45 protein-coding genes, 15 pseudogenes and 3 riboswitches are annotated in these 53192 nt (G+C 42.3%); of the genes and pseudogenes, 38 read left to right on the top strand and 22 right to left on the bottom strand.

What is annotated here, in order from left to right; all coding sequences use genetic code 11:
• The first annotated feature begins 69 nt into the window (after positions 1 to 69).
• Positions 70 to 978 carry a Gfo/Idh/MocA family protein gene (locus JCM21738_RS07815; protein WP_023625504.1) on the top strand — a complete coding sequence of 303 codons (909 nt, stop codon included), beginning with the start codon at positions 70 to 72 and terminating at the stop codon, positions 976 to 978.
• Between the two features lie 47 nt (positions 979 to 1025).
• Here JCM21738_RS07815 and JCM21738_RS07810 read toward each other — a convergent pair.
• Positions 1026 to 2316, bottom strand: a pseudogene (locus JCM21738_RS07810) (NCS2 family permease).
• 101 nt (positions 2317 to 2417) lie between these two features.
• Positions 2418 to 2519, bottom strand: a riboswitch (purine riboswitch).
• A 650-nt stretch (positions 2520 to 3169) separates the two neighbouring features.
• Between JCM21738_RS07810 and JCM21738_RS07805 the strand changes: the two are divergent.
• From JCM21738_RS07805 to JCM21738_RS07780, 6 genes are all read left to right on the top strand, one after another.
• Positions 3170 to 3442 (top strand): hypothetical protein, encoded by a 273-nt coding sequence (locus JCM21738_RS07805; protein ID WP_035209179.1) that lies wholly within the window; start codon positions 3170 to 3172, stop codon positions 3440 to 3442.
• A gap of 158 nt (positions 3443 to 3600) precedes the next feature.
• The gene (locus JCM21738_RS07800; protein ID WP_023625499.1) at positions 3601 to 4278 is read left to right on the top strand and encodes a nucleotide-binding protein; all 678 of its coding nucleotides are present in this window, start codon (positions 3601 to 3603) and stop codon (positions 4276 to 4278) included.
• A 14-nt stretch (positions 4279 to 4292) separates the two neighbouring features.
• Entirely contained in the window at positions 4293 to 4523 is a 231-nt protein-coding gene (locus JCM21738_RS07795; protein ID WP_031307999.1) for a 4Fe-4S binding protein, read from the top strand.
• A 16-nt stretch (positions 4524 to 4539) separates the two neighbouring features.
• Positions 4540 to 5604: a 3-methyl-2-oxobutanoate dehydrogenase subunit VorB gene (locus JCM21738_RS07790; RefSeq protein WP_023625497.1), complete on the top strand. Its 1065-nt coding sequence runs from the start codon at positions 4540 to 4542 to the stop codon at positions 5602 to 5604.
• Complete coding sequence (locus tag JCM21738_RS07785; RefSeq protein WP_023625496.1) at positions 5601 to 6359, top strand: thiamine pyrophosphate-dependent enzyme; 759 nt, start codon at positions 5601 to 5603, stop codon at positions 6357 to 6359. Before JCM21738_RS07790 ends, JCM21738_RS07785 begins: the two co-directional genes overlap by 4 nt.
• The gene (locus JCM21738_RS07780) at positions 6359 to 6910 is read left to right on the top strand and encodes a 2-oxoacid:ferredoxin oxidoreductase subunit gamma family protein (RefSeq protein WP_023625495.1); all 552 of its coding nucleotides are present in this window, start codon (positions 6359 to 6361) and stop codon (positions 6908 to 6910) included. Before JCM21738_RS07785 ends, JCM21738_RS07780 begins: the two co-directional genes overlap by 1 nt.
• A gap of 251 nt (positions 6911 to 7161) precedes the next feature.
• Here JCM21738_RS07780 and JCM21738_RS07775 read toward each other — a convergent pair.
• Together JCM21738_RS07775 and JCM21738_RS07770 are read right to left on the bottom strand one after the other, a co-directional pair.
• A pseudogene (locus JCM21738_RS07775) lies at positions 7162 to 7685 on the bottom strand (D-glycero-alpha-D-manno-heptose-1,7-bisphosphate 7-phosphatase).
• Positions 7685 to 8341: a DNA-3-methyladenine glycosylase gene (locus JCM21738_RS07770; protein ID WP_023625493.1), complete on the bottom strand. Its 657-nt coding sequence runs from the start codon at positions 8339 to 8341 to the stop codon at positions 7685 to 7687. The pseudogene JCM21738_RS07775 and the gene JCM21738_RS07770 overlap by 1 nt, the downstream one beginning before the upstream one ends.
• Before the next feature lie 190 nt (positions 8342 to 8531).
• On the opposite strand from JCM21738_RS07770, the gene ytvI reads away from it, so the two are divergent.
• On the top strand, positions 8532 to 9563 hold the full coding sequence (gene ytvI, locus JCM21738_RS07765; RefSeq protein ID WP_023625492.1) for a sporulation integral membrane protein YtvI: 1032 nt from the start codon (positions 8532 to 8534) through the stop codon (positions 9561 to 9563).
• A gap of 78 nt (positions 9564 to 9641) precedes the next feature.
• Positions 9642 to 9821, top strand: a complete 180-nt coding sequence (locus JCM21738_RS07760; RefSeq protein ID WP_023625491.1) for an H-type small acid-soluble spore protein — start codon at positions 9642 to 9644, stop codon at positions 9819 to 9821.
• A gap of 14 nt (positions 9822 to 9835) precedes the next feature.
• Here the strand turns inward: JCM21738_RS07760 and JCM21738_RS22350 are convergent, their stop codons facing one another.
• Both JCM21738_RS22350 and JCM21738_RS22345 read right to left on the bottom strand, forming a co-directional pair.
• Positions 9836 to 10204 (bottom strand): ATP-binding protein, encoded by a 369-nt coding sequence (locus tag JCM21738_RS22350; RefSeq protein ID WP_052019599.1) that lies wholly within the window; start codon positions 10202 to 10204, stop codon positions 9836 to 9838.
• 17 nt (positions 10205 to 10221) lie between these two features.
• The gene (locus tag JCM21738_RS22345; protein ID WP_256360187.1) at positions 10222 to 11025 is read right to left on the bottom strand and encodes a histidine kinase dimerization/phospho-acceptor domain-containing protein; all 804 of its coding nucleotides are present in this window, start codon (positions 11023 to 11025) and stop codon (positions 10222 to 10224) included.
• A 471-nt stretch (positions 11026 to 11496) separates the two neighbouring features.
• On the opposite strand from JCM21738_RS22345, the pseudogene JCM21738_RS27230 reads away from it, so the two are divergent.
• Together JCM21738_RS27230 and JCM21738_RS07750 are read left to right on the top strand one after the other, a co-directional pair.
• Positions 11497 to 11715: pseudogene (locus JCM21738_RS27230) on the top strand (glutaredoxin family protein); the annotation flags it as partial.
• A 240-nt stretch (positions 11716 to 11955) separates the two neighbouring features.
• The gene (locus JCM21738_RS07750; protein ID WP_173401222.1) at positions 11956 to 13308 is read left to right on the top strand and encodes an L-cystine transporter; all 1353 of its coding nucleotides are present in this window, start codon (positions 11956 to 11958) and stop codon (positions 13306 to 13308) included.
• 104 nt (positions 13309 to 13412) lie between these two features.
• Here JCM21738_RS07750 and JCM21738_RS26660 read toward each other — a convergent pair whose 3' ends face one another.
• The 5 genes and pseudogenes from JCM21738_RS26660 to JCM21738_RS07735 form a co-directional block, all read right to left on the bottom strand.
• Complete coding sequence (locus JCM21738_RS26660) at positions 13413 to 13535, bottom strand: hypothetical protein (protein WP_256360185.1); 123 nt, start codon at positions 13533 to 13535, stop codon at positions 13413 to 13415.
• A gap of 23 nt (positions 13536 to 13558) precedes the next feature.
• Positions 13559 to 14134: a YitT family protein gene (locus JCM21738_RS07745; RefSeq protein WP_023625488.1), complete on the bottom strand. Its 576-nt coding sequence runs from the start codon at positions 14132 to 14134 to the stop codon at positions 13559 to 13561.
• A gap of 255 nt (positions 14135 to 14389) precedes the next feature.
• A pseudogene (locus tag JCM21738_RS07740) lies at positions 14390 to 15690 on the bottom strand (NCS2 family permease).
• 507 nt (positions 15691 to 16197) lie between these two features.
• Entirely contained in the window at positions 16198 to 16629 is a 432-nt protein-coding gene (locus JCM21738_RS27225; protein WP_023625486.1) for a hypothetical protein, read from the bottom strand.
• Positions 16630 to 16697: 68 nt separating this feature from the next.
• Positions 16698 to 18020 carry a dihydroorotate dehydrogenase gene (locus JCM21738_RS07735; RefSeq protein ID WP_023625485.1) on the bottom strand — a complete coding sequence of 441 codons (1323 nt, stop codon included), beginning with the start codon at positions 18018 to 18020 and terminating at the stop codon, positions 16698 to 16700.
• Positions 18021 to 18167: 147 nt separating this feature from the next.
• On the opposite strand from JCM21738_RS07735, the gene JCM21738_RS07730 reads away from it, so the two are divergent.
• The 3 genes from JCM21738_RS07730 to JCM21738_RS07720 all read left to right on the top strand — a co-directional run bounded on the left by JCM21738_RS07730 (position 18168) and on the right by JCM21738_RS07720 (position 19853).
• Complete coding sequence (locus tag JCM21738_RS07730; RefSeq protein ID WP_023625484.1) at positions 18168 to 18350, top strand: H-type small acid-soluble spore protein; 183 nt, start codon at positions 18168 to 18170, stop codon at positions 18348 to 18350.
• Positions 18351 to 18519: 169 nt separating this feature from the next.
• Entirely contained in the window at positions 18520 to 18903 is a 384-nt protein-coding gene (locus JCM21738_RS07725; RefSeq protein ID WP_023625483.1) for a DUF302 domain-containing protein, read from the top strand.
• 695 nt (positions 18904 to 19598) lie between these two features.
• Positions 19599 to 19853 carry a GlsB/YeaQ/YmgE family stress response membrane protein gene (locus tag JCM21738_RS07720; RefSeq protein ID WP_031307992.1) on the top strand — a complete coding sequence of 85 codons (255 nt, stop codon included), beginning with the start codon at positions 19599 to 19601 and terminating at the stop codon, positions 19851 to 19853.
• A 63-nt stretch (positions 19854 to 19916) separates the two neighbouring features.
• Here the strand turns inward: JCM21738_RS07720 and JCM21738_RS27690 are convergent.
• Positions 19917 to 20832, bottom strand: a pseudogene (locus JCM21738_RS27690) (RluA family pseudouridine synthase).
• A gap of 205 nt (positions 20833 to 21037) precedes the next feature.
• On the opposite strand from JCM21738_RS27690, the gene JCM21738_RS07710 reads away from it, so the two are divergent.
• Complete coding sequence (locus JCM21738_RS07710; RefSeq protein ID WP_023625480.1) at positions 21038 to 21436, top strand: YhcU family protein; 399 nt, start codon at positions 21038 to 21040, stop codon at positions 21434 to 21436.
• Between the two features lie 45 nt (positions 21437 to 21481).
• Here the strand turns inward: JCM21738_RS07710 and JCM21738_RS07705 are convergent.
• A pseudogene (locus JCM21738_RS07705) lies at positions 21482 to 21951 on the bottom strand (thioredoxin family protein).
• A 1-nt stretch (position 21952) separates the two neighbouring features.
• On the bottom strand, positions 21953 to 22387 hold the full coding sequence (locus JCM21738_RS07700; protein WP_439645993.1) for a disulfide oxidoreductase: 435 nt from the start codon (positions 22385 to 22387) through the stop codon (positions 21953 to 21955).
• Positions 22388 to 22669: 282 nt separating this feature from the next.
• Between JCM21738_RS07700 and JCM21738_RS07695 the strand changes: the two are divergent.
• From JCM21738_RS07695 to JCM21738_RS07680, 4 genes and pseudogenes are all read left to right on the top strand, one after another.
• Positions 22670 to 24207 (top strand): annotated as a pseudogene (locus JCM21738_RS07695) (GNAT family N-acetyltransferase).
• A gap of 337 nt (positions 24208 to 24544) precedes the next feature.
• Positions 24545 to 26289, top strand: a pseudogene (locus JCM21738_RS07690) (phospho-sugar mutase).
• 37 nt (positions 26290 to 26326) lie between these two features.
• Positions 26327 to 27049 carry an SDR family oxidoreductase gene (locus JCM21738_RS07685; RefSeq protein ID WP_023615462.1) on the top strand — a complete coding sequence of 241 codons (723 nt, stop codon included), beginning with the start codon at positions 26327 to 26329 and terminating at the stop codon, positions 27047 to 27049.
• Between the two features lie 44 nt (positions 27050 to 27093).
• A pseudogene (locus JCM21738_RS07680) lies at positions 27094 to 27531 on the top strand (GAF domain-containing protein); the annotation flags it as partial.
• Between the two features lie 170 nt (positions 27532 to 27701).
• On the opposite strand, the gene JCM21738_RS07675 reads toward JCM21738_RS07680, so the two are convergent.
• Positions 27702 to 27956: a YhdB family protein gene (locus JCM21738_RS07675; protein WP_023615460.1), complete on the bottom strand. Its 255-nt coding sequence runs from the start codon at positions 27954 to 27956 to the stop codon at positions 27702 to 27704.
• 189 nt (positions 27957 to 28145) lie between these two features.
• On the opposite strand from JCM21738_RS07675, the gene JCM21738_RS07670 reads away from it, so the two are divergent.
• The 3 genes and pseudogenes from JCM21738_RS07670 to JCM21738_RS07660 all read left to right on the top strand — a co-directional run bounded on the left by JCM21738_RS07670 (position 28146) and on the right by JCM21738_RS07660 (position 31081).
• On the top strand, positions 28146 to 28469 hold the full coding sequence (locus JCM21738_RS07670) for a DUF3889 domain-containing protein (protein WP_023615459.1): 324 nt from the start codon (positions 28146 to 28148) through the stop codon (positions 28467 to 28469).
• A gap of 67 nt (positions 28470 to 28536) precedes the next feature.
• Positions 28537 to 29946 (top strand): SpoVR family protein, encoded by a 1410-nt coding sequence (locus tag JCM21738_RS07665; RefSeq protein WP_031307989.1) that lies wholly within the window; start codon positions 28537 to 28539, stop codon positions 29944 to 29946.
• A gap of 169 nt (positions 29947 to 30115) precedes the next feature.
• Positions 30116 to 31081: pseudogene (locus JCM21738_RS07660) on the top strand (cation diffusion facilitator family transporter).
• Between the two features lie 35 nt (positions 31082 to 31116).
• Here the strand turns inward: JCM21738_RS07660 and JCM21738_RS07655 are convergent.
• Entirely contained in the window at positions 31117 to 31443 is a 327-nt protein-coding gene (locus JCM21738_RS07655) for an ArsR/SmtB family transcription factor (RefSeq protein ID WP_081742074.1), read from the bottom strand.
• A 48-nt stretch (positions 31444 to 31491) separates the two neighbouring features.
• Positions 31492 to 31644, bottom strand: a complete 153-nt coding sequence (locus JCM21738_RS27210; RefSeq protein WP_023615455.1) for a DUF3939 domain-containing protein — start codon at positions 31642 to 31644, stop codon at positions 31492 to 31494.
• Between the two features lie 435 nt (positions 31645 to 32079).
• On the opposite strand from JCM21738_RS27210, the pseudogene JCM21738_RS07650 reads away from it, so the two are divergent.
• The 8 genes and pseudogenes from JCM21738_RS07650 to JCM21738_RS07615 all read left to right on the top strand — a co-directional run bounded on the left by JCM21738_RS07650 (position 32080) and on the right by JCM21738_RS07615 (position 41286).
• Positions 32080 to 34436, top strand: a pseudogene (locus tag JCM21738_RS07650) (sensor domain-containing protein).
• 44 nt (positions 34437 to 34480) lie between these two features.
• Positions 34481 to 34580: riboswitch (guanidine-I (ykkC/yxkD leader) on the top strand.
• Between the two features lie 84 nt (positions 34581 to 34664).
• Positions 34665 to 34988, top strand: a complete 324-nt coding sequence (gene sugE / locus JCM21738_RS07645; RefSeq protein WP_023615453.1) for a quaternary ammonium compound efflux SMR transporter SugE — start codon at positions 34665 to 34667, stop codon at positions 34986 to 34988.
• A gap of 121 nt (positions 34989 to 35109) precedes the next feature.
• Positions 35110 to 35457, top strand: a complete 348-nt coding sequence (locus JCM21738_RS07640; protein ID WP_023615452.1) for a PadR family transcriptional regulator — start codon at positions 35110 to 35112, stop codon at positions 35455 to 35457.
• Positions 35438 to 36118 (top strand): HAAS signaling domain-containing protein, encoded by a 681-nt coding sequence (locus tag JCM21738_RS07635; RefSeq protein ID WP_052019596.1) that lies wholly within the window; start codon positions 35438 to 35440, stop codon positions 36116 to 36118. The genes JCM21738_RS07640 and JCM21738_RS07635 overlap by 20 nt, the downstream gene beginning before the upstream one ends.
• A gap of 62 nt (positions 36119 to 36180) precedes the next feature.
• Complete coding sequence (locus JCM21738_RS07630) at positions 36181 to 37644, top strand: DUF4153 domain-containing protein (protein ID WP_031307987.1); 1464 nt, start codon at positions 36181 to 36183, stop codon at positions 37642 to 37644.
• A gap of 117 nt (positions 37645 to 37761) precedes the next feature.
• The gene (locus JCM21738_RS07625) at positions 37762 to 38115 is read left to right on the top strand and encodes a hypothetical protein (protein ID WP_023615449.1); all 354 of its coding nucleotides are present in this window, start codon (positions 37762 to 37764) and stop codon (positions 38113 to 38115) included.
• Between the two features lie 233 nt (positions 38116 to 38348).
• Positions 38349 to 40169, top strand: a complete 1821-nt coding sequence (locus tag JCM21738_RS07620) for a TIGR04190 family B12-binding domain/radical SAM domain protein (protein WP_369385684.1) — start codon at positions 38349 to 38351, stop codon at positions 40167 to 40169.
• 160 nt (positions 40170 to 40329) lie between these two features.
• Positions 40330 to 41286, top strand: a complete 957-nt coding sequence (locus JCM21738_RS07615) for a cation diffusion facilitator family transporter (RefSeq protein WP_031307985.1) — start codon at positions 40330 to 40332, stop codon at positions 41284 to 41286.
• Positions 41287 to 41336: 50 nt separating this feature from the next.
• On the opposite strand, the pseudogene JCM21738_RS07610 reads toward JCM21738_RS07615, so the two are convergent.
• A pseudogene (locus tag JCM21738_RS07610) lies at positions 41337 to 42685 on the bottom strand (hemolysin family protein).
• Between the two features lie 499 nt (positions 42686 to 43184).
• Here JCM21738_RS07610 and JCM21738_RS07605 point away from each other — a divergent pair.
• Positions 43185 to 44252 carry an ATP-binding protein gene (locus JCM21738_RS07605; protein WP_023615445.1) on the top strand — a complete coding sequence of 356 codons (1068 nt, stop codon included), beginning with the start codon at positions 43185 to 43187 and terminating at the stop codon, positions 44250 to 44252.
• 17 nt (positions 44253 to 44269) lie between these two features.
• Here JCM21738_RS07605 and JCM21738_RS27205 read toward each other — a convergent pair whose 3' ends face one another.
• Both JCM21738_RS27205 and JCM21738_RS27200 read right to left on the bottom strand, forming a co-directional pair.
• Complete coding sequence (locus JCM21738_RS27205) at positions 44270 to 44536, bottom strand: GNAT family N-acetyltransferase (protein ID WP_369385683.1); 267 nt, start codon at positions 44534 to 44536, stop codon at positions 44270 to 44272.
• Positions 44482 to 44829, bottom strand: coding sequence for a hypothetical protein (locus JCM21738_RS27200; RefSeq protein WP_369385685.1), 348 nt, complete (start codon positions 44827 to 44829; stop codon positions 44482 to 44484). The genes JCM21738_RS27205 and JCM21738_RS27200 overlap by 55 nt, the downstream gene beginning before the upstream one ends.
• Before the next feature lie 124 nt (positions 44830 to 44953).
• On the opposite strand from JCM21738_RS27200, the pseudogene JCM21738_RS07595 reads away from it, so the two are divergent.
• Positions 44954 to 46226 (top strand): annotated as a pseudogene (locus JCM21738_RS07595) (dicarboxylate/amino acid:cation symporter).
• A 74-nt stretch (positions 46227 to 46300) separates the two neighbouring features.
• On the opposite strand, the gene JCM21738_RS07590 reads toward JCM21738_RS07595, so the two are convergent.
• Positions 46301 to 47431, bottom strand: a complete 1131-nt coding sequence (locus JCM21738_RS07590; protein ID WP_023615442.1) for a histidine kinase N-terminal domain-containing protein — start codon at positions 47429 to 47431, stop codon at positions 46301 to 46303.
• A gap of 258 nt (positions 47432 to 47689) precedes the next feature.
• A riboswitch (TPP riboswitch) is annotated at positions 47690 to 47796 on the top strand.
• A 108-nt stretch (positions 47797 to 47904) separates the two neighbouring features.
• Between JCM21738_RS07590 and thiT the strand changes: the two genes are divergently transcribed.
• The 5 genes and pseudogenes from thiT to JCM21738_RS07565 all read left to right on the top strand — a co-directional run bounded on the left by thiT (position 47905) and on the right by JCM21738_RS07565 (position 51894).
• On the top strand, positions 47905 to 48501 hold the full coding sequence (thiT, locus tag JCM21738_RS07585; RefSeq protein WP_023615441.1) for an energy-coupled thiamine transporter ThiT: 597 nt from the start codon (positions 47905 to 47907) through the stop codon (positions 48499 to 48501).
• Positions 48502 to 48795: 294 nt separating this feature from the next.
• Positions 48796 to 49020, top strand: a complete 225-nt coding sequence (locus JCM21738_RS07580) for a FeoA family protein (protein WP_023615440.1) — start codon at positions 48796 to 48798, stop codon at positions 49018 to 49020.
• Positions 49020 to 51027, top strand: a pseudogene (feoB, locus tag JCM21738_RS07575) (ferrous iron transport protein B). Before JCM21738_RS07580 ends, feoB begins: the two are co-directional and overlap by 1 nt.
• A gap of 21 nt (positions 51028 to 51048) precedes the next feature.
• On the top strand, positions 51049 to 51210 hold the full coding sequence (locus JCM21738_RS07570; protein ID WP_023615438.1) for a FeoB-associated Cys-rich membrane protein: 162 nt from the start codon (positions 51049 to 51051) through the stop codon (positions 51208 to 51210).
• 220 nt (positions 51211 to 51430) lie between these two features.
• Positions 51431 to 51894 (top strand): annotated as a pseudogene (locus JCM21738_RS07565) (helix-turn-helix transcriptional regulator).
• 67 nt (positions 51895 to 51961) lie between these two features.
• Here JCM21738_RS07565 and JCM21738_RS07560 read toward each other — a convergent pair.
• The gene (locus JCM21738_RS07560; protein WP_023615436.1) at positions 51962 to 52480 is read right to left on the bottom strand and encodes a universal stress protein; all 519 of its coding nucleotides are present in this window, start codon (positions 52478 to 52480) and stop codon (positions 51962 to 51964) included.
• Positions 52481 to 52637: 157 nt separating this feature from the next.
• On the opposite strand from JCM21738_RS07560, the gene JCM21738_RS07555 reads away from it, so the two are divergent.
• Positions 52638 to 52823 (top strand): hypothetical protein, encoded by a 186-nt coding sequence (locus JCM21738_RS07555; protein ID WP_023615435.1) that lies wholly within the window; start codon positions 52638 to 52640, stop codon positions 52821 to 52823.
• Between the two features lie 135 nt (positions 52824 to 52958).
• On the opposite strand, the gene JCM21738_RS25540 is transcribed toward JCM21738_RS07555, so the two are convergent.
• Positions 52959 to 53192, bottom strand: a 234-nt coding sequence (locus tag JCM21738_RS25540) for a hypothetical protein (protein ID WP_035209170.1), incomplete at its 5' end; no start/stop codon positions are given.

The raw sequence follows: 53192 nt of genomic DNA, 5'->3' as shown, positions 1-53192 counted from the left end.
CTTGCGCTTTTCTAATGTCCGTGTTCCTGTGTACACTTGATATATCAAAATTAGTAGGGGGAAATCGACATGTTGAAGATCGGAATCATTGGTTTAGGGGATATTGCTCAAAAGGCCTATCTGCCTGTATTCGCGGAAAAGGGAGATGTTGAATTCCACCTTTATACACGTGATATTTCCAAGCTGAAAACTCTTGCTGCAAAGTATAGATTTTCTCATATCCATTTAAGTCTCGAGGAGCTAATTGAAAGTGGAGTTAAGGGTGCTTTTGTCCATAGTGCAACTGACTCACATCATGAAATTGTAAAAAAACTGCTGCTGGCTGGTATCCATGTGTATGTCGATAAGCCGATTGCCTATGAGTATGAAAAAACCAGGGAATTGACAGAGCTGGCTGAGGATAAAGGCTTAATATTAATGACAGGTTTCAACCGGAGGTATGCGCCGGCGTATAAACAGTTAGCTGAGTTGAAAGAACCGAATATGGTAATCATGCAGAAAAACAGGAAGGCCTTGCCTGGGGAAATACGCCATTTCATACTCGATGATTTTATCCATGTGGTCGATACGTTAAGATTGTTGTTTCCCTACGACATAAAGCAGATCAATGTTACCGGAAAGAAAAATGGAGCTTTTTTGCACCACGTAGTAATTCAGCTGCAGGCAGAAGAGGGAATCGCAATCGGAATTATGAACCGTGACAGCGGCGTTGTCGAGGAAAAGGTAGAAGTATTCCAATCCAATCAAAAAAGAACCGCAGTGAATGTTTCAGACATCATTGTTCAGGAAAACAGGAATGAAACGAGACATGGAGGAAATGACTGGGAGCCGACCCTCCATAAGCGCGGCTTCGAGCAAATTATTTTTGATTTCCTCCAGGCGGTCGGAAATAATTCATTACCTTCAATTAGCGCAAAGGATTCGCTGGTAACGCATGAGCTCTGTGAAAAAATCGTGGTCGAATTAGAATTGATTTAAGCAAAAGGACAAGCCCCGTCCTCTTACATAGAGTGACGGGGCTTATTTTATACATATATAAAATAACCAACAAACAAGAAACCAAGAACGTACATAATCGGATGGACTTCCCTAAGCTTGCCCATGCCGAGCATCATCAATGGATAAAGAATGAAACCAAGGGCGATTCCTGTTGCCACACTGAAGGTGAGCGGCATCATGATGATTGTGACGAATGAAGGAATAATCACTGCAAGATTGCTCCAGTTGATTTTACTGATTTCAGTTGCCATCAACGCACCAACAATAATGAGTGCTGGGGCGGTAACTTCTGGCGTGATGACTGATAGGATCGGAGAGAAGAGCATTGCCACACCGAAACACGCCGCAATGATCACTGAAGTGAAGCCGGTCCGACCGCCGACCGCGATGCCTGCTGATGATTCAACGAAAGACGCTGTTGTGGAGGTGCCAAGTACAGCTCCAGCAACAGCTGACCCTGCGTCAGCAAGTAGTGCACGCCCCGCATTGGGAATTTTATTGTCCTTCATCAGACCAGCCTGGCTTGCTACCGCAATAAGTGCACCAGCAGTATCAAAGAAAGCAACAAACAAGAATGTGAAAATGACGGCAAGGACATCTGGAGAAGATATCTCCAATGTGATTGAAGACGACACCAAACGTAGGTGAGATATCAGGAACCGAACCGACGATTGCTGTAGGTTTTTCAATCAAGCCAGTTAAAATTCCAGCGATTGTCGCAATCACCATTCCATAAAAGATGCCGCCACTGATTCCGCGAGCCATCATGATGATACTGACGATGAAGCCGAAGAGGGCAAGCAGGACAGGGCCTGATGTCAGGTTGCCGATAGAGACAAAAGTCGCTTCGCTGCCAACGATGATACCCGCATTTTTCAAGCCGATGAAGGCGACGAAGAAACCGATGCCAGCCGCGATTGCATGCTTAAGATCCTGTGGGATGACATTGATGATTTTTTCGCGGATCTTCAAAAGGCTGAGGATGACGAACAGAACACCCGCGATGAATACACCAGTAAGGGCGACCTCCCATTTTACTCCCATGCCGATGCTTACGGTAAAAGTGAAAAATGAATTCAAGCCCATGCTTGGAGCGATCCCAATCGGGAAGTTAGCAAGCAGACCGATAAGAAGGGACCCGATGATGGCTGACAGAGCTGTAGCTGTAAAAACAGCCCCCTTATCCATGCCTGCCTGGCTGAGGATTAATGGATTGACGACAAGAATGTACGCCATCGACAGGAACGTCGTAATTCCGGCGAGGGTTTCCTGTTTATAAGTTGTGTTTCGTTCTGCGAACTGGAAAAAGTTTTTCATGTGTGCTGTCCTCCTGGTTGCGTTTGGTAGAAAAATAAAAAACTCCGGCAGTTTTATGCTGCCGGAGTACCACAAAGGACAAATAGATGCCAAAAAGAATAGCAAATATCAAAGTCCCTTGTAGTCACGCTTTTTACGGTAGCATGGTAGAAACGTCCGAGCCATATTCTCGAACATATACAAGGAAAAGATTATGGATTTAAATAATACTAGTGATAGTATCAGCTATTTACATCGAGGTCAATTACAATTCTTAAAGTTTATCTATTTGTTTTTTTCTGATTATTAGATTGATGGAAGTTATTTTGTACCAACTTAAGACAGGTTTGAGGTTTGAGGAGAAAGCGAAAAAAGCTGTCAAAAGAAGAGCGAACTTAAGACAGGTTTGAGGAGAAAGCGAGAAAAGCTGTCAAAAGAAGAGCGAACTTAAGACAGGTTTGAGAGGAAAACAAGAAAAGCTGTCAAAAAAGAGCCAACTTAAGACAGGTTTGAAGAGAAAACGAGAAAAGCTGTCAAAAGAAAAGAGTATAGCTGTGTGCGCTATCGAAGTCGCTGAATTCAGATGAAGATTATTGAAATTACCATGTGAGTTTACTGGATCAAGCTGGCTTTCACTGAATTACATGTGGTTCGGGGAATCAACTCGGATAAATCCCTGCACGGGTATCAGAAATCCCTTTGTTTAGGAGTTTTTGACAACTTTTTGACGAGAAGATGTGAATAATAAATGAACTAAATGGCAAAACACCCCTGTTTGGTTTTTTACTTACTATAATGATAGTGTAATCCAAATGGAGGTGCCAATAATGAACGTAACAACGATTATTGAATTGGAAAATCGTGAAGTGAGAAGATGGCTGGAGCAAAACTAGTATTTATACAGGAACAGATTGATGCAAATATCGTGGAAACATGCGTTGATTGTTTTAAATATGAAGGTTCTGAAGATTGCCTGGACACAGATGATGCAATGCAAAGAGTTTTTAATGCACTGAAAGCAAATGGAATGATTCCTGGAGCAGTGGAAGATTTTTCGTATGAGATGCCTTCTTGCGAGAGATTGAGAAAAGATGTTTATGAAGAGCAGGACATGCCGCAAAAAGTGATTCTGAGCTTTGCGATATAAGACATGAAAAAGGAGTTCTTTCTTGGAACTCCTTTTTAAGTTGAATAACTGCACTTTTTTTGTGAAAAACGTGACTTTTATCAAAGAGAAGCCGGGAAGAAATTTATATAATGAAGATGACTTAATATGAAAACGCATTCAATAAGGGGTGGGAACCGGTGAAAAAATGTGCGGACATCACCATTATTACCGGCCATTTTGGCAGCGGTAAAACAGAAATCTCTATTAATCTAGCAGTCGAGGCAAGGAAAACAAATACCAGGACAGCAGTTGCCGATCTCGACATCGTTAATCCATATTACCGTGCGAGGGATGCGAGAAATATTTTTGAACAAAAGGGAATTGAACTTATTGCACCTGCTGAAAGGCTTGCAGCCGCTGATTTGCCGATTGTTCCGGGCGATATGAGCAGGGTGATCTATGACCCGGCCTATAAGCTGATCGTCGATGCTGGAGGAGATAAAGATGGAGCTACGGCACTGGGGCAATTTTATAACGACTGGAAAGAAATGAAGCCAGAGGTGCTGTTTATTTTGAATTCAAACCGGCCATATGTCAGTACTCTGGAGGGGGCGGTTGAGACACTGCAGAAAATCGAAAAAGCCTCCAGGCTGAATATCACAGGAATTATCAATAACTCAAATGTAGGATCCGAGACGACAATTCAGGATGTCAAAAAGGGATTTATGTTAGGCAAGGAGCTGTCAGATAAATTGGGAATTCCTTTGCTGTACACGATGGTACCGCAGCATTTATCAGCTGAAAGTGCTGGAATTGAGTCGGATTCCCAGGTGAAAGTGATTTCGAGATATCTAAAATTGCCATGGGAAATGTAAAGGAGGCAAAAGCGGTGGAGCAGAGAGTGGTTTTTAATGAGGAGACTTGTAAATCATGCAAGCTGTGTGTGAACGCTTGTCCGACCAATGTGATCTATCTTGCTGATTACTTGAATGAAAAAGGGTACCGGCCGGCTGTTGTGACAGACCAGGAAAATTGCATCAGCTGCGGCAAGTGTGCGCAAATGTGTCCGGATTCGGTCATTACTGTCTATAGGCCAGAAAAGGTAAGGAAATCTGTATAGCAAAGGAGTTTTGACAATGGGGAAAGTACTTATGAAGGGTAACGAAGTCATTGCGGAAGCTGCTGTCCATGCGGGCTGCAAGTATTTTTTCGGCTATCCGATCACGCCGCAGAGTGAGCTTGTTGCCTATATGGCCAGAAGGCTGCCCGAGGTTGGCGGGTTATTTTTACAGGCGGAAAGTGAAGTAGCAGCAATCAATATGGTGTATGGAGCGGCTGGAACCGGTGTGCGAGTGATGACCTCATCGTCGAGTCCTGGATTCAGCTTGAAACAGGAAGGAATCTCATACCTTGTTGGTGCAGAATTGCCGGCACTGATTGTGAATGTTGTCCGCGGGGGACCAGGACTAGGCAATATCCAGCCGGCGCAGTCGGACTATTTCCAGGTGACAAAAGGGGGAGGCCATGGTGATTACCATACACCTGTGTTGGCTCCATCGACGCTTCAGGAAATCATTGAGCTGACAGAAGCGGCATTTGATATTGCTGACCGCTATCGGACGCCAGTCATCCTGCTTGGGGACGGCATGCTGGGACAGATGATGGAACCGGTTGAGTTCAAGGAATTGAAGGAAAGAGAACCGGAACAGAAGGAATGGGCTACCACGGGAACACGCGGCGATGGGAAACCAAGAATTATCTCCTCCCTTGAATTGAATGCTGATGCACTCGAAAAACGGAATGAACTTTTACAGAAAAAATTTGCCATGATTAAGCAAAATGAAGTCAGATACGAAACGTTTGAAACTGAAGATGCCGATTATATTGTAACTGCTTATGGAACAGCAGCAAGGATTGCCATGAATGCGATCAACAGAGCGAGAAAAGACGGGCTGAAAATCGGGATGATCCGTCCTGTTACACTTTGGCCATTCCCTGAGCAGCCGTTCATTGAAACACGTCACAGGGTGAAGGGCTATCTTTCAGTCGAGATGAGCGCAGGCCAGATGGTTGAGGATGTCAGACTTGCTGTCGAGGGCCATGCCCCGGTTTCCTTCTTTGGGCGCACTGGCGGCGTCGTTCCTGCGCAGGAAGAAATTTATGATCAAATCATAAAGCTGGCAGGGGGTGTTGAGGTATGACAATGAAGACCGTGTTCGAGAAAACAACTGGATTGACTGATAACCAGACGCACTATTGTCCCGGCTGTACGCACGGAATCATCCACAGGATGGTTGGCGAAGTTCTTGAGGAAATGGGGATTCTTGAGGATACTGTTGGTGTCGCTTCCGTCGGTTGCTCTGTGCTGTCCTATGAATATTTCAATTGTGATATGACCCAGGCTGCGCATGGCAGGGCCCCGGCTGTCGCGACAGGCATCAAGCGGGTCCTTCCTGACCGATTTGTTTTTACCTACCAGGGTGATGGCGACCTAGCATCGATTGGAATTGCCGAGGCTGTCCATGCTGCTGCAAGAGGTGAAAATTTTACCGTTATTTTTGTGAATAATGCGATTTATGGTATGACAGGCGGTCAAATGGCACCTACTACATTGGTTGGCCAGAAAACGGCGACGACTCCATTCGGACGGGATGGAAGCATCCAGGGATTGCCGATCAGAGTGAGTGAAATGCTGTCAACTCTGGATGGAACAGCTTATATCGAACGAGTTTCAACGCATGATGTGCCGAACATCCTTAAAGCGAAGAAAGCGATTCGCAAAGCATTTGAAACACAGAAGCAGGGACTGGGTTTCTCGATGGTCGAGATTCTGTCCAGCTGTCCGACGAACTGGGGACTTGACCCAAATGAATCGCTGAATTGGATTAAGGACAACATGGTGCCTGCCTATCCTCTTGGCGTGTATAAGGATCCAGAGAAGGGGGATGTTCGCTGATGGAGGAAATCTTGATAGCGGGATTTGGAGGCCAGGGAGTCATGTCGATGGGCCAGCTGATTGCCTATGCAGGGATGACTGAAGGGAGGTATGTATCATGGCTGCCATCTTACGGACCAGAGCAGCGCGGCGGTACCGCCAACTGTGCAGTTGTCGTCAGCGAAGAACAGGTAGGTTCACCCATTGTTTCAAGGCCGACGACAGTGATAGTCCTTAATAACCCTTCATATGAAAAGTTTGAACCAATGGTCAGGGCAGGCGGGTTATTAGTTGTGAACTCATCTTTGATTTCAAAAGTGTCAGCCAGGACCGATATAAGAGTTTTAACTATCGATGCAACCGACAAGGCAAACGAGCTTGGCAATCCAAAAGTCGCAAACATGGTCCTGCTTGGGGCATTCCTGGAAGAAACGGGTATTCTGTCCGATGAATCAATTTTGGAAGCATTGAAGAAAGTGCTTTCCCCTGAAAAGCACTCCTTATTAGAAATCAATCGCCGCGCACTTGAACTGGGGCGATCATTGACTAAGGAAACCAGTCCAAAGGCTTAATGTGGGTGGATGGGCAATATTATTGAAGAGTTATGTGCGTGAACCGGGAAAAACGGAAGTGACGGTCACATATAGGGCTGGCATACTCCAAGTTTCATAATGCGCACTCTTAATGTACTGAAACAATGATGATTCAAAACCAGAAATAACTAAAGGAACCAATCATCAAAAAGCGCTGCCAGTTTTTCTATGGCAGCGCTTTTGAACGTGTATTAATTTATTGCCGTTTCTATGAAAAGCATACAAATCCCTTATTCCAAAAGCTCCAAAATTAACGGGACGGCTGCCTGGAGTGAAGGGGCCTGTTTATCGGCTCCTGTTTCTTCGTTCCCAATAAAGACAGTTTTGCAGCCTGCTTTTTTGCCAGCTTCGATATCGCGCTCGTGATCGCCGACCATAACGCTGCCGGAAAGGTCGATATCATACCTGCTGGCAAGGTCAAGAAGCATTCCAGCATTTGGTTTGCGGCATTCGCAGCCTGCCTTCGGTTTGTGTGGGCAGTAGGCAACCTCCTTGATATGGCCACCATGTTCCCTGATCATCTTTATCATGTGGTCATGGATTTCGTGCAGGCGCTTTTCCTTCAGGAATCCCAGTCCGACTCCGCCTGATTGGTTACTACAAAAATTTCATAGCCAGCCTTGCTCAAGTCTGCGACTGCTTCTGCTGCACCCTCAAGGAGATAAAAATCTTCAGGGGTGTTAACGAATTTTACCCGGTGAGATAATACTTCATTGAGTACTCCATCCCTGTCCAAAAATATTGCTTTTTTCATTATGTTCCTCCGTTTGTCCTAACATCTTTTAAAACTATTATCTTCTCGGCATTCTGATGTCGTGATACATAGCGGTTGCCGGTGATCCAAAAACGCCATGGATAATCTCTTGCTTCTCCGGAATTGTCGATGCCGATTCTCTTCCCTGAAGAAATGCTCTCAGGTACAAACCCTTGAGAGATGAAAAGTGGCTTCTCTGTTAAGGGATGCCCGTAATCGGATGTATTTATGCCCAGTGCTTTCGTTAGCTTTCCTGGTCCATTGGTGAGATTGGCTGACTCCGGCATACCCCTGCGCTTAACCATTAAGTCGATTCCTTCGACAGGTTCGATGGCCCTGATCAAAACTGCCTCTGGATTGTCTTTCTTTCCACTGACAACATTGAAGAGTGTATGGGTGTGCATAACATAAGTATAGGCTACCCCGGCTTCATGAAACATGATCTCTGTCCTTTTCGTCCTGCGATTATTATAGCTGTGTGCGGCTTTGTCCATTGGGCCGACATAGGCTTCTGTCTCCACAATTATTCCCGCGGCTTTTCCTTCCTCAGTTTCTTTCACTAAAATGCATCCCAGGAGCGATACCGCCAATTCTAGGGTAGGCTGCTGATAGAAATTTTTATCTAGTGCATGAAAAATAAGCCCTTCTTCTGCCATATAACCTCCTAATAACTCTTTTTACTCTTTATACCCTGCATCCGAATGAGTCATCCATTATTTTATGCCCAAAATACCTAGTATTTTTTCGAAAATACCTAGTGAAAAAAATAGCGGATAGGCTAAAGATGGTTTATAGTATTTTTAAAGGTCTGACAGATTTAGTTTCCATAAGGAGAGTATCTATTATATGTGGAAAAAATGGTTATGGGCTGCATTGATTGCTGCAGTCATTTTTTTCCTTGTTCCATATAGCCTTCCGCTCATTTTTGCTGTGTTAACAGCCGTCATGCTCGAAGGAATGGTTCAATGGATTATGAAAAGATTTTCATTCAAGCGTCTTCAGTCTGTGATTGGAGTATTTATCAGCTATGTGCTCCTGCTTGGTGTTATTGGATATAACCTGGTTTCAATTATTGCCCATCAAGCGGTATCATTATCCGAACGAACTCCTACTTTCGTAAGGGACATTTACAGGACAGCAATTCTCCCTTTAATGGGCAAGTGGGAATTCTATTCAAAAAACTTCCCGGGAGAAGTCATTGACCAGATTGAAGCGACGATTGAAAAGAATATCAATACACTCGATTCGTTCCTGCAGCAATTCATTGCCGGCATAATCAATTTGCTTACGGCAATACCAGGGTTCATGATTGAGTTTCTTGTTTATCTTATTGCGTTATTTTTGTTCAGTCTTGAACTTCCTAATCTTAAAATGAAGCTGGAATCCCATTTGAAGGAGCAAACCCGACAGAAGGTGTTCCTGGTTGGAAGCCAGTTGAACAAAGCCGGAATAGGGTTTTTAAAAGCGCAGGTTATCCTGAGCTTAGTCACCTTTATCATGGCCATGGCGGGCTTGAGCATTCTTGGGGTTAAATATACAGGACTGCTGTCATTGTTGATTGTCATTGTCGATATCCTGCCGATTCTCGGAACTGGATCGGTCCTTGTTCCCTGGGCCGTTATTGCCATTCTGCAGGATAATCATTTTCTGGGGATTGGATTAATTATTTTGTTCCTGGTCATCACTGTTGTCCGCAGGGTGATCGAGCCAAAGATTTATTCATCAAACCTTGGCATCTCACCGCTTGCCTCATTGATCAGCATGTATATTGGACTCAAACTACTCGGGCTTTCCGGGATTTTTATCGGTCCGATTGTCGTGATTATCTACGACACTTTAAGAAAAGCAAATGTTATCAGGCTGAATTTCAAGATTTGATTTTCAGGCCGCTTTTTTGGATAGCAGCACATGATTAAGCATAAATTATGTTTGTTACCAAGAAGGAGGAAATCAGGAATGAACGTAGGCCGTGCAAAAGAAATTGTTGAGTCAGCAGATATGATTAATGTAACTTATGATGTGACACCAATCATCATCCAGCATGTTGATGAGAAGACCAAAATGGCGAGGATTTATTCAAAATCAGAACCGGATGTAGAAAGAGACGTACCAGTCTTGAATTTAATAGAGGAATAGAAATACGGGAGAATCTACGTCTCCCGTTTTTCCATATTATAGAGCGGTAATGTGATTTTGAATTGGGTGCCTTCGTTCATTTTGCTTTTAACGTCTACCGTACCGCCCATTTCGTGGATAATCTTATTAACGACCATCATGCCAAGCCCGGTGCCCTTTTCTGCCTTGGTTGAAAAGTAAGGTTGCCCGATTTTCGCTAATTGCTGTGGAGACATGCCGCATCCTGTATCTTTAATCGTGATGGATACATGGTTATTGGCCATCTCGCGGCAGCTGATTACCAGGTCACCGCCGTTTGGCATAGCCTCAATGCCGTTTTTGATGATATTGAGTATACATTGGTGGAATTTGGCGGCTTCACCGACAACATTCATTCCCGCCATCAAATCCCTTTTTATATTTACCGAAAAATGATTTGCATAAGGAGGATGAGCTCAAGTGCTTTCTCGATTTCTTCCTTTACACATATGGATGAATCCATTTCCGATTGTGGTTTGGCGAAATTCAGGTAATCTTTAATGATCGTTTCTGCACGATCGAGCTCATCAATTGCAGTATTCAAATAATAAAGCCTCTTCTTTTCCTCAATAGTAGGATCTTTAAGCATTTGCAGAAATCCTCGTGTGACCGTAAGCGGGTTGCGTACCTCATGACTGACACTCGCAGCCAACTGGGAGACAACCTCAATCTTATCTGACTTGATGACAGCATTATGTAAAAGCTGATTCTGCCTCATGATTTCAATGTAATATGTCACAATAAAAATTCCGGCAGAAAGGGCAAGACCGTATAAGAGAATGAATTGAAAATTAGACAAGTCGTCAAACACCGCCGCCTTCATCAGGAAAATGAGGACGGTATAAGATAAAGCGACCGCCACAACAGTATATAGTTTCCTGGATAGAGGGAAAGCCCTGAACTTACTGGATAGATAAACGGTTAAAACAGTGATGGTGAGCATGTTGAAAAAGTTAATCCATACCCCGTTGCCACCAAAAGGAATTCTTGCGGCTACAACAATGATGAAAAGCATGATGCTGACAACCGGACCGCCGTACAAGCCTCCAAGGACAACGGGGATCAATCGGAGGTCGAAGATGAAATCAGGACTGCCAATCACCGTAAAAGACATGCAGAACAGAATTTGAATTCCGCCCAAAATAATAATGAATGTTTTGGCGTTTTTCCTATATAACTTGTGAATTTGTTAACGATAATGTATTGGAACACGAATGTAGAAAACAGGATGAAGATCAGATTCAATACAAGAACAGTTAATTGGTTCATAGTCTTAATCTCCAGTCGACAAGGAGCGGTCGCTCCATTCAAAATATATGTTTGTTAAAAGACATATTATTCGGATATATTGCTTTTACTTTAACACAAAACTGATTTCAGTTGTTTTTATCATGACTATTTTTTTGCCATAGTTGCTTATGGGGTATGTTTTTGAACAAATAGGTTCTCTTGGCTCTTTTCGAGTTTACTTCGCTACTGGAAAGGCATGAAGAGTCGTCATTCTCAAGTATGGTTTACTGGATGCACAAGCGGATTATTGGATGGCTGTCAGTACTTGGCGATATACTATTTTTACAAAAACTGCAGAGGAGGCAATATTATGGCCAGAAACTCATTAACCCTTTTCACCCGGCCGATGTGAACAGACTGCCAGAAAGCGAAGGAGTTTCTTTCGCAGAATCATGTACCGTATGAAGAAATCAATGTCCAGGGTGAGCCAGAACAGGAGAAAAAGCTTAAAGAACAGACGGGTACAGCGATTGTACCAGCGTTCATATTCACAAGCACTAAGCTCTTTTTTATGAAGGACAAAAAGGTTTTGATCGGATTTGAAAATAACAGAACTGAAATCGAGAAGCTTGTCGACAGCTTATAATTAATTAATAAAGACAAAAAGCCATCCAATTTGGAGGCTTTTTGTTCTTTGATAAAAATTTTAAGTGACATGGAACTATATTGAAGTTCATAAATTATAATGTATAAATCTTTCAAGAGGGAGGGTAATATTTTAATTCCGAGTTGACTTATAAGAATACATGTATTATATTATTCGAGAATGATAAATTAGGGGGGAAAGACAGTGACCACTGGACTTGTTATTTTAAATATTGCAGTTATGCTAGGCATCATTGCTGTTCTTTTTTACATGCAAAAGAAACATGTATCTTTTTCTAAACGAGTATTCATTGCACTGGGAATCGGGATTGTCTTCGGTTTTGCATTGCAATTCATTTATGGAGCGGGATCTGAGGTCATTACGCAGAGTACTGACTGGTTCTCGATCGTGGGAAGCGGTTATGTAAAGTTCCTGCAAATGATTGTTATGCCGCTGGTATTTATATCGATTTTGGCTGCTTTCACGAAGCTTAAGCTGACAAATAACATCGGTAAAATCAGTACACTGATCCTCGGCTTGCTGGTTGGCACAACAGCTGTTGCCGCTGCGGTTGGTATCGCTACTGCTGTTGGTTTCGACCTTGAAGCTGTGCAGATCACAGAGGGTGAGGCGGAGCAAGCGCGTGCTGAGAAGCTTGAGGAAACGTATGGTGGAATTGAAGGCCGTACAATGCCACAGCAAATTCTTGATCTCTTGCCAGCCAATCCCTTTCTTGACTTCACTGGTGCAAGACCAACTTCTACAATATCAGTAGTGATTTTCGCGGCATTCCTTGGAATAGCTTATCTTGGAGTGAGGAGGAAGTCTCCTGATCAAGCAGAGCTGTTTGCCAAGATTGTTGATGCTTTCTATGCGGTCATCATGAGGGTCGTCACGCTGATCCTGCGCCTGACTCCATATGGAGTTCTTGCCATCATGACAAAAACGGTTGCCTTAAGTGATTTCGACGCAATCTTGAAACTGGGTAAATTCGTAGCAGCTTCATATGTTGCTCTTGCAATCATGTTCATTATCCACTTGTTATTACTGACGATTGCTGGTTTGAATCCAGTCACTTATATTAAAAAAGCCTTTCCTGTTCTCGCGTTTGCTTTCACTTCAAGAACGAGTGCCGGGGCATTGCCATTAAATATCAAAACACAGCGTTCGCTTGGCGTTCCAGAGGGCATTGCCAACTTTGCCGGTTCCTTCGGGTTATCTATCGGACAAAATGGCTGCGCGGGGATATATCCTGCGATGCTGGCTGTCATGATTGCACCATCAGTTGGAGTTGATCCATTGACACCATCATTCATCGCAACTGTTATCGCCATCGTAGCCATCAGTTCCTTCGGAGTTGCCGGTGTTGGGGGCGGAGCTACATTTGCAGCATTGCTTGTGCTCTCTGCATTGAACCTGCCAGTTGCTCTTGCCGGCTTGCTGATTTCAATCGAACCATTAATCGATATGGGACGTACAGCAGTAAATGTAAGCGGCTCGATGACTTCAGGTATCCTGACAAGCAGAATCACAAAAGAAATAGACCCGACTGTCTACACAGACATGAATCAAAAAATCGAAGCAGAAGCATAGAAAAGAGTAAAATCCCGCCAAAGTCACTTGAGGCGGGATTTTTTATTGGTTAGGAAACTATAAAATTTATTTAGTTGTGGATAACTACATGTAGTATTCTTAATCTAGCTCCAGCGCCTAGCCCCTCGAGACGTTTCGGTCCGCCCGATGAAGTCAAAGAACGACTTCACCGGTCGGCCCTCCAACGCTTGTCGGGGCTGAACAAGGCGCTTGCGCTTTTTGTTCATACAGGAAGCTATTTTGAAAAATGTTAAAGGATCGTCTCCCTCTTAATCACACACAGTGCCGTCATCAATCCGACGCAAGTAATCGTAAGCAGTGAGTACATGAATTTTTCCAGTCCGATCACTTTTAATCCTGACAAAACCACAAGGCCATCTATCATAAAAATCAAGAGTCCAACATTCAGAGAGAAAAATTTATGGATCAACTGGGCTAACAGGTCAGTTCCGCCAGTGCTGGTTTCATAGCGGAGCATTAAGCCAATCCCACAGCCAACTAATAGGCCGCCTATGATCGCGCTTGAAAAAATGCCTAATTGCAGTCCTTGTTCAATTGGAGCGAACAAGTCAATGAACAGACTTGATACCAACAATCCATGCAGACTATGAAAAAAATATTTTCGCTCCAGTATCCAGGCCAGTACGTATAATGGAATACTGAGAAAAATCATGGTCAAGCCCGTCGGCCAGCCATAAAAATAGTGCATAATCAAGCCAATTCCGATCATTCCGCCGTCGAGCAAATGGTGGGGGACCAGAAAGCCATTGACTCCAACCCCCAGTAACAAGCTGCCTATTAATACTGCGAGAACCTTACCAGTCATACATTATCACCCACCTTGTCCTTCTCCCATTATTTCTATGTAGAATGGCAAGCGATAGAACAGACTATAAAAAAGAACCCGCTGTTTAGGCGGGTTCGGGTATTACTTTAAGAATCACTTTTTGAACTTAGATTAGTGTCTAGCTCCAGCGCCTAGCCCCTCGAGTCGCTTCGATCCGCCCAATGAAGTCAAAGAACGACTTCACCGGTCGGCCTCCAGCGCTTGTCGGGGCTGACCAAGCGCTTACGCTTTTCATTAGTGTGGCAAGAAAGCAAGCTGGTAAAAGAACAGCACTGCAAAAACGTAAAGCAGAGGGTGAACATCACGCCATTGCCCTTTTACAACTTTTAGTAATGGATAAGAAATGAAACCAAGTGCGATTCCTGTTGCGATGCTTGATGTAAGCGGCATGCTCAAGATGATCAAGAAAGCAGGGAATGCTTCATCAAGCTGGTCCCAGCTGATTTGAGAGATGCTTCCCATCATTAAGCTTCCAACAATAATCAGTGCCGGAGCTGTAATAGCCGACAATCCGGAAACCGCACTGACAAGCGGTCCGAAGAAAGCAGCAGCGATGAATAGCCCAGCTACTGTCAGCGAAGTAAGACCAGTACGTCCTCCTGCAGCCACACCTGAAGATGATTCAATGTAAGCTGTTGTCGGGCTTGTTCCGAACATAGCACCAGCGGCAGTTGCGATCGAATCTGACAGCAATGCTTCTCTTGCACGCGGCATTGAATTTCCTTTCATCAAGCCTGCCTGATGAGCCACGCCAATCATTGTGCCGGTAGTATCAAAGATTGTCACAAGGATAAAAGAAAAGACAACTGCGTATAAGCTGTTTTGTACAACATCCATCAATGCTGTCCATGGATTCAGGACAATCATGCCTTCAGGAAGTGATGGCATAGACATGAAACCCTCTTTAAAGTCCAATTGGCCTGTGAAGAAGGCGATCAATGCAGTGACGACCATTCCCAGGAACAAAGCTCCATTCACTTTAAGCACCATTAAGACAAGCGTGACCGCTAGACCAATCAACGCCAGCACTGCTGATGGGGAATGCAGATCCCCAAGGCCTACCAGGTTCGATGGGTGGTCGGTGATGATTCCTGTAAGACGCAAACCGATGAAAGCAATGAAAAGTCCAATACCTGCGGTGATTCCGTGCTTTAAGTTGCTGGAATCGCCTCAATTAACTTCTCACGGAACGGAGTCAGGGACAGGATGACAAATATTAACCCCGCGATAAAAACCGCAGCGAATGCAGTCTCATATGAAATGTTCTGGTTATTGCCTACAACAGAGTAGGCAAAGTAAGCGTTCAGCCCCATACCAGGAGCGATAGCGATTGGATAATTAGCAAATAAGGCCATCCACAGCGTACCGATCACAGCAGCGATGATTGTCGCTGTAAAAACTTGCTCAAAGGGAACGCCGGCATCAGCCAGGATGATAGGATTGACAACAACAATATAAACCATTGTGAAAAAGGTCGTTATACCAGCCATCATTTCTGTTTTTGCATTCGTGTTGTTCTCTTTTAATTTAAACATGAGTTCCTCCAAAAATACGAACGATTTTTAAACACAATAAATATAATATTCGTTTTTGATGTGTTTTTCAAGTGTGAATTTCAAGAAAATCCAATAATAAGTGTCAGGGAAGTATTCGGAAATGTTAAATGTCCATTTATTGTACCCTTATATGCATAGGGATAATTCATAAGGGTACGAAAAAAGCCTAAATGTACCCTTATGCAGAGTCTTTCCTCCTCATAAGGATACGAAAAGAGCCTAAATGTACCCTTATGCAGAGTCTTTCCTCCTCATAAGGATACGAAAAGAGCCTAAATATACCCTTATGCAGAGTTTTTCCTCCTCATAAGGGTACGAAAGAGACAGAAATGTACCCTTATGAGACATTTACTTCCCACCTAAGGACTTCATACATTCCATTTTCAAAGGGCCGCTGTAATTTTTGGGCAGTTTTAGGTATAACAGCATCAGTGCAAAAAAACTGCAGACAAGGAACCATCCCAAGGTTTTGTCTGCACCTCTAAGTCAACTTTTTTTAAAATAATCCTTCGTTAGCAACAATCCTCCAATGTAAAGCGCCAACGCAAAGTAGGCGGGAAGCAGGTGGATGAAATCGATGTAACCTATATACAGATGTGTGAAAATTCCTGCTGAAAAAGCGGGTATTCCTCCGATCAGGAAGGTCCTCCAAACCCAGGCAGATCCTTCATGGAATCCCCACAGCGACAGCGTTAATACAAGAAAACCAACACTGAAGAGTGCGCTGCCAAAGCCTGCGCGGTCGTGTGCAATGACGGGTATCAATTTTTCGTTCAGCGCATTCAGTTGGTCTGGTGTCATGCAGATATATGTCAGGTCGGTATCAACAAACACGTATGTCGCACCAATTGTCGAAATGACAATCCCTCCGAGCACAAAGGAGAAACCGAGGATGACAAACATGAGCTGGCCATACACTGCTTTCTTCCAGGATGAATGGTTTGTGCGGTTTTTTGATGAAGGCGATTGAGTTGCTGAGCGTGTTTTTATGTAGCCCATGATGTAAAAAGGAAGCAAAATGAGCCAGAACAAACCGTGCAGCCAGTCGAAATAACCGAATCCGAGAAAAAAAGTATAATTCCCAGGAATCCAGTAATCGCCCCGATATTAAAAGCTTTTCTTGCCCAATGGATTCCGTAGCGGATGCCGTGCAGTGCCAGCTGCATATAGATGAAGCCTCCAGAAATCATGGTGCCAGCAAGTGTCATCCTGTCATGTGACATAAATTTATAAAGATTGGGATTATAGGCCATCAATTCAAGCCTGGTCATTTGCATGAATGCTTCATCATAGAAGAGGATGACCTTCGTAAAACTGAAGAATAAGACGAGTGCTCCTCCAATCAGGATGAAAAGTCCGAACAGCCAATACCAGATCCAGCCAGGAAGTTCGTTCCTCTCGTCTCCCAGTTTGTCTAGGAGGGCTTCATTGATTCTTTTTGGCAACCCAGGCCCTGATGCGACATAGCCCCCCGATAAAAAGACCAGCTCCGCACCTGCCTCAAAAAGGTCGAGCGCATCGGCGGGTTCAGCAACGCCTCCAGAGGTAACGACCGGTAAATCAATTTCATTTTTTATCATGTTCAGAGCATGTATCAATCCATCTGTTTGCTGAAGTGGCAAGACCTGTGTTCCGGCAGTTAACTTTCGATCTTCTTCAATCATTATTCCGTCCACAAACTGACTGGCTGATTTAACCTTCAAAAGGTTGTCAGCAACAGCAGAATGCCTGATAGCTAAAAGGACAGGCTTGTTTTCAAGCACCGTTTTTATATGTGTGAGATCATCAATGCTTTCAATTGAATCAATTTCAATTATGAAGGCATCGCCAGTATCTTTTAAATGCTCAGCAATGATTTGCGGTTCCTCTAGCCGAATCAGGACAGGCACTGTCCGCGACTTTGTTAGTTTATTTTTTGTGGCGTTAAGTCCAATCGTCTCGGCATGTTCAGGCAGGATCAAGGCATCATTAGTTATTGAAAGAGATCCTGCTGTTTTGGGCTCTCTCGGAAATTTAGTGATGGGACCAACTTCAATTGCCCCAAAGCCAAGATTCGGGAAGGCTTCAATCCCGGATAATTGCGGATCAATCTTCCCGCTTAATCCAACCGGGCTACTGAATTGAAGTCCAAACAGATTGCCGTGCAGTTTTTCCGAGGGAGACATATGCCCAAGAAACTCGATGAAAGTTCTTCCCCCTGGAAACTTTGCGATGGTGGACATTCCACGGTGGATGAATTCCCGTCCTGCATTTCCGGGCAAGGTGGACAGCCATGGTTTAAATAATGGGTGATATGACCAATCAGGCATAATGACCTCCTGAATTTATACGTTACTTTTATTCTATCGCAATTTTCCAAATTTGTGGCAATCAGGGATATATAATTCTCCAGAGCGAATAAAAAGAAATGCTTCTAGCTAAAATAGTGGAGAAAATTTGATTGCGGAGGTAGGAATATGGACTTGAATCGAGTAAGACAGATACTGTCATCGTCAGCAGAAATAGATGTGATTTATAACGGTGCATCCGTGTGGATTGACCATTTGAATGAGGACGGCCGCACTGCCACTGTCCATCTGCGTGGGCCATTGGAAGAAAGGACAACTGTGGAGATTACTGAGCTGCAGGAAAGATCTTAAGCAACGACGATAGAAAAGGAGGAAGTACCTCCATACTTAAGCATGCAGGCCGCCGGAATGCAAAATAGTGTACGGCGGTTTTTTCCTATGGCACAATATTTATAATACCTATAGTGGTTTATCTGCTATTAAATTGAGGTATTTTTTAAAATCGAAAGGAGAGATGAACATGTTCCATCATACGATTGAAGTGGACAAGTCAATGAATGAAGCAGTATCAGCACTTGAGGCAAGCTTGAAAGAGGAGAAATTCGGTGTCCTCTGGTCACTGAATATGAAGGAAACATTAGCTGGTAAAGGTGTGGAACTTGACGGTGACTATATCATCCTTGAAGTGTGCAATCCACATGAAGCGAAAAGAGTACTTGAAAAGAACCCTATCGTAAGCTATTTTCTCCCTTGCAAAATTGTAGTATATAAAGAAAATGGCGCAACCAAGGTCGGCCTTCCAAAGCCAACGGAACTAATTAAATTTGTGGAAAATGATGATTTACAGACAATCGCGGCAGACATCGAAAAAAGGCTGATCGGTGCTATTGACAATATTAAGTAATTTAAAACAACATGAAGTCCGGGTTCTGTCCCGGGCTTTTTCGTTTTGAAAAATAAAGATAAGCCCATTTTGAAAATTTGTTTTGTCCGGCTGTTTAGGACGAATTTTTGCCGGGAACTTAAAGATTAATTAAAACGAAAAATTTCGGCCGATGAGCCGTTTATATAGATTTGGCGGCTGTCAGATTGGCAGCCGTTTTGATTTGTATAAAAGTTTAACCAGCGTTTTGGGGCCGATTCTGACCATATTGATTTTTAAAGCAGTTTAAACAGCATTTGATGGAGGCTAAGAAATTTTTCGGAATGACGGATTGAATTCCAATCAGTCCGTTTTTTATTTTGCAATATGGATATATTAAAAGAAAGAGAACACTGCGTGATACGTTAAAGGTTAAATTATCATCCGCAAGGTTTTAAAATAATCCGTGGGTGGTAATGTAGGTGTACAAGCAGAAAACAACAAAATTCAACATCTTAGAATTCTGCATGTTAGACTGCAGAACCCCTTGGTTTAACACCATGGAAATTGAGGTAATATAAGGTTAGAGCAAGCTGTTTAGCTCCCGGGAAGCAACGAAAATCAGCATAGCTAATTTTACATCACTGCAGTTTGAACTCTTTAAAAGGGTGTAAAAACCCTTTGCACTATTACTACTTGTAAAATACATCTAAATTTTAAGGAGGAATAACATTATGATGAGTTTTCTTTGGGCATTAATTATTGGTGGTATTATTGGGTGGTTAGCAGGATTGATCTTGGGTAGAGATATTCCTGGCGGCGTAATCGGTAACATCATCGCTGGTTTCGTAGGTGCTTGGATTGGACAAGCAATCTTAGGAGACTGGGGACCTGTAGTTGCTGACTTTGCGATTGTCCCGGCATTGATCGGTGCGATTGCATTAGTATTCATCGTCAGCCTTGTAATGAAGAGTATGCGTAAAGCTGACTAATAAAAATCCTTCCACTACGGAAGGATTTTTTTTGTGATTTTCTAGCCATTTCCATAATAAATTTTAAATCTCATATGGATCAATATTAAAAAATATCGGCGGTTGGTCGATAAAAGGTGCGTGGCAGATTATTTTTTCCTGTGTAAACGGATGGGTGAATTCCATCTTTACCGCATGCAGCGCTTGCCTGTGAAATGTATCGCTTCCTTCGTAGAGGCTGTCTCCAGCCAGTGGATGCCCTATAGCGCTGAAATGCACCCGGATTTGATGGGTCCTGCCGGTATCCAGTATACATTGGACAAGGGTCAGATCTTTATGTTTCATTTGGTCCAGTACTTTAAAGTGGGTGATGGCCTGCTGTCCTGTTTCCGAAACTCTTCTTCTTGTTGGATGATGACGGTCACGGCCGATTGGTTTATTGATGGTTCCTTTTTTTTGTCTGATGATCCCGTCAGCCAATGCCAGGTATGTTCTTTTAATGGCACGTTCCTCCAGCATTTTATCGAAAATCGCTGTCATGAGCGGGTTTTTGGCAAAAAGTACGGCGCCTGTTGTCTCACGGTCAAGCCTGTGTATATGACGGGGGCGTGTAAGCTCTCCATTTGACTGCATATGGTAAGCAGCCCCGTTCACCAGAGTGCAACCTGGCCGCTCTCGTTTGGATGAGTATCCATTCCGGCAGGCTTATTGAATACGATCAGGTGGTCATCCTCATAGATGATATCAACATTCAAGTATTCTGGGATGACGGTAGCCTCTTCTTCAGTAAAAAGCTTCATGCTTAAGCGGTCATTCTTTTTGAAGTGATGTGTCCAATCAGGAACATTCCCGTTAATCAGCACGTTCTTTTCCAGCCTTAATTGATGGACTAATTTTTTGGAACCTTCCAAAATTCCCTAAAAAGCGTTTCAAGAGTGTAACTTTCCCATTCAGCGGGAATGGCCAGTTCAAACCAATCGCCTTTTTTGTTAGTGTGTATCATATTTGTCTCCTGACTTTGGTAATGTAGATTATTTTTCTCTATGAAAAAGCCGTATATAAACTCGTTTGCGTTTAATAGGAATATGTCAACTTTTACCGCATGCATGGACATAATTACCACCCAGAAAAATGGAATGGATATGTTATTCTAGGTATATATATTACGAATAGATTACAAAGGGTTAAAAAAGGTGGGTCGATCCTTGAAAATTGTTTTTGCGTCTACTCCCGGACAAGAAGAGAAAGTAGTAGAACTGGCAAGGTATTTTTATACTGATATTTTTCCATTGTACTTTTCAGATGAAGACATTCATGAATTTGAAAGGCTTGAAGTATTACATACAAGACCCGAGCAGTTCGAGAGATTCAGTACACTTGGAGATGCTTTCCAGGTAATCACAAGTATGCAGACATTGATCTCTATTTTGGAGTCTGGCCATATTCCGGAAAAATATCAGTCGATGTTCCGTAAAAATGTCCAGACATTGACAGACTATGGAATCTGTTTCCCGTTTAATTACAGTCAATTTTCTGACTCCAAGCATGTCCATCTAGATTATATCAGTACGTATACAAAAGCCGCCAATAGTCTGTTACTTTAAAATCAAATTTAAATGAAAACGCTGCGAATCGCAGGCGTTTTGACGTTATTTTAAGGTATTTTCATTGAACCAATCTTCGAAAGTCGGTTCTTCCTGGTAGCCAACGATCCTGTTGACTTCTTTACCATCTTGTACTGTACAATGGTTGGAGTCGATTCGATGCCATAATCATTCCAGCCTTGTTCAAACTCTAAAAGGTTATATTGCAAAAGATCAACACCCATATCCTCTGCAAGAGGTGCAACAATAGGCGTGGTGCGAACGCAGTGTGGGCAGGTTGGACTGTGGAAATACACGGTAACATCCTCACCGTTTTCGATTTTTTTATCCAGTTCTTCAGGCAGGATGATATTTTGATAGTTCGGATCATCCAGCTGTTTGACGGTTTCAGGATGAAGAGTATCCTTGCCATACGGATTACCCTCTGCTTTTTCCTCATTTTGCGCTTTATTTAGAAAAAATAATGCTGCGAATAATCCAACGATAATTAATAGAAAAATAATGACCTTTTTCAAATTACGCTTCCTCCTTAGATTTCTTCCAGATCAACATGCTTAGTGAAAAAATAATGATAAAAGCAGTTAAAGCAAGGAATGGGATGGTGATAAAACCAAGCCAATTGATATATTGGCCTGTACAAGGCACTCTCCCGCAAGTATCAGCATTATCAGCCATGAATGGCACTTTTTGCAATGAATAATGGAAAAGAGATATTAATCCGCCGACAGCTGCCATAATCATGGTATAGAAGGTAATCTTATAATCCTTTTTGACAACAGCAATCCCCAGTATTAACGCAAACGGATACATCAGGATTCTCTGATACCAGCACAGGAGGCATGGCTCATACTGGCGGATTTCTGAGAAATACAAACTGCCGAACATGGCGATGATCGATGTAGCCCAAGCCGCAAATAAATACGACTCCCTCGAATCTTTTTTCGTCTCTATCAAGCTAATCTCCCCTAAGCTATGTAATCTCTATTTAAACATTCTTTATAAAAGAAACAACTATCTCTCATTACATCTTAAGGAATGTAATAAAATAATTCAATTAACATTATGTGAAATAATTTTTCCCAATATAAAGGGAGAAGCTAAATAAAGAGTTATAACCGATGAATTTAGGGTATAGGAATATGATAATGATTTTTAAGGTGGTTTGTTTTTTACATAAATAGTAAGTAATTGTTAAATAGCGATTTTTTTATGACAGAAAGGATGCAGGATTGTATGAGTGAATTGGATTTGTCCAAATTTGAAAAAAGAATGATCATCCGCAATACGAAGCAAGAGGATATTGATGAGATTATCAAAATGCAGAACAGCTGCTTTCCGGGTATGGAGCCATGGAAGCGGGATCAGCTGGAAAGCCATCTTGAAATCTTTCCTGAAGCCAATTTGTCGCCGAATATGATGGGAAAGTAGTCGGGTCCTGCTCAAGTCTGATTATAAACTTTGATGAATACGACGATCGCCACAGCTGGGATGATGTCACAGATGAAGGCTATATTTCGAACCATAATCCAGATGGCTATAACTTATATGGAATTGAAGTCATGACACATCCTGAATTCAGGAGGATGAAGGTTGGCTACCGTTTATATGAAGCAAGAAAGGATCTTGCAAGGCAAATGAACTTGAAAAGCATCATCATCGGCGGCAGGATACCGAATTATCATTTGCATGCGGAAGAAATGTCACCTCGTGAATATGTACGGCAGGTCGCATCTCACAAGATCTATGACCCGGTACTCTCATTCCAGCTGAGGAATGACTTCACGCTGATGAGGATTAATCCCAACTATCTGCCGGATGATCTCCAGTCGAATAAGTACGCGACATTGATGGAATGGAATAATGTCGATTACCAGCCAAATTCGAAAAGATTTTATAAAACCAGCAATCCAGTCCGGATTTGTGTTGTCCAGTATATGATGAGGAAAATAAAATCGTTTGAAGATTTGGCACACCAGGTTGAATACTTTACGGATGTTGCAGCGGATGCAGGATCGGATTTTGCTGTATTCCCGGAAATCTTCACGACACAGCTTATGTCCTTCATGGATGAAAAATCACCTTCGCTGGCTATCCGCAGGGTGACTGAATATACAGAGCAGTACATCGAGCTTTTTACCGATCTGGCCGTCCGTTATAATGTCAACATCATTGGAGGTTCGCATTTGGTAAAAGAAGAAGATGACGAAATTTACAATATCTCTTACTTGTTCCGCCGGGATGGGACAATTGATAAGCAATATAAGCTTCATATCACACCAAATGAACGCAGATGGTGGGGCATCAGCCGCGGCGATGAGTTGAAGGTGTTCGATACAGACTGCGGCAAAATCGCAATCCAGATTTGTTATGATATCGAATTCCCAGAGCTTGCTAGGATTGCCACTGATATGGGAGCCAAAATCATTTTCACACCGTTTTGTACCGAAGATCGCCAGGGCTACCTGCGAGTACGATACTGTGCTCAGGCAAGAGCTGTCGAGAACCAGGTCTACACTGTCATTTCTGGTACCGTCGGCAACCTGCCGCAAACAGAAAACATGGATATCCAATATGCCCAGTCTGGGATTTTCGCGCCATCTGATTTCGAATTCGCCAGGGACGGGATTGTCGGTGAAACCAATCCGAATATTGAAATGGTCATGATTGGCGATGTCGACCTCGAAATCCTGCGCCGCCAGCGCCAGGACGGCACAGTCCGCCAGCTGAAAGACCGCAGGCATGATATTTATCGGATTCAGTATAAGAAGTAGAAGTAGAAGTAGGGTAAGTGCGGCACCTGGGGGAAAAAAGCTGGATTCCCAGGTGTTTTTCAGTGAGATTAGAATTGGCAGAGGGCGCATTTTTCGATTTGCGCTCGGTTCCTGAAAATCCCAGAAACCTGGAAAGAGCACACCGATAAAGCGTATTGGTGCACTAAAATTCCAGAAAACGGAAAAGTATATGGGATTCCTGAAACCCGGACTTTTTACAAAACACTGAAATGATATGAAAACAAATTGACAAGTTAGCATAAAAGTTATCAATCAAGCTCCATCTTGTTTTATAATTAGCTGTAAGATTCAAATCTATTTTTTGGGAGGTCATTTGATGGATTGGAAAAAGAACGCTGAGAAATGGCTTGGGTTTGCAGGGTTGGATCCTGAGCTAAAAACTGAGCTTGGCTCATTTAAAGAAAACGAGAAACACCTAGAGGAAGCTTTTTATAAAAATCTGGAATTTGGGACTGGTGGTATGCGCGGAGAAATTGGTGCTGGTACCAACCGCATGAACTTATACACTGTCCGCAAGGCGTCAGCGGCCTGGCAGCATACATAGAAGAACAAGGAAATGAAGCGAAGCAGCGAGGTGTGGCGATCGCTTATGATTCACGCCATAAATCACCCGAATTCGCAATGGAGGCTGCAAGAACATTAGCGACGCGGGGCATCCAGACATATGTTTTTGAAGAACTGCGGCCTACTCCGGAGCTGTCATTCGCGGTGCGGCACCTGCACGCTTATGCAGGAATCGTCATAACCGCCAGCCATAATCCTCCTGAATATAATGGCTATAAAGTGTATGGTCCGGATGGTGGCCAGCTTCCACCAAATAGTGCTGATGAAGTAATTGCCAAGGTAAACGAAATCGAAAATGAACTATCGATCGAGGTAATGGACGAGCAAGAGTTGAAGGAAAAAGGCTTGATCAAGATGATTGGATCTGAAGTGGATCGCGCTTATCTAGAGAAACTGATGACGATTTCCGAAAATCCGACGCTGGCAGATGAAGCCGATGTAAAAGTAGTATTCACGCCGTTGCATGGTACTGCCAATAGGCCGGTGCGCGATATCCTGACAAACCTGAAATACCAGAATGTCACAGTAGTAAAGGAACAGGAGCTTCCTGATCCTGAGTTTTCTACCGTAAAAAGCCCGAATCCAGAAGAGCATTCTGCATTTGAGCTGGCATTCCGTGAAGGAAAGAAAATCGATGCGGATTTGCTGATCGCCACAGATCCGGACGGTGACCGTCTTGGTATCGCTGTTAAAGATGCAGATGGGGAGTATGTTGTCCTGACAGGAAACCAGACTGGAGCACTGCTGCTGCACTATATCCTGAAGCAAAAGCAAGCGAAAGAAACCCTTCCTGCGAAGGGAGCCGTGTTCAAAACAGTCGTTACATCCGAACTTGGCCGCAAGATCGCTTCATCTTTCGGAATCAATACAATCGATGTCCTGACTGGCTTCAAATTCATAGCTGAAAAAATCAAGCAATATGAAGACTCAGGAGAGTATAAATTCCTGTTTGGCTATGAAGAAAGCTATGGATACTTGATTGGCGACTTTGCCCGTGATAAAGATGCAGTACAGGCGGCAATGCTCGCTGTCGAGGTTTGCGCATATTACAAAAAGAAGGGCATGTCCTTGTACGAAGCGCTTCTTAGTGTATTTGAAGAGTATGGTTACTACCAGGAAGGACTTCGTTCCCTGACGTTAAAAGGAAAAGAGGGTGCGGAGTTGATCCAGAAGACACTTGGAGTCTTCCGCCAGGAGCCGCTTAAGCAGCTTGGTGAATTGAAAGTTACCGCAGTGGAAGATTATTTAACAAGTGTAAGAGTGAATGAAAACAACGAGGAAGAAAAAATCCAGCTTCCTTCTTCAAATGTCATCAAATACTATCTTGAGGATGGCACATGGGTGTGCCTTCGCCCATCCGGGACTGAGCCGAAAATTAAGTTTTATTTTGGTGTGAACGATAAGAGCCTGGCTGAAAGTATCCAGAAACTCCAAAAAATCGAACAGGATTTCATGGAGGTAGTTGAAAAGAAAATGCAAGCAGCAAAGAACCTGTAAATCAACTTAGAGATTGATCTGAAAGGAAGTTGTCACATTGTTAAAAGAACAAGTCGCAATCGTCACAGGTGCATCAAGAGGGATCGGCAAGGAAATCGCCGTGAAATTAGCTGAACAGGGAATGAAACTTGTGGTTGCAGGAAGCTCTGAAGAAATCAACAAAACTGCGGAAGAGTTGAAGCAGAAGGGTTTTTCTGATGTCATTGCAGTCCAGACTGATGTCAGCGATGAGCAGCAGGTGAAAAACCTTGTTGATATAACGCTAGAAGCATTCGGTCAGGTTGATGTACTTGTCAATAATGCGGGAATCGGCTTTTTCAAACTGGCCGAAGAAGTAACGGTTGAAGAATGGAAAAAGCTATTTGAAGTAAATGTCCAGGGTGTATTCCTTGGTGCGAAAGCCGTGCTGCCTCATATGAAGGAGCGTAAATCTGGCATGATCATCACAATATCTTCTGATGTTGGCAGATATACGATTCCAAACGGAAGTGCCTATACAGCTTCAAAGTACGCTGTCCAAGGCTTCAGCGGGGCACTTGCGCAGGAAGTCAGGGAATACGGAATCCGTGTTGGCACCATTAATCCAGGAATGGTTGATACTTATTTCGCAGATTCAAAGCAGGGTCTTCCTGAGAAACATGACTGGCTGAAGGTGGAGGACATCGCAAACGCAGTTGTCTATATGGCATCCGCTCCGAAACATATGCTGATTGATGAAATCGTCATCCATCCGCTAGTCCAGAACTACCCGATTGCTTAATAGCAGAGTCCGAAGAGGAATTCCCTCTTCGGATTTTTTTTTTATTAAATAAAACAACGAATATCTTCGAGTGTAAAAGACTTGAGGATGCAATCAACAATAAAGCTGGTGAAACGAATGGTTTGACTCACCATGCGACTGTTCCGTTAAGAGCCGGAGATGAAAAGTTTGGTGTCTTGAATGTAGGCTCACCGCATAAAACCCACTTCAAAAAAGATGAACTCGCCTTGCTTAAGGCAATTGCATTCCAGATTGGAACGGCAATAAAAAGGATAAGGCTTCCCCAGCAGGAACAGGATCTCGCGTTGGCAGCTGAGCTGAACCGCCTGGCAAGGGATTTGCATGATTCGGTGAACCAGCTCCTTTTTTCACTGAGTTTAACTGCAAGGGCTGGCACAGAAATGGCGGATACTCCGGAACTGAAAGATACTTTTTCGTATATACAGGATCTGGCGCAGGAAGCTCAAGGAGAGATGAGGGCCGGAAAATAGACTTCCATCACTTGGTTTGAAAAATCGCCTCATGGACCAGGAACCGCCCTCCGCTTGAAAAAGATAAACCATTAATTAACAATAGGAAACAGCATAAAAAATAACAAACACGGCACCTTAATATAGGTAGCCGTGTTATTTTTTTTGGTGGAATTCTCTTGTTAAATCGAGCCGGTTACAGCGGTTTCCAGGTAGTCATCGCCGGCGGCTTCATTTGCGTGGTCGATATATCTAAGCAGGGAATACAGGCGTTTTTCAATGACAGCATAATCTTTTTCAAAGTTGTAAGCGTGGAGAAAATGTTCAATCTTTTTAGCCAGGAACTGGTCCTCTGTCCTGACCATAAGGATGAGCAGGTTATCCCATTGGGATTGGTGCGTATAATATAAAGCACGATCGTAATCCGTTTTCTTCATATCCAATCCTCCTTATGAGGAGTTGATAATATTATATGGATTTGACGCCGGAACTTCCTCAGAAAATGTTGGACGACCCTGTTTACTGGGGTTTTCAAGTTTTACCTGTATAATTGGGCAGTTAAATGAACTTAGAATGACTACATATCGAATGTGATTATAAAGCTGAGCAGCTTAAAGGAGTGTATGATGAAAAAGTATTTTTTCGCCATAACTGTGACTTTGACTTTGTTAATGGGAACCCAAAGATTGGATGTTAATGCTCAAACTCCTGATTACGAAAAGTATGGAAAGATAGCTACTGCCGTAATCAATGAAGATTTTCCCGATGAGACAGTCCGGAATTATAGGTATATGGGCAGGAAGCAGATAGACGATCGCCAGGTACTTGACTCATTTCAATACAAGGTCAGTGTCAATAAAAAACCTGTCATTATCACTGTGCAAGTAGCGCATGATGTGAAAAATGACAGATTATTGAGCCTTTCTGTTACCGAACAACTGCAGCAGTAAAGTTTCTAACCTGTTCATCTTTCTCCTTTTTTCTCATACATTGTTGTAAGAGGTGAAAGGGGGAGAGATGGTGTCGGAAGATCAAAAGTCACTGGAATATGCCATTTCTGAAATTACCGAAATCGCAAAAGGTTTTGGGCTGGACTTTTATCCGATGAGGTATGAAATATGTCCTGCAGAAATCATCTATACATTTGGTGCCTATGGAATGCCAACGAGATTTTCCCATTGGAGCTTTGGGAAGCAATTTCATAAAATGAAGCTCCATTATGACTTGGGCCTCTCAAAAATTTATGAACTGGTTATCAATTCAAATCCTTGTTATGCCTTCTTGTTGGATTCCAATTCGTTAATCCAAAACAAGTTAATCGTTGCCCATGTCCTTGCTCACTGTGATTTCTTTAAAAATAATGTTCGTTTCCAAAATACGAAACGTGATATGGTCGAAAGCATGGCAGCAACGGCAGAGAGAATCCGTAAATATGAAATCGAGCATGGAAAACAAGCGGTGGAGTCTTTCCTTGATGCGGTACTAGCCGTCGAAGAGCATATCGACCCATCGTTGATGAGGCCTAAGCTCGCATGGTCAGCCGAAGATGATTTCGAGGATGAACCAACGACAATAGCAACCCCGTATGATGATCTTTGGGATCTTGAATCCAAAAAGACAGAATCAACAGAGAAGATAAAGAAGAAGAAATTCCCGCCGCGCCCAGAGAAAGATTTGCTATTGTTCATTGAAAGTTACAGCCGCGAGCTGGAAGATTGGCAGCGGGATATCATGACCATGATGCGGGAGGAAATGCTTTATTTTTGGCCGCAGCTTGAGACAAAAATCATGAATGAAGGCTGGGCCTCTTATTGGCACCAACGGATTCTCCGGGAAATGGACCTGACGAGCGGTGAATCAATTGAGTTTGCAAAATTGAATGCCGGGGTCGTGCAGCCATCCAAAACAGGGATCAATCCATATTATTTAGGAATCAAAATTTTTGAAGATATCGAAGAACGTTATAATAACCCGACTGAGGAAATGAAACGCCGTGGAGTAAAACCAGGATCAGGCCGGGAAAAAATGTTTGAAGTCCGTGAGATCGAATCAGATATTTCATTTTTACGCAATTACTTGACTAAGGATTTGGTCATGCGTGAAGATATGTATCTTTTCCAAAAGCAGGGACGTGAATACAAAGTCGTCGATAAAGCGTGGGAACAAGTCCGCGACCAGCTTGTCAGCATGAGAGTCAATGGGGGATTCCCATATTTGACCGTGACAGACGGGGATTACTTGAAGAATGGAGAGTTATATATAACTCACGGCTTCGAAGGCATCGAGCTGGACATTAAATACCTGGAAAAAGTACTTCCGTATATTCATCAGCTTTGGGGACGGAAATGCCATATCGAAACGATGGTCGAGAGCAGGGCAATGCTATACACCTATGATGGGAAGGGAATCCATCGCAAGTATTTATAAGGAAAGCACAAAACCGCTGATTCTCAGCGGTTTAATTTTTTTTTGTGTAAAAACCATAATAAAAAGGTATTTAAATTTTAGACAAGCTTTTTATTGAACCAAATTCGTAAATGAGTCATAATTATATATATGAGCATATATTCATATATAAGAAAAGGAGGGGAAACACATGGGACATAATCATTCTCATGGCCATGGCCATGGCCACGGTCATAGCCATGGCCACGGTCATAGCCATAGTCATACAAATAACAAAAAGGCATTATTCTGGGCTTTTCTCCTAATCGCCACTTTCATGATTGTAGAGGTGATTGGCGGGGTAATTACAAACAGCCTTGCACTGCTTTCAGACGCTGGCCATATGCTGAGTGATGCGGCTGCGCTTGGTTGAGTTTGTTCGCGATGAGACTTGGTGAAAGAAAAGCTACACACTCAAAGACATTCGGCTTTAAAACGTTTTGAAATCATTGCAGCTGCTTTAAACGGTCTTACGTTAATTATCATCTCGATTTATATTTTTGTTGAAGCGTATCAACGTTTTACAGATCCTCCAGAAGTACAAAGCATGGGAATGCTGACGATTTCGGTTATCGGGTTAATTGTCAATATCATCGCCGCTTGGATACTGATGGGTGGTGACAAAGATGAGAATTTGAATGTAAGAAGCGCCTTCCTTCATGTACTGGGAGATATGCTTGGATCGGTTGGCGCAATTACAGCAGCATTGCTGATCTACTTTTTTGGCTGGGGACTTGCGGATCCCATTGCAAGCGTCGCAGTTGCGGTTCTCATCATTATCAGCGGCTGGAGGGTGACGAAGGAAAGCTTCCATGTCTTGATGGAAGGCACACCTCAGGAGATTGAATTGGATGAAGTGAAGGATGAAATTATGAAGATTCCAGAAGTGAAAGACGTACATGATGTTCACGTTTGGTCGATCACTTCAGGGGTGTTAATGCTTAGCGGGCATATTGCCGTCGAAGGGGAAGGAGCACATGATCGCGTACTCCATAAAGCACAAAGGCTGTTGCACGATCGGTTTGGAATTGACCATAGTACTTCAGGTAGAAGGGGAAGAGCATGGGTGCCCATGCGCGCATGGGCCTTGCAATTGATTAAACAAGTGTCGTCTTAAAAAAACATGCCAGCCAATTTTGATGGTCAATCTCATCAATGATGGCTGGCATGTTCTATGCTTTGCTTTAACAGGTCAATGACGTGTTCGTCGTCATGCGTGTAATATAGCGATGTACCCTCTCTCCTGAATTTGACGAGCCTGAGGTTTTTAAGAAAGCGCAATTGGTGTGAAACGGTTGACTGCAACAATGAGAGTTTTTCCGCTATTTCATTGACCGAATGTTCCCCCTGGAACAAAAGATGGAGGATTCTGAGCCGTGTCGGATCTGAAAGTGCTTTGAAAGTCTGTGAAACGATTAATAAAGTTTCCTCATCAAGGTCCATATCAGGAGAATTATTTTTCTTTTCTTCCAAGTTCATCAGCCTCCTGCTCCTATTATAACTGTATCTTTTCTTTTATACAGTTATTCAATTTCCAGTGCTGTTCTTCTTTGGCTTTTTATGGGTTACGAGACCATCGTAATTAGTGATATAAAGCTCAATCTCTGGCTGGGTGTCCAGGCAATGTGCCTTCAAAAGCTGATAATAGTTTACCCTGTATAATGGATTATAAGGCAGCATTGGGTATTAGTTGTGCTCCCTATCCATCCTAATCTCCTCCTTTCTTGGGCAGGAAGTTTCCTTATTTCACAATAATCCAGTAACACGTGCGGCGATATATATTTGTAAAGCCTTTAAAGGGCTTGGGGTTAAGAAATCTGTGGTTTTACCGATATTAAAGTAAGAGTCTGCTTTTGTGATATGTTGAGAAAGATTCAACCTGGTGATTGAAGCAGGAACCGGGGAGGGATTAGAGAAAATGAATGGCTTTTACTTATATTATATAAAATTTACCGTTAGATTGGTAATGATGGTTTTGAAAATTGCGAAAACTATCCAAAATTAGTGGTGAATATTGTATAATATTTAGAAAGCTTCCTTCTTTTTCCCGGAATTTGTCATACTTAGAGCACTAGTCCACGAAAGCAAATAAACCAGACAGAAACGAGGGGCAGGATGAATATTCCCCATATGTACATATTTGACTTTAATAATATGGCTCTTACTGTCGTTTTTTTAATAATTTCGTCAATAATGGCAGTTGAATTCAGCAGGCAAATCAAAAAGGCTATTGATAGAAAAAAACGTAAAATGGTCCTTTACTCACTTCTTTTGGCTCTTATATTTATGCTGACTCATCTGTTTGTTATTATTTCCGCAGGCGTCCCATTTTCGACGAGCAATTTTTATTTGTTTTTTCTGTTATTTTTTGGGATCTGCGGAGTTGGGTCCTATTCAGCTTTGAGCCTGGCGCAAAGGGACATCGCGAACACATCGCAGTACATATCCACAAGCCTGTTGATCGCAGCTAGTATCATGATGGCAGAGTATACGGCATTTTATATAATATTCAGGGAAGCAATCGAGATTCAGCCGATATTATCGGTGATGGCATTTTTGATGATTTTGGTTACATCCTTCACGCTGATCAGATTTTTAATGCAGATTACAAACGAGGATATTTATGAGTTTATCAAAAATTATAAATATACAGGGAGTGTCCTTGGGGGCATGGCATTGGGAGGTATTCCATATATCGTCTTGACTTCAATGCTGGAGATTGCGGATGGAAGCGGTGTCCATTCCTTCCTGGCACCGTTCATTTATATGGCTGCCGCAAACTTATTATTCATGCTCGTTCCTGACCTGTTTGGCGAAAAGCTCATCATGAAAAATGTCCAATCCCATTTATCTTTGTTCAGCCATAACCCTGATTCTGTGTTCAGGGTCGATTTACAGGGATATATTTTAAGTGTCAATAAACAGGCTGTTGAGCTGACAGGGTATATGCCTAATGAATTAACAGGACTGCATTTCATTGATCTGATAGGCGGCAGCGAGGAAGAAAAGAAAATCAGGAAGTATTTTATGAAAGTCCTTAGCGGCGAGACGAAATTGATTGAAACGACCCTTAAAAAGGCTGATTCGACATATGCGGACGTGAGGATCACAGCAGTCAGGATCATCGTCAAAAATACAACAGTTGGTGTCTTTGGGATTGTCAGGGACATAACAGAACAGAAAAAAGCAGACAAGCTGATTGAGTATCTGGCATATCATGATGAACTTACTAATTTGCCTAATAGACGAAACTTAGAGAAAGTGATGGCTTCACTATTTATAAAGGATGAAGCATTTTCGTTAATTTATCTTGATTTTGACCGGTTTAAAAGAATCAATGATACCTTCGGGCATTCGTTTGGTGATAAGATCTTGATGCAAATCGGCAAGAAGCTTGCAGAAGTTATGCCGGAGGAATGCCTTGTTGCCAGAATTGGCGGAGATGAATTCGCGATTCTTGTTGCTGGAGGAAATCAGCCAGAAAAGATTGCCAATGAGATTGTACGAGAATTCCAGTCACCGCTTTTTGCGGAGGGCATGGAATTCCTGATCACGGCAAGTATTGGGATTTCGAAGTATCCTGAAGATACAAATAACCTTGAATTATTGTTGAAATATGCTGATATGGCGATGTATAAGGCGAAAGAAAACGGTGCAAACCACTACCAATTTTTTGACCAAAGCATGGTGGATCAAAACGTGAATAAGTTTGAGCTTGAGAATGAATTGCGGAACGCTATAAATAGTAACTCTCTCACCGTCTTTTACCAGCCTAAATACAATGCAACAACTAATGAAATAACCGGTGCTGAAGCATTGGCTAGATGGAAGCATCCTCGTCATGGAATGATTCCTCCTGGTGTATTCATCCCGATTGCCGAGGAGGCGAACTTGATCGTACCCCTCGAGAGATTAATCATCAGGCAGGTGTTCAGTCAGCTTGTCACATGGAAGGAGCAGGGATTCGAGGTTCCTCGTACTTCAATCAACATCTCGATCATCCATTTTTACCAGGAGGATTTTGTGAAGTTCATGCAGCATACCCTTAAGGAGTACAATCTTTATGGTGAATTGATTGAAATCGAAGTTACTGAGAGCATCATGATCAAGAAGGAAGACAGTATCAACTCACAGCTCCAGGCATTAAGGGAAATTGGAATTGAAGTCAGCATCGATGACTTTGGAACGGGATACAGTTCTTTGAGCTATTTAAGTAACTATCAGTCGACCGGTTAAAAATTGACCAAAGCTTCATTTCACACTCCCAGGAAAACCGCGAAATCATATCAACGATTGTCTCAATGGCAACGAACCTGAAGTTAAAGGTCATTGCTGAGGGAGTTGAAACGGCATCCCAAATCGATTTGTTGAAATCACTTGGCTGTCAAGAAGTCCAGGGCTATTTCTACTCGCCGCCTTTGCCATCAAATGAATATGAAACAATGATGAACAGGGAGCCCCAGGAGACCTGATGGCAGTTTTGACTGGCTGCATTGATTATGTTACTATTCTTTTATGAAAAGTCCTCTAGGGTTCCGCGGCACTTTTGCTGGTCTGGTCCGAGAGAGGGCGCACAGGAATTCCTGTGTACACGGAGGGACAAAAACCCGGGAGATATCCATTGATATCTTTCGGGTTTTTTTTAGTCCTGCTCCAGCATGCAGGGCCTGCGCTTTTTATCATGAAAGGAGTCCAGAAACATGGCATGGATTTATTTAGTTATTGCAGGTATATTTGAAGTCGTGTGGGCCATAGGCCTGAAGTATACAGAAGGATTCACTAAAGCTGTACCTTCGTTGATTACGCTGGTAGGGATGGCAATCAGCTTTTATTTTTTGTCTATGGCGGTTAAAACTCTGCCGATTGGTACGGCATATGCAATCTGGACAGGAATCGGAGCTGCAGGCGCAGTCATTCTCGGGATTGTCCTGTTTGGAGAACCGCGCAATCTTTTAAGGCTGATGTTCGTAGCATTTATTTTGGTCGGCATCATTGGACTGAAGGCAACATCCGGAAGCAATTAGTCATATTTAAAAAGCAGATTCGTAAATGATTGCGGTCTGCTTTTTGATTTTCTGTTTGCAAAATTACCCAGATTGTATTATGATGCGAATATATACCTCTTAATACTAGGTAGGTGATAGGATGTTTAATCGGGAACTTTTAAAAGGCAGCACATCTCTTGTGCTGCTCCAGCTGTTGAATGAACGGGATATGTATGGTTACGAACTTGTGAAAGAACTGGATAAGCGCAGTGACCATAGTCTTCAGGTCAAAGAAGGAACCTTGTATCCAGCACTGCATAAACTTGAAAAGCAGGATTACATTGAATTTTATTGGCAGGAGCAGGAAAAAGGACCGGCCAGGAAATATTATCGGATCACTGAAGAAGGAAGAGAAGTCCTCATAGAGAAGACAGAAGAGTGGCAGCAATTCGTCAATGTTATGAACAAAGTGATCAGGAGACCGAAAAATGATCCAGTTAAAGACTGACTTCCTCACCGAGCTTGGCAGGCATTTAGGGAAGCATCCAGACAAAGAGCAGATTTTGGCTGAATACGACAGCCATATCACAGAAATGCTTGAAGAGTTCAATGGCAGTGAAAGAGATGAGTCGGATATTAGCACTGATCTTTATGCAAGATTGGGGTCTCCAGAAGAAATTGCAGATAGCTGGCGTGAAGAATTATCAACGACACCAATGAAAACTCAATGGGTTTTCATATTGGCTAATTTGGTTTTCTTCGCTGGAGGCACAATACTGACTCTGGTACATAATCTTTTTGATTTCCCTTTCATTGACCTGGCATGGAAAAGCCTCACATCGATCCCTGCTGTGATCATTTTGCTTTACCTTTTCTTTTGGGCATTGCTTGGATATGAGATAGGAAAAGGCTTTGGCCACAAAGGGAGAAGGTTGATGAAAAAGACTTTTATCCTGTCCATATTGCCGAACATCATTCTGATGAACCTGACTTTGTTCAAGCTGATACCGCATGATTGGTTTCAGCCGCTGCTGAGCCCGATCTTCATTATTATTTGTATTCTTTTTACAGCGCTATTGTATCCGATTTGCTGGATTGGATATAGATGGGGGAAAAAAGGCTTCCATCTAATTTTTTTGGTCTATTACATAGATATTCTATGTATATAGAATAACAAAGTGTTTTTTTAAACTATATACCTAGTTATTCTAGGTGGAGGGAGAGAGTGAAAATGGAATTTAAACTGAAAAAAGGAGACTGGATATTTTTCCTGGTCTGTATTGCTTTAGGCATTTTGGCAGAAAGGTCATTCTTGAATGGCATAATAGGATTGTCTTATCCTATTTTTATCACTTGCTTTTATGGAGTGTTTTTCTGGAGGTACCGTTCATTCTCCTTTACGAATAAAAAGCTGGGACTTCTGTTGATTGCTTCAATTTGGCTGCTTTCACTCTGCTTTTTCCTGAATTCGAATATGATTTTATATTTGCTGAACATCCTGGTGATACCGGTGATGGTTCTCATACAAGTTGTGCTTGTCACCTACCCGATACAGAATCAATGGCACAGATGGCCATTCGTCCAAAAGGTCTTTTTAACAGTAGGAGCTGCGATTGCCTATGTGCTCAGGTTCATTATGTATGCTCCAAAATTAGCTGTCAGGGGACTTGAAGAAAGAAAGAGTGCAAAGATTCGAAAAGTGTTGATTGGCGTGGCTATTTCATTCCCGCTTTTGTTTGTCATCGTCAACCTGCTTGTTTCTGCTGACCAGCAGTTTGGAAACCTGCTGGGAACTATTCCGAGATGGCTATTGGGTTTAAAGATCGAAGAAGAGGTCTTGCGAACAATCGCAATCACCATTTATACCTTGGTGATCTTTGGATTATTGCAGGTGCTTAGAACCAAACAGCCACTGCCTCCTGAACCGCAGGCGCAAAATGAAAAGATGGCGTGGGATAGCGTGATCAGTCTGACAGTGCTGATTTTATTAAATATCGTTTACCTGCTATTCGTGGTTGTCCAGTTCCAATACTTTTTCAGTGAATCATTGAAAGAAGGATATACGTATGCTGAATTTGCACGCAGAGGATTCTTTGAACTGCTTTTTGTCACTTTGCTGAATTTACTAATCATCTCAACAATTGTTACCTATGTTGAAAAAAGTGCTAAATTTTTGACGCTGGTTATTCGGGGCCTCCTCTCACTACTCGTTTTCTTCAGCGCAGTCATGCTATATTCAGCTTTTATACGTCTGTTCATGTATGAAGAGGCATACGGATTTACCTTTGCCAGGGTGCTGGCCCATTCTTTCATGATTTTCCTGCTATTGATTTTATCCTATTCATTGATAAGGATATGGATGGATAGGCTATCGCTTGTACGCTTCTACATTTTATCAGCAATTATCTTCTATACTTTGGTAAACACAATCCAGCTTGATCGATTTGTTGTCGAACGCAATTTAGAGCGTTACTCTGAAATCGGAAAAATAGATATTTACTATCTGAATTCGTTGTCTTATGAAGGAGTGAAGGGCCTTGTGGAGCTTTATGAAATTAATCCGGACCACCCAGGTCTTTCAGACTTATTGCTGCAAAGAAAGCAAGATCTTCAGTATTCAGAAGAAAGCTGGAACTCCATAAATATGTCCAGAAGAAGCGCTGAAAAAGCGTTAAGGGACCTAGAGCTGAAGTAACGATGAAATGTGGCAAAAATGCAAACAAACAACCTTTTTGTTACCAGTTTTGTAACATATCGATGTGGTTAATGATGATAAAATAACCTTAAGCCAAATAAAGGGGAGCCATGCAATATGGAAGGGTTATCTGAAATCATTAATCTCTTAAAAGGTATTGAGAGTTCAATTGAATCATTGAATAAAAGAACCGAACACATAGAAAAAAGACTCGACCGTCTCGAGAAAGTCGATAGTATTGAACATCGCGTAACATCAAACCAGATCGATATTACAGATATTAAAGACGCACTTGAAAGAATGGAAGAAGCACAAAGCACGAAAATCGAAAACATGTTAAAAGAAATACTAAGCAAGGCAGAAATGAAAAATAATATGGAATTCAGCACAATTCACAAACGCCTGGATTCACATTTGCTAAAACTGGGGAGGGTTGAGGAAGAAATCCTGATGGTCCAGCAGGAAAAATAGTTTATTAGGAGATTGCGATATAGCAGTCTCTTTTTTATACCTAAATATTGAAGCTATCCACAAAACTTTCATAAACTCGCAATCCCTTTATTCATCAGGGTCTGGCGCTCTTCAGGACTGAACTTGTTCAGGTGTTCACAAAAAATTGCACTTTGGGGGACTAAGACGAAGTTTCATGGAGTTATCATTAAGGTGTAATCATACATTGATTTTATTAGGCAGATTAATAGAGTATATTTTTACTTCGAGGTGAGTATTTTGAGATACGATTTAGTTCTTCTCCATGCGCCAAGTGTTTACGATTTCCGGAAAGTGCACTTTTAGCTGGCCCAATCAGTGACGTCGTTCCATCTTCTCCAGTATTCGAAATGTATCCTATTGGCCTGACGAGCATTGCGGAATATTTAGAACGCCAGGGTCTGCGCGTTAAAATCATTAACATCGCGAATCGAATGCTGATGGATGAAAATTTTGATGTTGAAAAGAAATTGAAAAAGATCAAGACACGGGCTTTTGGTATTGACCTTCACTGGCTGCCACACGCTCATGGAAGTATTGAACTGGCCAAAATTGTGAAAAAACTTCATCCTGAAACTCCTATGGTTTTTGGCGGTTTATCAGCAACTTATTACCATAAAGAGTTAATTGAATATCCATTTATTGACTTTGTCATGCGGGGCGATTCAACTGAAAAATTGATGCTCCTTTTGATTAACCATTTGAAAAATGGAACCCATCATCTGGGCGGGATTCCAAACCTTACTTGGAAGGACGGGGACACTCCAGTCTACAACCCGTTAAGCCATGTTCCTGACAGCCTGGATGAATTTGATATCCCCGGCTACCGATATACAATCAAGTCGGTCTTCAAATATAAAAATTTCCTGGATCCACTGCCATACAACGGCTGGCTTCAATATCCGAATACGGCAATTCTCACGGCAAAGGGATGTACACAGGGATGCTTGATATGCGGCGGTTCGAAACAATCTTACAAGGATAACTGCAACCGTAAAGTCCTGGCTAAACGCTCGCCTGCGAAACTAGTTGAAGACATTCTTTTCATCCAGCGCTTCAGCAGGGCACCAATTTTCATTCTTCATGATATACGCCAGGCGGGTAAGGATTATGTAGATGAATTTTTCGAGAGACTCAGCAAGATCAATCTTAAGAATGAGTTGGTATTTGAATTATTTCAGTATGCAAACGAAGAGTTTTTTGCGAAAATCGAGAAGGTTGTACCGAAATACAGCGTTGAATTGACCTTGGAAACACATGATGAGAATATTCGCCGGTATAACGGCAAATTCAACTGCACGAATGCAAAAGTGATTGAAACGCTGCAATCTGCATTGAAGCATAGCTGCAAGAAGATTGATATTTTCTTCATGGTGGGCATACCGCATCAGGATTATCAAAGCGCACTTGATAATGTCGATTTTTGTGAGAAGATTCATAATGCGTGCGGTGGGGATAAACGACTATCATATTTTGTCGCCCCGCTTGCACCGTTCCTGGATCCGGCTAGCCCGGCATTTGAAGACCCAGAAAAATATGGCTATAAGAAATTTTGCCATACAATTGAAGATCATAGAAAAGCAATCACCCAACCATCATGGAAATACATGCTTAGCTTTGAAACAGATTATATGACCAGGGATGAAATCGTTAAATCAACCTATGAATCTGCCAGGAACCTGAATACTTTTAAACTGAAGTATGATCTTGTGGACAAGAAGACACATGATGAGGTGAATGAGAAAATCACCAGGTCACTTGAATATATAGAAAAAATCGATGAAATCGTTGCTTTTCCTGAACAGGAAAAAAACCAGCAACTGGCTCTGCTCAGTAAGGAAATGGAAGAAGTGAACAAATACAGTATTTGTGGGAAGCATGAATTGAAATGGGAAGTGAAGAAGCATTATGCTAATGTCTTCTCGCTGACTGCAATCGGAATCGAGCTGTTGGTTGAGGATATCTTGATCAACGTAAAACAGAAATGGAATGCCTACAATAAAAGAGTTGGAGAAGCCTCAAAAAGCAGGACATGAATTTTAGAAAAAACCCATCAGGACGTATTCCTGATGGGTTCTTTAGCATTTCCCATATTTTAAAACTCCAGCTTATCCAAATAGATGTTTAGAGTAGACCAAAATGTGAAAAATGAAAGCACATATACAGATTAAAGAAAATAGTAAAGCGGGTGGAGAAATGTCGTCTATGATTGAATTTTTTAAAAGAGGAAATAAATCCTCCGGGATTGCTGCCATTGGGAACACATTCCTTGCAATAATCAAGGGTGTCGCTGCTGCTATTAGCGGAAGCGGTACGATGCTCGCGACAACGCTTCATTCGGTTGCGGATGCATTGAACCAATTTTTTGTTTTTATCGGCAGTGCTATTTCGGAAAAAGAAGCGACAAAGCGGTTTCCGACCGGGTTCGGCAGGGTCGTAAACTTGTTTGTGCTGGTTGCGGTCATTATCATTTCGATAATGGCATATGAAACAGTCATTAAAGGATGGGAGCTGATCCAGCATCCTAAAGCATCTAGTAACATGTGGTTGAATGTTATCATCATGATAATCGCCGTTCTTGTTGATGGAGGAATTTTGATTAAAGCAATGAAGGAAATTGCTCACGAAACGAGAAGTGAAGCAAAGGGGTTTGGAATTATTGGAAATGCGTTTAAGAATGTCAGTCTGGCAGCACCCCCTACAAGACTCGTTTTCTATGAAGATTTGATTGCGACATTTGGTGCGCTATTAGCAATGGTTTCTATTGTAATGGCACATGTAACAGGATTTTATTTGCTTGATGGTATTGGAACATTGCTGATTGGTATCCTGCTAATAGGCATTGCCTTGAAGATTGGTTATGAGAACACGGTTGGATTGATTGGGGTCGCGGCTCCAAAGGTAGTTGAAAACAGGATTGCAACACTTATCCTGTCTGATCCAGATGTGATTGATATCAATACATTAAGGATTGTCCAGGAAGGCAGGCAGTACCATGTCGAAAGCTATCTGGAACTACGCAAAGGATTGACACTCGCTGACGCTGATGATATTAAGTTCAGAGTCAGGGATAAGGTACTGACAGACCCAGACGTTGATGATGTAGTAATGGGCATCATTGAAGCAGATGACGTCCAAAATTGGAAGTTGTAAATGCAAAAAACAGGCAGAGTAAACATCTGCCTGTTTTTGTTGCGTGTTTTCTATGATACTACTTCAGTCTTGTTCATAAAAAAATTATCTGCTGTCTTTTCGATTTCAGGTTGTTTCATTACTTCGATATATTTGATGTGGTGCTCTTCCATTTCGGTAATTTTGAAAAGGTAAGATCCGAAGTTGACGACGTCTCCTTGCTTGACTTCATAATTTTCGGTAAGCATCCAACCGCCAATTGTATCGACATCTTCATCGTTGATATCAATTGCCAGAAGTTCATTTACTTCACTGACAAGAAGCTTGGCATCGATGATATAATGGCTTTCTTTGATTTTGCGTATCATCGGAACTTCATCCATATCGAACTCATCGCGAATTTCGCCTACAATTTCTTCAAGGATGTCTTCTACTGTCACAAGCCCGGAAGTTCCGCCATATTCATCCATCAAGATTGCCATGTGTATGCGTTCCTTTTGCATTTTTACCAGCAAGTCATGGATTGGGATGCTGTCGATGACCCGGATGATTGGACGAATATATGAATCTATCACTTTTTTGCCGCGACGCTGGTCATGGATCAAATCCGTCATGACCTCCTTGATATTGACGAGTCCGACAATATGGTCCTTGTCTCCATCAATGACAGGGTATCGGGTGAATTTCTCTTCCTTCACAATATGGAGGAAGTTCTCCAGAGTATCCTCGATAGACAAAGAAATGATTTCGGTACGGGGCACCATGATTTCCTTCGCAATCCGGTTGTCAAATTCGAATATTTTATTTACATACTTAAACTCTGACTGGTTGATTTCACCACTTTTAAAGCTCTCAGACAGAATAATGCGAAGTTCTTCCTCAGAATGGGCCAAATCCTGTTCAGAGGCAGGCTTAAGGCCAACAAGACCAACAGCAAGACGGCAGATCCGTTCAACAGCCAGATGAATGGATACATGATCTTGTAAAAAAGAATCAGCGGACCAGCTGTATTCAGCGACACCCATTCCGCTTTTTGAATCGCTAATGTCTTAGGGGCCAATTCCCCGACTACTACATGCAGGAATGTGATGGTCGTGAACGCAATCACCACTGAAAAGACATGTCCGAAGGATTCCGGAATATCCAGGCTGGTGAATAACGGTTTTAGCAAATCAGCAATTGCAGGCTTTCCAAGCCAGCCAATGCCTAGTGCAGTTACCGTAATTCCAAGCTGGCAAGCAGAAAGGTACTCATCCAGATTGGAAATGACTCTTTTTGCGAGCACAGCTTTTTTGCTGCCTTCCTCTATTAATTGATCGATTCTGGAACTCCTCACTTTAACAATCGCAAATTCTGAAACGACGAAAAATGCCGTTAAAGCAATTAAAATGGCTATCCAAACCAAGTTAAATATGTCCAAATAAGTTCCCTTAGCCCGCGGTTATGCGGGTAAGGAGTCACCTCCCAGTAAACTCAAAATTAAGCCTGGATTTGCAGGCTGCAATTTAAATGATTAAATTCATCAAGAAATTATAACGGCCCGTTCCGACGGCTGGTCCAGCCAGGGCCAACATCCTGTTATGCTGTTTCTTCCGCGTTTGCAGCTGTTAAATTCTCGATACGATAGATTGCCCCATCATACCACCTCAGCTTTATCATTAGAATTTTATTATACCATATAGAGAAAATTTGAGGGGAACATTAATACGGTTTGATATCAATGTATGAAACGGACACTTAAAGTATGAAGTTTATGTTTAATTATATTGGAAAATTCAGATTTTAACAAATTAGTGCTTTTCCTGTGCTGCAGAAAAAATTTCCCAATGTAAATAAACCCCTTTTTGTGGTTTATTTGGCAGTTAGAGTTTGAAATTAATTTAAATATTCAGTAAAATTTTACGAAAGGGAGGCTGTCTATGAGTATTCTATTATCCAGTTTGGAAAGAAAGCTGCAAAAAGTCGAAAAGATGAATGATAAAATTTGGGTAGAACCATCCAGGGATTTTATATGTAAAAGAACTCCTGATGGTCTAATTAAATATGTTTCGCCATCTGTTCAGGTTATGCTCGGATATGAGCCAGCTGAATTAATCGGAAAACTGTACACTTTATTTGTACATGCCGAAGATTATAATAGGATTTTGAGTACTGCCATGCCTGATGGGGAGGAAGTGTCGATTCTTACCTATCGTATTAAGCGGAAAGACGGAGTGTATATCTGGGTGAGCTCACAAATCTCAGTTGTGCTGCATCCGGAAACGAATGAACCATTTGAACTGTTTTCGGTTACAAGTGATATTTCTGCAAAAATCAAAGCAGAGCATTTTATCCTTGAGTATGAGAAGCTGAATGTTGTTGGGCAGCTTGCTGCAGGTATTGCGCACGAGATCAAGAACCCTTTGACGAGCCTGAAAGGATTTATCCAGCTTATGAAGGCCGGAGAAGAATTGAATCACAACTATTTAGCGATCATGGAAGAGGAAATAAAGCGGATGGAGGCGGTATCAAAAGAGCTGATGCTTATGGCTAAGCCACAGATATCAGACTTTAAGTCATTTGATATGAATGATTTGGTTGATCATGCAATTACACTGCTGATGGCTGAGGCAGCAAAGAAGTGCGTCGAAATTACCAAGCAATCCACATTGGGAGACGGAATGTTTCTTTGCGATGGAAATAAGATCAAGCAGGTGTTGATCAATATGCTGATGAATGCGATTGATGCGATGGAATTGCCAGGTGAAATAACGGTTTCGATCTCTAAATCAGATGACGAGCTGACCATTGCAATTGCTGACACTGGTACAGGGATTCCTTCGGAGAATTTGGACAAGATCGGCAAGCCATTTTTTACGACAAAGGCGAATGGCAATGGATTGGGTTTGATGATTTGCTATAAAATCATTGAGGAACATGATGGCAAAATAAATGTGGAATCAAGTTCAAAAGGGACGACCTTCACCATCAAGCTGCCAATACATTGATTAGTGTGGCCAGGTGACTAAGGAATAAGCGTAGGTCTTCTTTGCCATTCTCTTGAAAGAAGCCCATATACTATCAAATCATGAAAGTTTCCATTTAGAAATTCCCCATCACGCAGGATTCCCTCCTCGTAAAACCCAAGCTTCTTAGGAATAGCCTTGCTTTTATGGTTGTCCTTGCCGCAGCGGATTTCAATGCGGTTAAGTCCTAACTCATAAAAAGCATGGTTTATTACTGCTTTCGCCGTTCTGATTGTAATCCCCCTGCCTTGCAGTTTTTCTGACAGGTAGTAGCCGATGCTTGCCTGAGAGTTATTCCAGTCAATAGCATGGAGCTGATGCTGCCTGCAAGGGCTCCCCTGTATCGGATTCCAAAATGACTGCTGCTCCCTTCCTGGAAGTTTTTCTGCCACATTTGAATTACCGAGTAAAATTGTCCCGGAGATTGAATACCATCAATCCATGGCAGCCATTCCCGCAAATAGCGGCGATTGGAATCCAAAAGCCAGAACAACTCCCCGGCTTCACGCGGCTCAAAAATTCTGAGTTCAAGTTCAGAGTCAACTTTTAAAGTTAACATAGAAACCTCCTTAAACTTCATGCTGCTGGTAGTTTTGACCAATCGGCTCTCTGTGGTTTTATTCGCCCAAAAGAGGGAATAAAGCTTTACATTGTTTTTTATACTTTTTTTTGGGAGGAAGATTATGAAATTAACGACTAAGATTTTGATTGGCCTTGGCCTTGGCGCAATGACCGCTGATTCTCAACATTTTTTCACCCGAATTGTTCACTATTTTAGATAAATTCTTATTTACCCCTCTAGGTAAGATATTCATCAATTTAATCAGTATGCTCGTCGTACCAATTGTCCTGTTTTCGATTATTCTCGGAACTGCAGGATTAGGGGACCCTAAGAAACTCGGCAGGATTGGTTTTAAGACGGTAAGCTTCTTTTTAACGACAACAGCTATAGCTATTTCGATTGGTCTTGCGCTGGCATATTTGATCAAGCCAGGCTTAATGGGTCAGTTTGATACGAGTGGAGCAGAATTTAAAGCTGAAGAAGCTCCGCCAGTAAGCGAAACCTTTTTAAATCTTATTCCGGCGAACCCGTTTGAAGCACTGACAACTGGCAATATGCTGCAAGTTATCGTGTTTGCGCTATTCATCGGGATTGCTTTAACAGCACTTGGTAACAAAACTACAGGGATTTTGAATCTGATTGAACAAGGTAATGAAATCATGATGTATCTGGTAGGCCTTGTCATGAAGTTTGCTCCATACGGAACTTTTGGTTTGATCGCAACGGCTATCGGAAGCCAGGGAATCGACGCCATCAAAGCGATGGGAGTATACATGATTGTCGTTGTTCTGGCTCTCGTCGTCCATGCGCTCATTACCTATGGGTCAAGTGTATATTTCATAGGTAAGAAAAACCCATTCTGGTTCTTTAAGCAATTCTCCCCGGCAATGGGGGTAGCCTTCAGTACATCGAGCAGTAATGCAACACTTCCTGTTTCAATGGAAACAGCCCAGAAGAACCTTCGTGTACCTGAAACTGTCAGCAGCTTTGTCCAGCCGTTGGGCGCGACAATTAATATGGACGGTACGGCAATCATGCAGGGGGTAGCTACTGTCTTCATTGCACAGGTGTACGGTGCCGACCTCACCATGGCCGAGCTTCTGACAGTTGTCCTGACTGCCGTGCTAGCCAGTATTGGGACTGCAGGTGTTCCAGGAGTTGGTTTGATCATGCTGGCGATGGTACTCCAATCTGTAGGTCTGCCTGTTGAAGGGATTGGCCTGATACTCGGAATCGACCGTCTGCTGGATATGGCTCGCACCGCTGTCAATATCACAGGCGATGCAGCATGCGCGGTCATTGTCACTGAATCTGAGAAGAAGCATGCATTACGACCGGAGAAAAGCAAGGTGGAAAATGTTGAGGAAAACCGTTCACTAGAATACTCTGAATAAAGAATAGACCCTGCCTTTCAAGGCGGGGTCTATTTGTGATAAACAGTGTCTGCTCTAGTCCAGTTTTAATATTATTAGTTTTCTATCCTTGTCAAAGGCAGCAGCATGATGAAGGAAGTCTTATCCGGTTCTGACGAACAGGCGAGAATTCCTTTATGCTTTTCGATGATTTCCCGGCAGACGAATAAACCAAGTCCGGTTCCTAGTGTTTTGGTAGTGACAAATGGTTCGAAAATGGTTTTTAACAAATTGTCAGGAATGATTGGCCCATTATTCGAAATCTCAATTTTGATATGGGTGTCATTCACGAAAAATCCTTTTATTTCGATCTGTGGATCATCACGAAATTGGCTCAATACATCAATGGCATTAAAGATGATATTGATGAGGACCTGCCTGATTTCATCCGCATAGCCGTACAATTCCATATCATCCGCTACTTCCATGACGATCCGTACATTCGTGTCGAGAATGCTGGGATAGAGGAAATTTAAAACTTCATCAATCATCCTGTTCAATGAGAAGAGTTTCTTTTCTTTTCCAATAAGTTCTTTCTTGGATAAAAGCAGAAATTGTGAAATGCGGAAATTCAATTGTTCCAGTTCGCTTGAAATGATGTCGAGATACTTCATATCTTCATTTTCGGATCTTAAAAGCTGGATGAATCCTTGAATGGAGGTTAAGGGATTTCGGAATTCATGGATGAAGCTAGATGTCATTTGGCCAAGCAATGTCAGTCGGTCCTTATGTGTTGAATCGATGAACTGGTTCTTTTCTTCGATAATCTTGTTTTTCTGTTCATTGTAATAGGATACAGCGTAATACAAGAAGGTATCAAAGCAATAATTGATCCGATTAATCGCCTCCTGCATTTCCTCCCATTCCATATTCATTTTGTGAAGGTGCTTGTAAAGAACTGATCGCCCGGAATTGACATTATAGACAAAATCTCCAATGTTAATGTCCGCGCGAACTCGTTCTTCTCCGACCATAAAAGCAAGCTTTTGGATGTGTTCTTCTAATTCTTCACTTGTCTTTGAAAATACCGAAAGAATGATTACATACATTCTCTCTGCATTCTTGCTTATTTTCTCTTTATATGGATCATCTTCTGAAACAATTATATTATCCGTCCAGTCGGCAATGAGTTTTTCCTTTTCACTAGTCAGGAATCTAAGCAATCGGTTATCCGTAATTGGCAGCATTTCATTAAGTCCCCCAGTTTTTCATTTCGGTATTAAAGATTCGAGGAAAATCATGAAATCCCTTTGTCGAATATTGAGAACATCCGCTGAAATGCGTCGAATAGCTAAAATCGTGACAAATGACCGGTTTTTTTATCAACAATGAAAAAGTTTTGTCAATTGAGTCATCGACATTTATTGAATAGTCCAGAGTTTGCAGAAAGGTTATACTTGTTATTGAATGGCAGACGTAGTATATTCATAGTGTAGAAACTAAATAATAACCACAAGGGGAGCTGCGTAAAGCAGCTGAGAGTGAGCGGCCGAGTTCTTACCCTTTGAACCTGTTAGTTAATGCTAGCGAAGGAATGTGGATGCGATAGGAAAGCAATCTTGGGAATCCTATATCGATCCCCGCGATTGCTTTTTTGTTTCTGAAGCAGAAAAGGCGTGTTAGAAACGGACCTCATTCTGAAAAGAAGGAGGAACAAAACATGAAACAAAAACAAACTCTCTTTTTAGTGGAAATTGCCGTATTTTCCGCACTGGCTTATTTGCTTGATTTATTTTCAGGGTTTTTATTTTCAAGAATCTGGCCACAGGGCGGTTCAGTATCGATCGCGATGGTACCTGTATTCCTGATGGCATTTCGCTGGGGAGTAAAGGGCGGAATCCTTACAGGCTTCCTGTTTGGACTACTGCAATCCATCCTCGGAATGTCGCAAATCTACCATCCGGTACAAGGGATTCTTGATTATCTTGTAGCGTTTGCATTGCTGGGAACGGCCGGATTATTTGCAGCTCAGGTAAAAGAAAGCATGCAGAAAGGCAACAGGAAAAAGTGGATTGTCTTTGTCATTGTCGGAACTTTTATCGGAAGCGCACTGCGGTTTATTACCCATTTTATTTCAGGATGGGTATTCTTCGGAAGCTATGCGCCTCCAGGTCAGCCTGTTGCACTATATTCTTTTCTATATAACGGCACTTACATGCTCCCAAGCATGATTTTAAGTGCAATTATCGTCATTCTTGTCTTTAGCTATGCACCGTCAAGAATGGTCCAATCATCACAAGTAAGCAATAAAATATGATACCAAGGAGAGCTGAATCAGCTCTCCTGTTTTTATGTAAAATATATACCTTTGTAGGTATATAATAAAAATGAAGTGATTCCAGTTGAAAATATTGTCAATTATATGGAGTTTGCATAAAATACACGTTTGCAGCTGAGTTATAGTGTTATAAGTCACAGTGGAAGTCAAGCTAAACTGGTTAAATAAAGATAATCATTCTCATTTAGAAAAACAGTTGTAAACATATTTAATGTTAGTGGAAATTAATATAGTTACTCATAAAAACTAACAAACTTGAAAAAGGTGATGGCTATGCTGGGAAAATTAAAGACTGGTGAAAAAGGCCGGATCATGAATATTGCTAGTGCAGATAAATTTGTCAGAAGAAGATTGCTAGATTTAGGGATCGCGGAAGGCTCAGAAGTTTGCGTAAAATGCATCATGCCTTTTGGTGGCCCAGTCATGGTTGAATCCTGCGGGCAGTGCATTGGCATTCGCCGCAAGGAAGCCTTAAGGATCGAAGTGGAGCGGGTATGATGAATGTTGCGCTCATCGGCAATCCCAACACTGGAAAAACTTCATTGTTTAATAACTTAACAGGTTCATATGAATATGTAGGCAACTGGAGCGGTGTGACGGTCGAAAAGAAAGTTGGCCTTTTTAAAAATGGAAAGGATCAGCTTATTGACCTTCCTGGAGTTTATACTCTCAATCCCCTTTCTAAAGATGAGGGTGTCGTTACAAATTTCTTCTTGAATGAACCATTTGAAAAGCTTCTGAATATCCTTGATGCTTCTCAGCTAAGGCGCAATCTACACCTTACTTTGCAGCTATTGGAATACGGAGCACCTGTCATTATTGGCTTAAACATGCTGGATGTGGCAAAAAACAGGGGGATTCAAATTGATATTCATAAACTGTCTGAATCACTTGGGGTTACTGTAGCTCCTGTCGTTGCAAGAACAGGCAAAGGGTGTAATGAACTTGCAGAGCTGGTGACTGCTGGAGCTGTCGGCACAGGGAAGAACAATCTCGTTTATTATGGAAAAGCGATTGAAGCTGGAATCCTGGAGCTTGAGAACAAGCTTGCTGGAAAGACACGACACCCCGTTCGCTGGCTTGCTCTTCAGCTGTTCGAAGGCAATCCTTATGTAAATAGCTATCTGGCGACAATCCTGCCTATGGATGAGTTAGAAGCATTGGTCAACTCTGTTGCTTTATCTCAACAACATAATGCAGGCAGCATACAATCACTTGATCAGGTGATCCACCGGAAACGAAGAGAGGCGATTGATAAAATATTATCTGCCGCTACTACAAGTCTGGATAATAAAAAGGTACCGTTGACTGAAAAGGTTGACATGATCGTGACAAATAAGTTTCTCGGAATCCCGATTTTTCTAGTCCTTATGTATATCATGTTCATGCTTACCTTTGACTGGCTTGGCTTCCCGCTGTCAGAAGCATTGGATTCATTTTTATCCGGACCATTAACATCAGGGATCACAGCAGCATTGGCTGCAGCAGGTGCTTCATCATTCATCAAAGATCTGGTTCTTGATGGGATTGTTGCGGGAGTAGGGGGAGTCCTCGTCTTCGTGCCGCAGATCTTCATTTTGTTCTTTTTCATTTCCTTGCTTGAGGATTCGGGTTATATGGCCCGTGTCGCGCTGGTTATGGACCGCTTAATGGAATCTGTCGGCTTGAATGGAAAGGCGTTCATCCCGATGATGATTGGATTCGGCTGTAACGTACCAGGCATTATGGCAGCAAGGACCATTGAGACGCCAAAGGAACGTCTTATGACCATCCTGTTGACGCCACTAATGTCATGTTCAGCCCGATTGCCTGTTTACGCCTTGTTTGTCGGAGCGTTTTTTGTTGAACAGAAGGCAGCTGTGGTTTTGAGTTTGTATGTATTAGGAGTAGTGATTGCACTTATCATGGCCAAGTTATTCTCGAAGACTCTTTTGAAAGGTGAAACTTCAGTATTCGTCATTGAGCTTCCGCCATACAGGCTGCCGCAGGCAAGAGCTATGGAGAAGCACATGGGATAAGGGAAAGGGATTCGTAAAGAAGGCGGGAACCTTCATTTTTGCCGGATCCGTCCTGATCTGGCTGCTTGCTTACGCCGGCCCAGAAGGCGTGAATGTAAGAATGGATGACAGTTATTTAGCGGTTCTAGGGGGGATTTTCGCACCGTTATTTGCCCATATAGGCTTTGGAACATGGCAGGCCAGTGCATCACTTTTCACCGGTTTCCTGGCAAAAGAAGCTATTATTTCAACGATGAACATCATTTACTTTGTCCCGGATGAAGCGAGCTTGCAAGGTTTGCTTGCTGCTCATTACACACCATTGGCTGCATACAGCTTCATGGCATTTATCCTGTTATACGTTCCTTGCCTTGCAACTGTAGCAACCATTTATAAGGAAACTGCTTCCAAACGCTGGACCGCTTTTTCAATTACTTATGCCCTGATTATCGCATATCTATTGTCTCTGGCTATTTATCAAGGTGGTATGCTGTTAGGATTTAGCTGAGCAGGGAAGGAGGAAGGATTCATGATCGCAAATATCTTAATCGGCGGAGCCATATTCGGATACGCCGGCTGGGCCTTCTACCGATTCATCAAAAAATCGAAAGAAGGGAAATGCGCTGCTTGTTCCATCCAAAGCTCTTGTTCAAGCAACTGCAGCGTCAGCCAGGAAGAACAGATAAAATAAACAAAAGGAATGCAGATCATTGCATTTCTTTTTCAAATGGATGTGTACAGTTGCTGATATAAAAGGAATTTTGATGTAATGAAAAGCGAAGCGCCTGGAGAGAAAATCAACTGCCGAATTTAACAGAGCCAAGTAATTAAAAAATAAATGTAAAAAGTATTTTGAATTCAGATTAATTAAGTGTAAAATTACACTAAAAGAACTTAAAGGAATGAAGCGGATGACGAGGGATGAAATAATTAGCAGGGTATCGGAAAAAGTAAGGGTGCTGAGGGCAGAAGTTGGTTATACACAGGATAAAATGGCTGATATCATTGGAGTCTCCAAAAAGACGCTTGTACAGATTGAAAAACGCAGAGTTCAAGCCGGGTGGTCGACAGTCGTAGCCATTTGTGCCCTATTCAGGGAAACCGAAACAATCCAGTTTTTGTTCGGAAATGAACCACTTGAGGTCCTTGAAACCGTCGCACATGAAGGGACAGATTATCGAAAAGAGAAAACATTGGGCGGCAAAGTCTGGTGGAGGGAAGTAGCAGGATTGGCGGATTTGTTATGCAGCAAAATATCCTAAGCCAGCATTACAGGATTCTTGATCAAGATGACTTTCGGATATTCAGCAGTTTTGAGGAGACCGAAACAAAAGAGCGGTTAGAGGAAATTGCAGCTGAAGCGATGAAGAGTTAGAGATTGCGTGGGCAGCAAAAACAAATAATTACAGCCGGGTTTCCATTGCACCCGGCTGTTTTCGCTTTTATTTTGCTATAAGAACATGGCAATGAGCGTTATTAGCTACCTTTTGGCTAACGCCACCAAGAATTTTACGCTTGAGACCTTCATTTCCTGATTGGCCTATGATGATTAAATCAGCATCTACATCCTTGGAAAATTCCAGAATACTCTCGGAGGGACTTCCATCCAGGGTGTAGTATTCAGTTTCCAAATTAAGAGCATCAAGCTCGGCCTTAGCGTTGTTAAAAGCTTGTTCAGAGCTGTGGGTAATGATTGAGTGCTCTGATTTATCAAGTGCACCTTGTTCCATAGCCAGTGGAGGCACCTGGACTACATCCGCCGGAAAGTTGTTAATTGGCAGATGCTCAATAGGGCGCTCAGTGGATTCAACCAATTCGCTTTTGACTTTTTCCTCATATACATGCCCAACATATAATTTTACGCCTTCTTTATCTCTAGTGATCTCCTTTGCCAACTGCAAGGCTTTCTTGCTGCCTGCTGAATCATCGTAAGCAAGCACCACTTTTTTAATTCCAGCCATATAGATCAACCTCCAAGATTAGTACGTCATACTATTCAATACCCATTTTTAAAATAGAACTAACCGACCTAAAAATTTCCATATACCCTCACAATTCCTCAAAAACTGACGAACCTTGTTGTAAAGCTTTTTAAAATTATGAATAGGAGTGGTCGGTATGGAATTTCATTCTCAGCAGCCGATTCATCCGACAATACGGAAATGCATTCAGCACCTTGATGTCATAAAAGCGGATGATAAAACCAAGCAAATCGTCTATATGTATATGGAATCACTTCTTCGAGAAAGAGATCTGATAGCTGCCAGCAAGCAGGAACCAATAGAATCACAGATTCATAACTAATAAGAACCAACGAAAAAAACTATCGCAGATTTTGAGAAAAGAACCATCGATGCCTATTCAAAAAGACTACCGCAGATTTGGGAAAATCTTGCGGCTTGTTTTGTCTGAAGCGGAGCAGGTTCAGACAAAACAACGTCACAAGCGTGCAGTTTTGTCTGAAGTGATGCCATGTTCGGCCAAAATCACGTCACAAGCGTGCAGTTTTGTCTGAAGTGATGCCATGTTCGGCCAAAACCACGTCTTAGGCATGAGATTTTGTCTGAAGTCATGCCATGTTCGGCCAAAACCACGTCTTAGGCATGAGATTTTGTCTGAAGTCATGCCATGTTCGGCCAAAACAACGTCACAAGCGTGCAGTTTTGTCTGAAG

Origin of the sequence: Mesobacillus boroniphilus JCM 21738, from assembly GCF_000517385.1 — a bacterium.
Taxonomy (GTDB): domain Bacteria; phylum Bacillota; class Bacilli; order Bacillales; family Cytobacillaceae; genus Mesobacillus; species Mesobacillus boroniphilus.
The sequence above is the reverse complement of the archived record's forward strand: the minus strand, read 5'-3'. Positions and strand labels throughout refer to the sequence as shown.

Coding starts and splice junctions, on each gene's coding strand:
- JCM21738_RS07720 (WP_031307992.1), top strand. CDS start 19,599: ATGAGTTTTCTTTGGGCATTAATTATTGGTGGTATTATTGGGTGGTTA.
- JCM21738_RS07670 (WP_023615459.1), top strand. CDS start 28,146: ATGAAAAAGTATTTTTTCGCCATAACTGTGACTTTGACTTTGTTAATG.
- JCM21738_RS07605 (WP_023615445.1), top strand. CDS start 43,185: ATGAGTATTCTATTATCCAGTTTGGAAAGAAAGCTGCAAAAAGTCGAA.
- JCM21738_RS07580 (WP_023615440.1), top strand. CDS start 48,796: ATGCTGGGAAAATTAAAGACTGGTGAAAAAGGCCGGATCATGAATATT.
- JCM21738_RS07730 (WP_023625484.1), top strand. CDS start 18,168: ATGGACTTGAATCGAGTAAGACAGATACTGTCATCGTCAGCAGAAATA.
- JCM21738_RS07640 (WP_023615452.1), top strand. CDS start 35,110: ATGTTTAATCGGGAACTTTTAAAAGGCAGCACATCTCTTGTGCTGCTC.
- JCM21738_RS07675 (WP_023615460.1), bottom strand. CDS start 27,956: ATGAAGAAAACGGATTACGATCGTGCTTTATATTATACGCACCAATCC.
- JCM21738_RS26660 (WP_256360185.1), bottom strand. CDS start 13,535: ATGAACAAAAAGCGCAAGCGCCTTGTTCAGCCCCGACAAGCGTTGGAG.
- JCM21738_RS07570 (WP_023615438.1), top strand. CDS start 51,049: ATGATCGCAAATATCTTAATCGGCGGAGCCATATTCGGATACGCCGGC.
- JCM21738_RS07725 (WP_023625483.1), top strand. CDS start 18,520: ATGTTCCATCATACGATTGAAGTGGACAAGTCAATGAATGAAGCAGTA.
- JCM21738_RS22350 (WP_052019599.1), bottom strand. CDS start 10,204: ATGGCGGGAATGAATGTTGTCGGTGAAGCCGCCAAATTCCACCAATGT.
- JCM21738_RS07815 (WP_023625504.1), top strand. CDS start 70: ATGTTGAAGATCGGAATCATTGGTTTAGGGGATATTGCTCAAAAGGCC.
- JCM21738_RS07630 (WP_031307987.1), top strand. CDS start 36,181: ATGGAATTTAAACTGAAAAAAGGAGACTGGATATTTTTCCTGGTCTGT.
- JCM21738_RS27200 (WP_369385685.1), bottom strand. CDS start 44,829: ATGTTAACTTTAAAAGTTGACTCTGAACTTGAACTCAGAATTTTTGAG.
- JCM21738_RS07805 (WP_035209179.1), top strand. CDS start 3,170: ATGGCTGGAGCAAAACTAGTATTTATACAGGAACAGATTGATGCAAAT.
- JCM21738_RS07760 (WP_023625491.1), top strand. CDS start 9,642: ATGAACGTAGGCCGTGCAAAAGAAATTGTTGAGTCAGCAGATATGATT.
- sugE (WP_023615453.1), top strand. CDS start 34,665: ATGGCATGGATTTATTTAGTTATTGCAGGTATATTTGAAGTCGTGTGG.
- JCM21738_RS07785 (WP_023625496.1), top strand. CDS start 5,601: ATGACAATGAAGACCGTGTTCGAGAAAACAACTGGATTGACTGATAAC.
- JCM21738_RS07590 (WP_023615442.1), bottom strand. CDS start 47,431: ATGCTGCCAATTACGGATAACCGATTGCTTAGATTCCTGACTAGTGAA.
- JCM21738_RS07735 (WP_023625485.1), bottom strand. CDS start 18,020: ATGCCTGATTGGTCATATCACCCATTATTTAAACCATGGCTGTCCACC.
- JCM21738_RS07655 (WP_081742074.1), bottom strand. CDS start 31,443: ATGAACTTGGAAGAAAAGAAAAATAATTCTCCTGATATGGACCTTGAT.
- JCM21738_RS07750 (WP_173401222.1), top strand. CDS start 11,956: ATGCTAGGCATCATTGCTGTTCTTTTTTACATGCAAAAGAAACATGTA.
- JCM21738_RS07615 (WP_031307985.1), top strand. CDS start 40,330: ATGTCGTCTATGATTGAATTTTTTAAAAGAGGAAATAAATCCTCCGGG.
- JCM21738_RS07780 (WP_023625495.1), top strand. CDS start 6,359: ATGGAGGAAATCTTGATAGCGGGATTTGGAGGCCAGGGAGTCATGTCG.
- ytvI (WP_023625492.1), top strand. CDS start 8,532: ATGTGGAAAAAATGGTTATGGGCTGCATTGATTGCTGCAGTCATTTTT.
- thiT (WP_023615441.1), top strand. CDS start 47,905: ATGAAACAAAAACAAACTCTCTTTTTAGTGGAAATTGCCGTATTTTCC.
- JCM21738_RS07790 (WP_023625497.1), top strand. CDS start 4,540: ATGGGGAAAGTACTTATGAAGGGTAACGAAGTCATTGCGGAAGCTGCT.
- JCM21738_RS07625 (WP_023615449.1), top strand. CDS start 37,762: ATGGAAGGGTTATCTGAAATCATTAATCTCTTAAAAGGTATTGAGAGT.
- JCM21738_RS07745 (WP_023625488.1), bottom strand. CDS start 14,134: ATGACTGGTAAGGTTCTCGCAGTATTAATAGGCAGCTTGTTACTGGGG.
- JCM21738_RS07665 (WP_031307989.1), top strand. CDS start 28,537: ATGGTGTCGGAAGATCAAAAGTCACTGGAATATGCCATTTCTGAAATT.
- JCM21738_RS07560 (WP_023615436.1), bottom strand. CDS start 52,480: ATGGCTGGAATTAAAAAAGTGGTGCTTGCTTACGATGATTCAGCAGGC.
- JCM21738_RS07770 (WP_023625493.1), bottom strand. CDS start 8,341: ATGGCAGAAGAAGGGCTTATTTTTCATGCACTAGATAAAAATTTCTAT.
- JCM21738_RS07555 (WP_023615435.1), top strand. CDS start 52,638: ATGGAATTTCATTCTCAGCAGCCGATTCATCCGACAATACGGAAATGC.
- JCM21738_RS07635 (WP_052019596.1), top strand. CDS start 35,438: ATGATCCAGTTAAAGACTGACTTCCTCACCGAGCTTGGCAGGCATTTA.
- JCM21738_RS27210 (WP_023615455.1), bottom strand. CDS start 31,644: ATGCTGCCTTATAATCCATTATACAGGGTAAACTATTATCAGCTTTTG.